We start from the raw sequence: 57,671 nt of genomic DNA, 5'->3' as shown, positions 1-57,671 counted from the left end.
CGACGAACGCGCGACAACGTGACTTCGACGCCGCACTTTTCGCAGATGATGCCCTTGTACTTCATGCGCTTGTACTTGCCGCACAAGCATTCGTAATCCTTGATCGGACCGAAGATGCGGGCGCAGAACAGACCGTCACGTTCCGGCTTGAAGGTACGGTAGTTGATCGTCTCCGGTTTCTTGATCTCACCGTAAGACCAGGAAAGAATCTTCTCCGGCGAGGCGATCGAAATCCGTATGGAATCGAAAGTCTGTGCAGGCACCTGCGGATTGAAAAGATTCATGACCTCTTGGTTCATGCCTGTCTCCTTTGCGGGCATTACGCCCTGAGCTTGGCGGGGGTGCCGGCAAATCCCGGGCGCCGGCCCCTGCCCTATAAACAGCTAAAACCGCATCGGGTGCGGCCCTGTTCCTACCGCGGACAAGAAACTGCCCTGCGGCGGAAACGGTGCGTGCCGCGACGCGGCACGCACCTGATGTCGTCTTACTCTGCTGCGTCCGGCAGTTGCGCCGCGGCGCCGAGGTCGTCGACCTTCGAGTTTTCGAGCTCGACACTGAGGCCCAGCGAGCGCATTTCCTTGACGAGAACGTTGAAGCTCTCCGGAATGCCAGCCTCGAACGTGTCGTCGCCCCGGACGATCGCCTCGTAGACCTTGGTGCGGCCAGCAACGTCGTCCGACTTGACCGTCAGCATTTCCTGGAGCGTGTAGGCCGCGCCGTAAGCTTCCAGCGCCCAGACCTCCATTTCCCCGAAACGCTGACCGCCGAACTGCGCCTTGCCGCCCAGCGGCTGCTGGGTAACGAGCGAGTAAGGACCGATCGAACGGGCGTGGATCTTGTCGTCGACCAGGTGGTTGAGCTTCAGCATGTAGATGTAGCCCACGGTCACCTGACGGTCGAACGGTTCGCCGGTGCGGCCGTCGAAGAGGGTCGACTGACCGGTCACCTTGAGACCTGCCTTGTTCAGCATCTCGTTCACGTCGGCCTCGACGGCACCGTCGAAGACCGGCGTCGCGATCGAAACGCCACGGCGGGTCTGCTCGGCCAACCGAACCACCGACTCGTCGTCGTACTGCTTGATCGGCTCTCCCTTCGGACCGGATCCAATGACGTCGTCGATCGTTGCACGCAGCGGCTTGATGTCGCCGTTTTCGCGGTACGCATCGAGCATCGCGCCGATCTTCTTGCCCATGCCGGCGCAAGCCCAGCCGAGATGGGTTTCGAGGATCTGACCGACGTTCATGCGCGACGGCACGCCGAGCGGGTTCAGCACCACGTCGACATGGGTACCGTCCTCGAGGAACGGCATGTCTTCGATCGGCACGATGCGCGACACGACACCCTTGTTGCCGTGACGGCCGGCCATCTTGTCGCCCGGCTGGATCTTGCGCTTCACAGCGACGAAGACCTTGACCATCTTCATGACGCCCGGAGGCATTTCGTCGCCGCGCTGGACCTTCTCGACCTTGTCCATGAAGCGCTGTTCAAGGCGCGACTTTGATTCATCGTACTGACCGCGGAGCGCTTCGATCTCGCCCTGAGCCTTCTCGTCCTCGATGGCGAACATCCACCACTGCGAGCGCGGATATTCGCTGACGACGGCGTTCGAAAGCTCGGTGCCCTTCTTAAAGCCCTTCGGACCGGCAACCGCGACGTGACCGCGCAGCATATCGACCAGACGCGCATAGACGTTGCGATCGAGGATCGCCTGTTCGTCGTCGCGGTCCTTGGCGAGGCGTTCGATTTCCTCGCGCTCGATCGCCATCGCGCGCTCGTCCTTCTCCACCCCGTGGCGGTTGAAGACGCGCACTTCGACGACCGTACCGAACGTGCCCGGAGGCATGCGCATGGAGGTGTCACGGACATCCGACGCCTTTTCACCGAAGATCGCGCGCAGAAGCTTTTCTTCCGGCGTCATCGGGCTTTCGCCCTTCGGCGTGATCTTGCCGACGAGGATGTCGCCCGGCTGAACTTCGGCACCGATGTAGACGATACCGGCTTCGTCGAGGTTCTTCAGCGCTTCTTCCGAAACGTTCGGAATATCGCGGGTGATTTCTTCCGGACCAAGCTTGGTATCGCGCGCCATCACTTCGAATTCTTCGATGTGGATGGAGGTGAACACGTCGTCGCGCACGATCCGTTCGGAAAGCAGGATCGAGTCTTCGTAGTTGTAGCCGTTCCAGGGCATGAACGCGACGAGCGCGTTGCGGCCGAGAGCCAGATCGCCGAGGTCGGTCGAAGGACCGTCCGCGATGATGTCGCCCTTGTTCAGAACGTCACCGACAGTGACCAGCGGGCGCTGGTTGACGCAGGTGTTCTGGTTCGAACGCTGGAACTTCTGCAGGCGATAGATATCGACGCCGGACTTCGAAGGATCGAGGTCTTCCGTGGCGCGGATAACGATACGCGTCGCATCGACCTGGTCGACGACACCGCCACGGCGGGCAGCGATCGCAGCACCGGAGTCGCGGGCGACGACCGGCTCCATGCCAGTGCCTACGAACGGGGCTTCCGCACGCAGCAGCGGCACGGCCTGGCGCTGCATGTTCGAGCCCATCAGCGCGCGGTTGGCGTCGTCATTCTCGAGGAACGGAATGAGCGCCGCGGCGACGGAGACAAGCTGCTTCGGCGAAACGTCCATCAGGTTGATGTTGTCGCGCGGCGCCAGCATGACTTCGCCGGAGTGACGGCAAACGACGAATTCCTCTGCAAAGGAGCCGTCGTCGTTCAGTACCGAGTTCGCCTGCGCGACGTGGTACTTCGCTTCTTCCATCGCCGACAGATAGACGACGTCGTTCGTGACCTTGCCGTCGACGATCTTGCGATACGGGCTCTCGATGAAGCCGTACTTGTTGACGCGGGCGAAGGTTGCGAGCGAGTTGATCAGACCGATGTTCGGACCTTCTGGCGTCTCGATCGGGCAGATACGGCCGTAGTGGGTCGGATGAACGTCGCGGACTTCGAAGCCCGCACGCTCGCGGGTCAGACCACCCGGGCCAAGAGCCGAAAGACGGCGCTTGTGGGTGATTTCCGAAAGCGGGTTTACCTGGTCCATGAACTGCGACAGCTGCGAGGAACCGAAGAACTCGCGAACGGCGGCCGCGGCCGGCTTCGCATTGATCAGATCCTGCGGCATGACCGTGTCGATTTCGATCGAGGACATGCGTTCCTTGATCGCGCGCTCCATGCGCAGGAGACCGAGGCGATACTGGTTCTCCATGAGCTCGCCGACCGAGCGAACACGGCGGTTGCCGAGGTTGTCGATGTCGTCGATCTCACCCTTGCCGTCACGCAGCTCGACGAGCATCTTGACGACAGCAAGAATATCTTCCTTGCGGAGCGTGCGAACCGTGTCCGGAACGTCAAGGTCGAGACGCATGTTCATCTTCACGCGGCCGACAGCCGAGAGATCGTAGCGCTCGGCGTCGAAGAACAGCGTGTTGAACATGGCTTCGGCAGAATCCATGGTCGGCGGTTCGCCCGGGCGCATGACACGATAGATGTCGAACAGCGCATCCTGGCGGTTTTCGTTCTTGTCGGCGGAAAGCGTGTTGCGGATATAGGCGCCGACATTGATGTGGTCGATGTCGAGAACCGGGATCTCTTCGAAGCCAGCCGAGAGGATGACGGGAAGCGTCTTCTCGTCGATCTCGTCGCCGGCTTCCAGGTAGATCTCACCGGTTCCGTAGTTGACGACGTCTTCGGCAAGGTAATTGCCGTAGAGATCGTCGTCGGTCGCCTTGAGCGCCTTCAGGCCCTTGTCCTGCAACTGACGCAGCAGACGCGGGGTGAGCTTCTTGCCGGCTTCGACAACGACTTCACCGGTATCGGCGTCGACCATGTCGGTGATCGCCTTCTGGCCCTTCAGCGCATCCGGCTGGAACGGCACGCGCCAGCCTTCGCCGTCGCGCTGGTAGAGCGACTTCGTGTAGAAGGTGTCGAGGATCTCTTCACCGTCCATGCCGAGCGCCATCAACAGCGACGTCACCGGAATCTTGCGGCGACGGTCGATGCGGGCGTGCACGATGTCCTTGGCGTCGAATTCGATGTCGAGCCATGAACCGCGATACGGAATGACCCGCGCTGCGAAGAGCAGCTTGCCGGACGAGTGGCTCTTGCCCTTGTCGTGATCGAAGAACACGCCTGGGGAGCGGTGCATCTGCGAGACGATGACGCGCTCGGTGCCGTTGACGATGAAGGTACCGTTGTCCGTCATGAGCGGCATGTCGCCCATGTAGACGTTCTGTTCCTTGATGTCCTTGATCGACTTTGCGCCCGTGTCTTCGTCAATATCGAACACGATCAGGCGCAGCGTCACCTTCAGCGGCGCCGCATAGGTGAGGTCACGCTGGCGGCATTCTTCGACGTCGAACTTCGGCGGCTCGAATTCGTAGGACACGAACTCGAGCATGGAAGCGCCCGAGAAATCCTTTATCGGAAATACCGACTTGAAAACGGCTTGAAGGCCCTCATCAGGGCGTCCACCCTTGGGCTCTTCAACCATAAGAAATTGGTCGTAGGACGCCTTCTGAACCTCGATGAGGTTCGGCATCTCAGCGACTTCGGGAATTTTTCCAAAAAACTTGCGTACGCGCCTGCGACCGTTAAACGAAAGGGTCTGAGCCATCGTCGCTCCTTGTCAATCTTGCATCCGGGCCTGCAACGGACGGGAACCGATGGCCAGTCGACCCCGTCAATCAATGGGTAGTTCAATCTCGTCCAACTTCCGGAAAACGCCCAGCGCGGATTGCTGTGCTGTCCTCCGTTCGAGACCATCCTCTTGAAGAACCCATTACCCAAAAGCCGTTTTCGACAGGCTTTTGGGTAATATGTTCTAAAAACGGTCAAAGAGAGGCGGCCAAACGGCCACCCCTCCTTTGCATTTCGTCGAATTACTTGACGTCAACCTTGGCGCCAGCGTCTTCGAGCTTCTTCTTGAGGTCCGCAGCTTCAGCCTTGGAAACGCCTTCCTTGACCGGCTTCGGAGCGCCTTCGACCAGGTCCTTGGCTTCCTTGAGGCCGAGGCCGGTGATGGCGCGGACTTCCTTGATGACGTTGATCTTGTTGGCGCCGGCGTCCGTCAGGACGACGTCGAACTCGGTCTTCTCTTCTTCAGCCGGGGCAGTAGCGCCAGCAGCGCCGCCAGCGGCAGCAACTGCTACCGGAGCAGCAGCAGAAACGCCCCACTTTTCTTCGAGAAGCTTCGAAAGTTCTGCAGCTTCCAGAACGGTCAGCGAGGAGAGGTCTTCAACGATCTTTGCGAGATCAGCCATTTTACTTTTCCTTTTGTTCGGTTCGAACTGGTTCTAAATACAACAGCGAAATTCCGCCTCAGGCGGCTTCGTCCTTCTTGGCGTAGGCCGAGAACACGCGAGCAAGCTGACTTGCCGGTGCTGCGACAACCGTCGCGACGCGGGTTGCCGGGGCATTGAGAAGGCCCAGCAGCTTCGCGCGCAGCTCGTCGAGCGAAGGCAGGGTCGCAAGCGACTTGACACCTTCGGCGTTGAGCGTGGTTGTCCCCATGGCGCCGCCGAGCACAACGAGCTTATCGTTGGTCTTGGCGAAATCCACGACGACCTTCGGAGCCGTTACAGGGTCAGTGCTGTATGCAATCAGCGTCTGCCCCTTGAAGAGATCGGTCATCCCTTCAGACTCCGTGCCCTGAAGAGCGATCTTGGCCAGGCGGTTTTTCGCGACTCTGACGGTGCCGCCAGCAGCGCGCATCTTCGAACGGAAGTCGTTCATCTGCGCAACTGTGACACCAGCATAGTGGGCCACGACAACCGAACCGGAAGCCTTGAAGACTTCGTTCAGCTCCGTGACGAATTCGCGTTTTTCCGCTCTTTCCACTGTCTGTCTCCAGTTGACAGGGTTGCTTCACGCAGCCCTGCCGGGTTTGCCTTTGTCACCCGGGATCATGCTCGATCCCAAGCAACGCTTAAGGATCCTGTCCCTTGGCGTTCCCGGAAGAGCCGGGTCTGACACAAGGCAAGCGAGGTTCGAACCGAATTTCGACGCCGAAGGCGTTGTTCAAAATTCAGATCTTACCCGTCTCATGCGGGCAATGGTGATTAAGGTAAAACCACCCGCAATCTCGGACAGGAGTTCCGGACCTTAGGTCCGGATTTCCGGCCCCGAAAGGCCGGAAATTCAGTTTCGGGGCCGAAGCCCCTGCATGTTTCCTTAAATCGGATCCGATCTATGGACAAAACATGCAGCAATTCAAAGCGCTATAGCGATCTTTGTGCGTCTATACTGACGCACGGCGCTATAGAATTTGTCAGGCGACGCTCAGCGTTGCCGGATCGATCTTGAGGCCCGGACCCATGGTCGAGGAGATCGCTACGCGCTTGACGTAGTTGCCCTTGGCGCCAGCCGGCTTTGCCTTGATCACGGCATCAGCGAAGGCGCGGATGTTCTCTTCCAGCGCCTTGGCATCGAAGGACGCCTTGCCGACGCCGGCGTGAACGATACCGGCCTTTTCGACGCGGAACTCGACCGCACCACCCTTGGAGGCCTTGACGGCAGCGGCTACGTCCATGGTGACCGTGCCGACCTTCGGGTTCGGCATCATGCCACGCGGGCCGAGAACCTTACCGAGACGGCCGACGAGCGGCATCATGTCCGGGGTCGCGATGCAGCGATCGAAGTCGATCTTGCCGCCCTGGACAATTTCGACGAGATCTTCGGCGCCAACGACGTCAGCACCGGCGGCCTTGGCTTCGTCAGCCTTCGCGCCGCGCGCGAAAACGGCAACGCGAACCGAGCGGCCGGTGCCGTTCGGCAGGTTGACAACGCCGCGGACCATCTGGTCGGCGTGGCGCGGATCGACGCCGAGGTTCATGGCGACTTCGATGGTTTCATCGAACTTTGCCGTCGCACGCTCCTTGACCAGCGTTACGGCCTCACCGAGGCCGTAGGTCTTCGCCGGATCAATGCCCTCGCGGGACTTCTGTACACGCTTTGCAATCTTCGCCATGGTCTTAGCCCGTCACTTCCAGGCCCATGGAGCGGGCAGAGCCCTCGACCATTGCCATTGCGCCTTCGATATCGGCCGCGTTGAGGTCCTTCATCTTGGCCTCTGCGATCGTACGGATCTGAGCCTTGGAGATCGAGCCGGCCCTGGCCTTGCCCGGGGTCTTCGAGCCCGACTGGATCTTTGCTTCACGCTTCAGGAAGTAGCTGACCGGCGGCTGCTTCATGACAAAGGTGAAGGACTTGTCCTGGTAATAGGTGATGACGACCGGAATCGGCATACCCTTTTCCATTTCCTGCGTAGCGGCATTGAACGCCTTGCAGAATTCCATGATGTTAATGCCACGCTGACCAAGCGCAGGACCGATCGGCGGCGACGGATTCGCCGAGCCGGCCTTCACCTGCAGCTTGAGCTGGCCTGCAACTTTCTTAGCCATTTCTCTCTGCCTCTGAATGCCTCTTCACGATCAAACCGGAAGAGGAACTGTTGAGCCGGTCGCCCGGCCATTTACCGGTCTCTCGACCGGCGGCTGCGGTTGCGTGGTGCGGACAATCCGACCCGGCTAAGACCGGACACCTCCCACGCGCATGCGGATCACTCCGCCGGAACAGGCCAGTCGGCCCGCCCATCCCTTTTTAAACCTATGGTTTTCAGACCTTTTCGACCTGGCCATATTCCAGCTCGACGGGGGTCGCGCGACCAAAGATCGAAACCTCGACCTTCAAGCGCGACCGCTCCTCATCGACATCCTGGACGATGCCGTTGAAGGATGCGAACGGACCATCCGATACCCGGACCTGCTCGCCGATCTCGAAAGAAACCGACGGCTTCGGACGATCGACACCGTCCTGGACCTGACCAAGGATCCGCTCTGCCTCATGATCCGGAATCGGAACGGGCTTGCTGTCGGTCCCGAGGAAACCCGTGACCTTCGGCGTATTCTTGATGAGGTGATAGGCCTCATCGGTCAGATTGGCGCGAACAAGCACGTAGCCCGGAAAAAACTTGCGCTCCGCGTCGACCTTGCGGCCGCGGCGGATCTCGACGACCTTTTCCGTCGGAACGAGAATCTTTTCGAAAAGGTGATCCAGACCTTTCTGCTTGGCCTTTTCCTCGATCGACTCGGCGACCTTCTTTTCGAAATTCGAATAGGCGTGAACGATATACCAGCGCGCAGCCATGCTACTCTCCACCCAATCAAGCGCCAACGTTGAGGACGAGGCTCATCAGCCAGCCCATCAACTGGTCCGCACCAAAGAAAAAGGCGGCGGCAAAAGAGACCATGACAAAGACCATCAGCGTCGAGATCATCGTCTCGCGCCGTGAAGGCCAAGTCACTTTTGACGTTTCGGAGCGAACTTGCTGCAGAAACGTGAACGGATTCGTTTTGGATGCCATAAAATGCTCACGCCATTACGGCGCGTAAAGCCGATGATTCAGCCCCACGCACCGCGTGTCTGTTTGGACCCTACATAAAGACCGATTCCGAAAACCACAAGAGCCAATCAGTCTTTTTGTGAATATAAAAAGACGGCCGCGCCGCCCTACCCTTTTTTCATTCTGGCCGAATTCGATGAGGCAAGAATGACGAAACTGGCAGGGGCAGAGGGGCTCGAACCCCCGACCTGCGGTTTTGGAGACCGCCGCTCTACCAACTGAGCTATACCCCTAGACCGAAACGCCGACCGGCCAAATGGCCCGCACGCGTCTCAGGTCAGCGGCTTCATATTCAGTTTGCCGGACGCTTTCAAGCGCATTTGCGGCAAAAGGGAAAAAAGTTCGAAGAAAATTTCGCGGCCGCAACGCTGCAAGCGGTCGCGGCGCTTCAATTCTCCAACTGGACGTATTTCCGCCAGTCATGTTCCTCCTTGAACCCGAGAACCTCGCGAATCTTCCTGTTCGAGAGAAGACCTTCGAACTCGCCGATCTCTCTTTTGAAGGGAACATCAGGATAAAACCGCCTGGCAAGTTCACGCGAAGGCGTGTTGGCCGAGACCGTGTCGTTCGCGGCGTTGAATATCGTAAAGCCGAGGCCGTCCTTCTCTATGCAGAGCTTGACGATCTGGCCGAGATCGCGCGCATCGATGTAGCTCCAGGCAATCCTTTTGCGGATTTCGGGATTGGCGAAATAATGCGGGAAATTCGCATATTCATGCGGCTCGATCACGTTGCCGATGCGCAATGCATAGATGTCGAACCCCGAGCGCTCGGCAAAGGCGCGCGCCGTCTTCTCGTTCACCACCTTGGAGAGACCGTAGGAGTCCATCGGATTGACGTCGTAGTCCTCCTCCAGCGGGAATTGGTGGAAATCGCGATGACCCTCCGCAAAGCAGACGCCGTAGGTCGTCTCGCTGGAAGCAACGATGATCTTGCGGATACCGAGCTTCACCGCCGCCTCGATCACGTTGTAAGTGCCCATGACATTGACCCGGAAGGTCTCGTTATCCGGCTTGATGAGAATGCGCGGAATGGCGGCAAAGTGCACGACAGCATCGAAGGACTGCTGCCCCCGATCGAGATCGGGAAAGTCCCGATGCATCGAGAGCGCATTGAACATCTGGCCACTATCGGTGATGTCGGCGATGAGGTTCGTGACGCCAGGGCTTTCGAGCGGAGCGAGGTCGACATTGTGCACCTCGTAACCCGCCTCAACAAGATAAGGTACGGCATGCCGCCCGGCCTTGCCTGCTCCGCCGGTAAAAAGAATACGCTTTTTCATGACGCCTCCCCTGCTGCAGGTTTCCTTAAATCCGAGCCAAATTAAGGAAACATGCAGCAATTCAAAGTGCTGCAGCGACCTGCACATGTCAAAAGATGCACGGCCTGCAGAAAGCGAAGCAATAGTTAGCCGCTTTGTTCTTTTGCACAAGATGCGCCCACGCCGCATCCCGCTCATCACCATCGCAGGCTGTAGCGGATATCGAACACGCTGCGGGGCGCCAACAACGGGTCGGCGACTGCGGCCCCGAGCTGTAAATTGCCGAACTTCTGCTCGAAGCCAATGCGGCTCAAGCCGCTGATGCCGTCGCTCGAAAGCTCACCCTGCGCGACAAGTGACGTCCGGGTCGCTGGAGATGCGAGCCGGGCTGATTGCGTCAGCCTCGGCTTGGCGCAACTATTCTCATAGGCGTTGCACTGAAGGGCGATGCTGCGGTGGACCTCCGCATCGAGTGCCGGCGTCACAATCCATGTTCGTGCGGTACCGGCGCCCACATTGCTGGTGCCGGTCAAGGCGTTGAAGTCCATGTTGAATAGCGAGGAGCGCGTGGTCGCCCGTCCCTTGCTCTTGCGCGAAAGCGACCCCCAGAGGCGTACGGGGGCGGTGGGCGGCTTGATCTTCCCCGACGACTCCGCGCCCATCGAGAATTCCGCCCCGGCGGTTGTATCCCATTGCCCCGGGAAACGCATGCCGAGCCGAAGCCTGTAGGCGTTGGCTCCGGTCTTTGCAGGTGCCCAGATAAGCGGGCCGTCGTCGGCGGCCGATGCCGATTGCCGAAAAGGCCCGACACAAACAAAAGCTATGCCAATCGCGGCGAGGCGCGTAGCGATACTTCTTTTCATTTGGGATTCCGATCCTCGGTCGCAACCGTTGCCGTTCCGGCAAAATCGTCAGGCTCGGAAAATAGCACAGATCGGAGGCGATGACCTTATGTTAATCGGCCGCAACGCACCGAACTGCGTGGGGACTGTTGCAAACATCACACGCGAACAATTTCGGAATGACACCCGCCTCCCACTGCATATTTCCTTGAATCGGAGCCGATTTTGGACCCGAAACATGCAGCAATTCAAAGTGCTACAGCGACTTCGTGCATCTGGAAAACGCAGACCCTGCACATTGCAACGAAAAAGCCCCGCAGTTGCCTGCGGGGCCTCGAAATCCGGATGTGCCGGAAATTTATTACTCGATGATCGAGGCGACGATGCCTGCGCCGACGGTGCGGCCGCCTTCGCGGATGGCGAAGCGCAGCTTTTCTTCCATCGCGATCGGCACGATCAGCTCGACGTCAACCGTGACGTTGTCGCCCGGCATCACCATTTCCGTGCCTTCCGGCAGCGTCACGATGCCCGTCACGTCCGTCGTGCGGAAGTAGAACTGCGGACGGTAGTTGGTGAAGAACGGCGTATGACGGCCACCCTCTTCCTTCGTCAGGATGTAGGCTTCCGCCTTGAACTTCTTGTGCGGCTTGACCGAACCCGGCTTGCACAGGATCTGGCCACGCTCGACGCCGGTGCGGTCGACACCGCGCAGGAGCGCACCGATGTTGTCGCCGGCCTGGCCCTGGTCGAGCAGCTTGCGGAACATTTCAACGCCCGTGCAGGTCGTCTTCGTCGTCGGACGGATGCCGACGATCTCGACTTCCTCACCGACCTTGACGATGCCGCGCTCGACGCGACCGGTCACAACCGTACCGCGGCCCGAGATCGAGAACACGTCTTCGATCGGCATCAGGAACGGCAGGTCGATCGGACGCTCCGGCGTCGGGATGTAGGCGTCAACCGCTGCCATCAGCTCGCGGATCGCGTCTTCGCCGATCTTCTTGTCCGAATCTTCGAGTGCTGCAAGCGCCGAGCCCTTGACGATCGGAATGTCGTCGCCCGGGAATTCGTAGGACGACAGCAGTTCGCGCACTTCCAGCTCGACGAGTTCGAGCAGCTCGGCGTCGTCGACCTGGTCGACCTTGTTCAGGAACACGACGATTGCCGGAACGCCGACCTGGCGGGCGAGCAGGATGTGCTCGCGGGTCTGCGGCATCGGGCCATCGGCAGCCGAAACAACCAGGATCGCACCGTCCATCTGCGCCGCGCCGGTGATCATGTTCTTGACGTAGTCGGCGTGGCCGGGGCAGTCGACGTGCGCATAGTGACGGTTCGGCGTCTCATACTCGACGTGCGCCGTCGAAATGGTGATACCACGGGCCTTTTCTTCCGGCGCAGCGTCGATCTGGTCATACGCCTTGAACTCGCCGAAATACTTCGTGATCGCTGCCGTCAGCGACGTCTTGCCATGGTCAACGTGGCCAATCGTGCCAATGTTAACGTGCGGCTTGTTGCGCTCAAATTTGCTCTTTGCCATGGGTACGTTTCCTGTGGTCAAATAAGATGGATCAGCCGGCTGGGCCGGTTTGTCGAGCCGTTTAAGGGTTTCGCGGGATTTGCGCAAGACTTAATTGCGTGCACGAGGATGGGGCCGCACAGCCGTCCAGCCCTTCGGTATCAAACGATTTGCCGAACACCAACACCGCCACCTGTCGGATGCGCGAACATTAACGCAATCATCGAGATGCGGTGTTTATTTGAAGCCCAATCTGAGCTGTCTTTGCAATGCGGGAAGCGAACTGGAGCGGGTAGCGGGAATCGAACCCGCGTATTCAGCTTGGAAGGCACTCAAGTACGACTATAGTTACAAAGGGCCGTGTCATTCTTTGTATCAAACCTTCCACATGCGGCGTTGATGGTGGTGACATGGCGATTGGCTACCGCGAGACGCACGGATTTGTAGTGCGCGGATCGCCTTCAGCAACCCGCCGCGCCACTTATTTGTGGCGCTTGCGCACCAGCGCGGGCACGAACCTTTGGTAGCGCGAATTTTTGGAGCGCTGATCGGGAATCGTCTGCGCGATTTTTTTGAAGTTGTTTAATAAAATCGAACGTCTCCACTCGATGCGCGACCGGCCTGCCCTGGCGGGCGAATGCGCGCAGAAGATCCGCGTCTTCTTCGCCTGGGCGATGTGGCCCCCTCGGCGCGCGCAGTTCGGCCTCACCTCGGACCCCCGGTACATACTTCCGCGTCACATCGCCGGCCGGCCCGAGGCCCGCTACCGCGCCTTCTGGACGCCGACGAACTGCATGCCTACCTCGCCGCCGCGGCAACCCTCAAGCCGCACCAGCAGGCATTGGCCGAGGGGCTGGCGCTCACGGGACATCGCGCTTCGGAGCTCGGACGGATGCGACGGACGGAGCTGGATCTGGACCGGAACGTCTGGGCGGCTCGACGAGGCAACGGGGCCATCGACAGGATCGGCCTTCCGGACGCGTTCGCACGCCGGCTGGCCGAGATGCGCAGAAATCTGCCCTCCGACGCCGGTGACTACGTGTTCAGCGCCATGCATGGTCGCACCCCCCTGCTGCATCTGGGCCCGATGAAGTCGGCGCTGGACCGGGAGATGGGATGCGTCCTAGGGCGTGCCCCTGCGTCGCCATGCGGATGGAGATGGCAGGATCTGCCGCACCGTGATCTGCATGATGGTCGTCGGCGGAACGGATGGGACGGATGCCGTCCGCGCTCCAGCCGACAGCGACGAGGCGACCCGCGACGCCTTCAACAGGCACGCCGATGCCCTGGACCGGATCATGCAGCGGTACCGGGACCGCAGCGGCCAATGCCGCCCGCCGCGAGGGACGGATCATACCGTTTCGGACGGAACGGCAGAAACCCGCGGGCGACGCGTGATCGCGACGCCCGGGCCATGGTCCGGACTTCCGTCGATGAAGACGACGCCGCCCGACTCGAGGGCGGCGCGGACCTTCTCGATGGATTCCACGAGGACGTTCTGCTCGCCCTTCTCGATCCTGACCAGGATCTGCCGGCTCAGGCCTGCAAGGCTGGCGAGCTCCTCCTGGCTCAGTCCGAGGAGCGCCCTGCCCGCCCTGAGGGCGCCCATGATTTCTGACGTCGAATCCATGGATTCGAAAAGGCGACAACCCGGCGCCGTTGTCAACAATTGTGCACAAGGATTCGCTCTTCGCGGCTCATCGCCCGGGGCCATCGTGGTTCACGGGGCCATTCCCACGCTCGGCAGGACGGACGGGCAACGACATCACGACGAAGGGAGGACTTCCGCGAACGCATTCGCTTCCCCTTCAGTGGCCTTCGAAAGTCGGACACCATGCGCACCGCGAGGATCTCAGTCTTGACGTTCATGCATCGTCGACAGACCTCCGTCATCGATGGTCGGCCTTCAGCACGGCAAAGATCCCAAGGAAGGTTGTCGGTCGACGCTGCTGGGACCGCATCCCCGTTGGCATCAATGCTGGATGACATGTGTGATCATCCGAGCGAGGAGAACTATCCTGCGATGACCGATCAGACTGCGGGGCGCTCGCCTTTTCCGCGGCCAGTCTTTCCCCCGAAGGCAAAATCTCCTTCACGACAAGAGATATAGCCGGTTCCTCGTTGGCGATGTAGGACGAACTCCTATCCTCGATGCGAGGAACCGGCTTGCCTGCTGCCCATGCTTGGGCCTTTCCCGTCGAATCCTTGCGCTTCCTCTTTTCAAAGATGTCCCTGATGGATGTCGTGGTCGGTCACGACGTCGACCATGAGGTGGCGCTTTCCATGAAATGCCTCGAGGCCGCGTGGAACCGAGCCCCGCTTCCAGTCGGATCCACCGAGATCAAGATCCATACGAAATTCAACTGCCTATGGTAGACGCGACGAGGAAAGATGCGCGCACTATCCCCATTCATCCATGTCCGGGGAAGTAGTCCCCGAAGATAGTTCGCCAGTCCTCGATCGCCGATCTCACGAAGCCGTAACTCGCGTTGCTTTCAGCGGCGACCGCTTTTCGATACGCGTTGTCCAGAGCGGCAATGATCTTGGCCGCTTCCGACTTTGCGAGATAAGAAGCGACATCGTCGCTATAGCCAGCGGGGTCGGCGACCTTGACCCAAACGTTTCCTCTCATCTTGTCGAACACCCAACGGGCAGCGCTGGCATAGTCACTGATGGTGACGTCCTGAAGGACATGTCTGACCAGTACCTCAAGATGAAAGGAGCGGAACAGGTTTCCATTCGATCGGTTCCAGCATTTGAGCATCTTTATGAGCGGTACCAGCGCACCGTTGTGCGCCTTATTGGACTGAGACCAGAGTTCGACGTGTTTTTTCGGGTCCGTAGGAATCCATCGTCTGAGATTGGCATCGGGGATAAGAAAGCCTCCGCCGTTCCGGTAGAAGCCGGGAACGACATCCACCTCGAAATCCGTGAACGTGATGGTCACTGCCTGTCCGTCAGGCTTAATCCTGGGTGTCGAGGGGTATTTCTTCTTGAGCGTGGTCATTACCGACGTCAAAAGCGAGTGCTGGTTCTGCGCCGCGTAGTACTTCGGATCAAGGACCGCGAACACATCGATATCGGCGCTCTTGAGGGGGGCGATCATTGTGTTGCGGCGATAGGACCCCGTGAGAAAAGTGTCGAGGACGGCAAAGTCCCTCGACAACGCTTCCCGAACGTTCTGCTGGCGCTTGGATGTCGTGCTCTCCTGCAGGCTGGAGATCTCGAGATTGGCCTTAAATTGCTGGAAGGCTTCGGCGATGGTTTGGCCATGAGTGCGCCTTAGATTCCGATGCGAGCGCGTATGCGCTCCCACTCGGCGGTCAGCGTCGGGTTCTGCTCATTGAAGATCTTCGTGGATAGGAGGATCGCAGCGGTCGATTTGGTTGTCTCATAATAGGCAAAGAATTCGATGATCTGGGCCTGAGTGATGGACTTCGACACCCCACGCCCCCCGTTGAAGAGCCTGTTAAAGTCTTTGAAGAGGTGTTCGCAGCGCATGCGGAGCCATTCCATGCGAACCAGTCGTCCTAAGATCTCCCCGCTGAAGATAGCTTGCGCCGCTACGCCGATGACCTCGAGATCGGTGGAGGGCAACGCCATCGCCGCAATCCAGACCACGAGGTAGCCGAGCGTCGTTATCCGCTGGGACCGTAGCATCTTGCCAATAATGGAGCGCGTGAAGAACACGCTCTCCATGGAATTCGCTGCCAGCCGCCTGAGCGGGTTGGTCTGGTCGTTGTTGTAATAGCCAACAGTCTCCTCATGCGTGAGCGTGACGTTGAAGCTGTTCGATAGCACCTCTTGCCGCCTGGCATCCTCGGCTCTCGGGAAGAGGTAGATGTTCTGGACCTGTCCATGCACGAAGAACAGCAGGGCACCGATCAGAAACGCTATCTGGAGAGCGATGTTCGCCTCCGGATGCGCAGCCTTGTCGATGAAGAGAACGACAATAGACAGAGCGGAGATCGCCCGGAACAGCCATCCTCCGATCTTGTCCATTAGGACGAGCGGGTCATAGTAGGTTTTCCCGACGGTATCGACCTTAGGCATTCATTCCTCCTGGGTTACTTGATCACGACGTAGAACGGGTCGCTCTGACCAACGACACGGTCATCGCGTCGCCTGATGATGAACGCTTCGGCCATATGGACCCCGCGGTATTGCAGCCCTTCCCAGCGACGATCGCCGTCGGTGGGTTTTTCGAAGCCGCCCCTACCGCATTTCTGAGCCATCGCGGCAGCGCCCGTGTTCGTGATACGCCAGCGGACGTAGCAGTCGGATGGCACGGTCTGGAACTTGTTGATGCGGACATCGAACCAGAGTCCACCACTGGGAGCGAGCGCTTCGCCAGAGCTTATCCGATGCCCCCTTCCCTTCACCTTGGTACCGCTATGCTCCGCAAAAACCTGGACATTGCGCGAGACGGTTTCCGCCATCGGCCATGGCGGCGTCTGCTGGTGCCGCGGCTTGCTGAAGATGGCCGGAAGGATTCCAACCCCGTAGTCGATTACGGTATCGACGAGTCCATCAAGATGTGCGGCTGTGTCCATGAGAAGGACACGCGCGCGATCGGTCACAGAGGCTTCGGCCTTCTTGACGTTCTCGCCCTTCGCGAAGTCATCGCCGAAGACCCTGCGCCATTTCTCGATGCTTTCGGCGCGGTTCGGAGCCTCGATGGCTTCATCGATCCACGTCCGGTACTTGTGGACGAAGTTGCGAAAGTTTGCGTACTGGGTGTCGTTCCAGAGATCCGCGAAGTCCTGCGACTTCAGCGACGGGTTCTCCACTCTCGGCTTGTCGGGACGTTCCTGCAGCCAGTCGTCGAGCCGGCCCATAATCGTCTGAAGGGCACTGGGCGTGTCGGCGAAAGCCGTCGAGTCCTTGTCCCACCACTCGATCCGATGGCCGATCAGGGTCGTCAGCAGGACTGACTGGCAACTGAACCGCTTCTTAATGTCGCGGATATACTTGATCAGCCGCGTTGCCTTCCGGAAGGAATTGTTGCCCGAATATCCGTTTCTTTCCTTTATCCAGCGGGTGTACTCGATCGGCTGGGACTCTTCGAACTCGTCGGCGCGCTTGTTGCAGACCTCGAGCGTCCCCTGATACTCGCGATCCGTCACCAGCGGCGCGATGTCGATCTTGCAATCATCGGCGTAGGTGATGGTGACGCAGTAATCGTAGACGACCGTCATCTCGCCATAGCGCTTGCTGTCCCGGAAGACGCGGCCGAGTTCTTTCACGTACTGCGCGGCGCTCCAACCGTTGACGGGTTTAACCTTCACAAGCAGGTCCGCGTCGAACTCTCCCTTGTCGACGGGACGGATGATCGTGTCGTGCGCCCACGACCCCTGCTCGATGAAGCGAAGGATCTGCGGATCCCAATCGGACGCCTTGAGAAAATCCTTGATGGCGTCGACACGAGCTGTGAGCAAATCGATACGTGTTTGATTGAGATTAACGGTATCCGTCAGGAAATCCTTGAAATCACTTACAAGCTTCATGCTTCTTTCCGATCTCGTTTTTGGCGCTACGGCTAAGGTTCCGTCCGGTCTTTCCGCGGCGCTCCGAATGTGTTCGTTATAATGCTTCACTAAGTATCGCTACTCCGAACAAAATGGGGATGTTGATTTCCGGAGTCAAGGCCCGTACTGTATAGCTACACCGAACAATAGTAAGCGACGAACGGTTCCGCCATGACCCAACCAACATTCGGCAAGAAAATCAAAGAACTGCGCACGAAGAAGGGGCTGACCCTAGACCAGCTCGCGACCGCGACTGGTTCGTCAAAGAGCTACATATGGGAGCTGGAGAACAAGGATCCGCCGCGCCCTTCTGCTGAAAAGCTCGCCGCAATCGCAGTGGCCCTTGAGGTCACTACCGACTACCTGATCGGACGTGAGGAGGTTACCCTCGCCGATGCCCAGGATAAGGCCTTCTTCCGCGAGTACAGCCAGATGGATCCTGACACGCGCGAAAAAATCCGGGCGATGGCCAGGGTTCTCGGAGGCAAAAAGGAGTGATCCCTAAGTCGCCCAGAGCCGTAGCAAACAATATCTCGCTGGTGCTGAACACGATGTTCGGCAATGACAGGTTTGAGCGCGGGCCTGTGAACGTGGATGAAGTCGCTCTCGAATACACAAGGCAGATCTCTCCCGCCAGTCACATAGAGCAGATCGTCGGCGATGATCTGCCGGGATGCGAAGGTGCCCTAGTGCCGGGTGACACCACGCCGCGGCGTTGGGCGATCATGTACAACAAGACCCAGAATCCGGGGCGCCGCGCCTACACCGTAGCGCACGAACTCGGACATTTCATGCTTCATCGAGACCTGGTCGACAAGGATCCAGATTTCGACGGCGGGTTCTACTGCACGAAGGAAGCCGTCGAACACGGTGCCGGACGAAACATCGAGAAGGAAGCGAACGAGTTCGCTGCCACCCTGCTCATGCCCCTGGATGACTACAGGCGGTTCATTCCCTCCGATCAGCTCGCTGACTTCTCTCGTTTGGGCGAAGCGGCTGCAAGGTATGGTGTGTCGCTCACGGCCGCGACACTGAGGTGGCTCGAGTATACAAAATCGCGCGCCATGGTCATCGCGTCCGTGGATGGCTTCGCACTCTGGGCAAAATCTAGCGATGCGGCCTTCAAGTCAGGTCGCTTTCTCCGGACTAAAAGCGACCTGTTTGAACTGCCTGCCGCTTCTCTTGCAGTCAGCAAGCTGTCGCGAGACGAATCCTTGGAGGGCATTCAGCAGAAAGCAGGCGTCTGGTTTCCGGAGCCGACTTTCGAAATGTGCATGAGGACAGATCGATACGACTTCGAGCTGACGCTTCTTCATCTCGAAGGCACGGCGCCAGCCTATCAGGCCGAAGATGAGTTTCAGGACTCGTATACGCAATTTTTCCGACTGCGGACGCGGGCGTAGACCACGCCTGGCTACACGGCCTCCAACCATGCGCCGGGCTTCGCTAGTTCGAGCGCGTTCTGGATCGTGATGCCTTCATCCGGGCCGACTGTTATTTGTCGCCGCATGACCTAGTCCGCAGAACCGGAGCGTCAGACCCGCGGCCAGAACGAGAGCAATTGGGTTAGTGGATCCGACATGCCTCAGAGTATCGTGGAATGACATTGTGCTGCCTCCGCCCATCTGTCGAAGACACGATAAGAACACGTATTCCCGCGAGGCTCAACCAACCGTTCGGACGCCGCTCATGGCGAGAATTTGGACTGCGCGTTCCCTCAAGAAAGGAACAGCGCTTCATCAAGATCATTCGGCAGTTCTTCTTCCATCCAGAAAAAGTCAGCGAGACTGTTCCCTGTCTCGTCGCGAGGAGGATGGCCGTCTCGATATAGGTTAAAGCCCTCTTTTAATTTGATGTCGCGCAGGGTGCCGCCACCGAGTCTGATCGTTGCGTTGGTGAAGTCGCAGAATTGGAATTTGTGCGCCCTGAGATCCCCAGTCGAGATTTCGGAAATGGTGCACATATCGAAAATGCACTCTTTCATGGTCGTTTTTCTGAAATCCACATTAGCTCCGGAAACGACTACATTGGTTAGGCGCACTATGCGTCCCGCCATGCGCGCATACTCTCGGGTGGAGATTGTACCCCCTTCGAAAAACAATCTCGGCACCGCAGGGATGAAATCCCATTTACCCCGGTTCTCGATTGTGGCCTTGTCGCGCTTGAACATCCCTTGAGCGCGCGAGCTTATTCCTTTGTCCTCAGCAACACGAAGTGCGGCGAGTACGGCGCGCCTGGAGCGAGCCAGACCCTTGCTGCCGTATGTTTCCGTCAGAACATCGACGAGAAGATCGACCGCTTCGACCGAATAACGCCGTCGCTCGTCTTTGATAACAATTTCGAGCGCAGTTACTCCCGCGATCAACTGCGGGAGCTTCTCTGTTTCTGTTATCAGTTTTGCACCGTCGAGGAGCAGCTTTGCTAGGTTCTCATCCTCTTTTGTGTCGTTCTGACGAACGACCTGCGCTGCTTGATTGGCTTGGTACTTCAACTGTTCGGCTTGATAGTCCAGTTGGCGGGCGTTGAGGACACCGCGCCATGCCACCGTGAAGAATGTGACGAGAGCAATCATGGCAGCGCCAAAAGGAGTAAAAGCCTGTGCGCGAGGGAGTGTTTTCTCTGGGTCGTCTGTGAAAATCCAGAGCCCCGCTGTAGCGAACAGAATGGAAGTCAACACCACAGCGGTAATCGCCAATGCGAACCAAGTCTCAGCCTTAACCTGTGGACCTTCTTGCGCCCTGTTTTCAACTTCGCTCTCGGCCATATGCCCTACCCCAATTTTCTAAGGAGCAGATACCATGAGTCCTCGTAACAAACGGTTGAAACACGACAGGACGTATTCTGAATTAATTTCCTGTGGCGGCCCTTGCGCCGATTGGTTTTGCCCGGACGATTGTCAGTGGAGATGGTTTCAGGGGGACCGCACAGGACAAGGCACGTCCCGTCCGCGCTGTGGATGCCGCCCGCGCCAACGATCGTCACCGTCTCGGGGATTCCGATCGGACTCGCCATCCTCGAAATCAGCAAGGAGGTCGAGATGCGCTACATGGGCAACGGCGAATTCAAGCGCGCCTCGCCCGGGACGACGGTCCACGGCATCACCTGGACGGAATGGCAGCGCGTCCCGACGGGCCGCCTCAAGCTCGTCGCCTATAGATCCGATAGATCGACTGCCGCACCAGCGCGAGGAGGGTACTATGCCACGACGGAAGCCGAAGCCACGCCCCGCTGTTGCCATGCCGGAAATCGAGGTCGGTGACTGGCATGGGGAGTTCGCTGGCTCACCCTCTGGCAATATCGGTCAGCACATACAGCTAGGGCCGCCCTTCATGGTCGCAGAGTTTACCTACTTGCTCGCCGGAGCGGTGGTCATTTCCCCGATCAGAAAAATCCGTTGGCCAGCGGTAGTCTCCTTTTGGGTCCGAACGCCGTTGACACCCGAGAGGGTCGAAGCCGGCCTAATGTTTAAGTCAGATGAAATCCCGTCTGTGAATGTCAGCTTCGAAGTCACGCGGCAGCAGTTCACCGAGACCTGTTGGCTGTTCAGGGAAAAATTGCTCAAGGACTTTCATTTCCGAATTGGGCCCGAGACGGATAATCATTGGCCGCTGGAGAGCTGGGGAGCGAGTTTTCAGCTTTGATTGACCGCGATTGCGGATGGCCTCCGCCAAAAAGTCGCCCTTAGGCTCTCCTGTAAGGCTTCTCTTGCAGGAAAACGGGCCTCCAATCTTCAAAGCGCTTCCGGCACCCAGATGGCGGAGTCTTGATCGCCATACGCAATCGCACGACCATCTATTGCACAGGCTCCGACCCAAGCGCACACGATCGAGTCGAGCGCGTCCTCAAACGCCTTGAGCTCATGCCCTTGAGCGTCCATCGGCGGCAACGGCAGCGCGTCTAAGACTCCTGGAATCCTGGCGTCAAGCAGCTCGAGTATCCGTCCCCACGTCTGCAGCAGGTTCGCCCGCCGATCGGCGGAACTTATGTCGGGCCAGTACTTACTGATTTTCGATTGTTTGTAGGGGAGCCTGCGATCGGCTGCGGCAAGCTCGATAAGTGCTGGGTGGGGATAGACCTCGATGAGAGCTAGTCCATTCAGTTCCGATACGGCCAACGGATATCCGGCGATCTCGAAACCGGTCCGGAGTTCGTCACTGAGCCTGCCTGGTCGCTCGGCGCTCGGCGTATGTGTGCTTGCATGCCTGGCACCGTAGACCGCCGAAATCATGTTATCCGAACTCCTGCGGGCAACGATTGGCGACAGGGACAACGGCATATCGATGGCAACAAGATCGACTTGTGCACCCACCTTTCTGTTGGCCGTGGTGATCAGTGAGGAAGCTTTTGGCATTGATCCTCTGTGCCGCGCAATGGGACTGGCGCCTTCGCTGCTCAGGAATGCATCGTAGGACGCGGAGACCGCTCTCAGCCGCCAGCCACGGCCGTCGTCGGAGATGATAGCGATCCCGCTCGGCTGCCCTACAGTCCAGGCGGCGTCGATGCCGACAACCGATCTCATTATTTCCCCTCAGACGGTTTCGACTTCTTCTGCTGCAAGCCCCTGGATCTTGAGTTCGGCGCCGACCCACTTTCGCGCCGCGGTCATGCTCTGACGATAATCGTCCGCAGCGAGTGAGAGCGACTCTGGCGAGGTGGCGCGATCGAGGTCTTCAAGCGACCATCCATCGACCAGCCGTTTGCTAATCGCGAAACATGTCGCCTTGCCTACGCGAAAGGCCATTGAACGCTGCGCCGCCCGTAAAATGATCCTTCTCAGTTCCTCGGCTTCCATCTGTCCGGCGAAGAGAACTTCGAGCTCCGCCGTCATTCGCTCAACCGCGGAATAGAGACCGTTGATGAACAGGGTTTGTGCATTCTTGTAGTATCGTCCGGCACGCCCCCTCATCTGCTTCTCGTCGATCTCGGTCGGATCATCCAGAATCTCGATTGTCGGCGCCCTCTCGAGGGCCTGTGCCTCTTTTGAAAGCTTGGCGCCTTCGGGTGCCTTGCGGACCTTCTTGTCCGTTGCCCGCTGTCCGCCACTTCTTTCGCCGCGGAGGAAGCGGTCCTCCTCGTCATCGATTGGTTCCACGGCGGCGGAGCGCGCTTCATCAAGCCCAAGATCGCTATCGTCCGTGCGATCCGGAGCTTTCAGAGACTTGACGTAGGTGGTCGTCGGAAGGCGGAACTCGTCCAGAAGTTTCTGTAGATCCTTCTGCAGATCGTCGAGGTTTTCGTCACGGGGCGGGTGAGCCTCCCGGATCACGTCCTTCACCCACTCGGGCATGAGCTCACGCACCCTGCCCGCGAAGTCGTCCGTAGAAATGGGGTTCCGCTCTTCGACCGTCATGAGCGCATCACGGTACTGGTTAGGGAGCGTGTCGTCATCCGGAAGATAGATCTCGACAGTGAGAACGGTCGAGCCGAAGGGAATCCCATAATTCGGCGCTACCGCGGACCACTTTTTGCCAGTGCGGAAGTCGTATCTCTCACCCTTGTGAACGAGAGCACAGAATGTGGTCGAGGACGTGGCTGGGTTGTTCAGCGCACTGATGGAGTGGCTATAACTCTGATGCTTGGGGTCATGGATGTATTGAATCTTGATCCCGGTTTCACCGCACGTCACGACTTGTGCTTTAGGAAGAAATGGAACAACTTCCTGCAAGGTCTTGAGAGTTCTCGTTCTGCCGGTTTCATCTTTGCCGCCGCCCTTTGTGAGCGAGACGTCCAGCATGACCTTCACCCCCGGGCGAAATTCCGCAAAGCGCCGGAATATCTGCGTTGCGACATAGCTCCGGTCGACCCTGATACCTTTCCCAACTGGCTCCAGGATTGTGTCGTGCTCGTCGTCCTCGCCCATTAGGACGACCTCGGTCCAGTCCGAGGACAGGTCAACCGAATGTCGCAGCGTATAGCTTACATCGAAGACGGATTCCTGCCGTCCCTGGACATCGAATGTGAACCGAACAAAGGTTTCAGCTTCCTCGTCGTATCCGATGGTAACCTCGTGAACGACGCCGTTCTTGCAAGAGCGATAGCGAATCCCGGCCGGAGAAACGGTGAGACCCGAGACTTTCGCGCCGATCCCAAAGTTCCCTTTGAGTGACATCTGCTTGTTGATCGATGCCGATATGTTCGTCGCCGTTCGAAGTTCGGTTGCGTCCATCCCGGGCCCGGTATTCCAAAACGTTAGCTTCCGCACCCCTTCGATGACAGTTGGGTAGATGCGGACCAGCCGACGTCCTTCTGGAGCAAGCGAAGCGCTCTCCTGCGCGTTCATGAAGAATTCGCGAACCAGGGTGTGTCGCGGCGCCTGCCCAATCATCCGATTGATCAGGAACCTATCGTCTTCGATGGTCAGGCGTTCATAGCTCATATCGGATCCTAGAGTTTGAAGACATCCTTTTCAGACGCGCCCGAAGTTCCGAACTTTCGCTCGAGATCCGAAGCCGCATCCCGCAGCGCTTTGACGATCTTCTTCACGTCGCCATCGTCGAACTCGTAGGCCCGACGGTTCGAAAGATTTCCGATCTTTCTGATGGCATCGAGGGCAGCCTGTGTCCTGCCCTCAGCCAGCTTCACGAATTTCTCTCGTTTACTTTCCATAATTGTCTCGCGATTTCATGATCGCGCCAGACTGTCGATGGCAACATTATTTGTCAACAATTCGCTTTGCATATTTCGATAAAATTCATCGCAATATGCCAGGAGTATTTCACCGCAGCAGTGGCCGGAGGCCGCCACGCGAGAACCTCCTTCTGCCAATCCGTTCCTCGCGCAGCCTGGCCATCATCACGCCACCGAGATGGTATATCGAAGACATATGGATCTCGAAGCAACGCCGTCTGTCCGTCGACGCATGCAGCGCACAACGAAGCGCGACAATCCATTCGAGGTCTCAATCAGATCGCAGCTCTACGACAAAAGGCTCCGCTATCGGGTCCATTATCCCGTTCCCGGAATGAAGCGCATCACCTGCGACATCGCCATGCCCGGATTAAAGATCGCAATCTTCCTCGATGGCTGCTTCTGGCATGGGTGCGATGTCCATCCGCCATCGGTGAAGAAGAACACCGCCTTCTGGATGGAGAAAATCGAACGCAACCGCGCACGTGACAGGCGGGTCCGCGAACACCTTGCAGAGATCGGCTGGACGCCTCTTCGCTTCTGGGAACATGAGACGGTCGAAGCGATCGTGAAGAAGATCGTTTCAACCGTCGAACAATGTAGAGCGGCGAAACCCTCACCTCGCAGCAGCGCGCGCTCGTTGCAGAACATGAAGCGGGCGGCGCGACAATTCGAAGCTGTCGACGGGGACGTAGTTGCTACGGAGGTCCAGACGGTCGAACAGCTTCCCTGCGTCCCATAGCGGATGTACGACCACGCCCCAGCGGCTATTGCGGTCGTCGAGGGAGAAGATCGGAATGTCCGCCCTCCCCTTGACGCTCGAGACCGTGTTGCCGGGAATGAACGTCTTCGTTTGGAGCGCGAGTTCCTTGGCGGTCTTCGACCAGTCTTGCAGTTCGAAGTGGCCGTAGTTCCCGTCAATGCCGCACTCGTAGCAGGGGTCGACCATCGCCCGCAGGTAGGAAAGCCCCAGCCGCCAGTCGAGAAGACCGTGGAAGTTCCTGTTGTTGTACCTCTGAAGGCACCTGTAGCAGGAGGATCCGCACCGCTTCATGTGATCGGGATCGGCAACGTCGGTTCTCGGCCATGCGCCCTCCTCGTCGAGGATGCTGCTGATCAGGGCGGAGACCGGGATGGTACTGTCGCCCAGCAGATGGCGGCAGAAGCCCGAGCCGTTCGGCAGCGCGTCCGATATCTGGAGGTATGGCAGACGCTCCCCGCTCGGCGAATGCATGATGTTCGGCGCCAGTGCGTCGAATTCCTCCGGCGCGATGTCCAGATCGAGCGCGGCACGCTGGACGATGATCTCCGTCGCCGAGATTGCGGCGGCGCGGACGCTTGTGCGGGACGGATCGCGGCGGCCCATGGAAAGGCCGATGTCCATGTCGAGCAGGCGCAGGTTCGGGTTGAGCTTGACCGGGCCTATCTGCAGCGAGTTGGTGACCTTGGTGGAGGCGAGCCAGGCGCTGACCGACGGCTCCTCGACAGCCCGGTAGCGGCCGTTCTGGTCGTCGGAGAGGACATCTGTGGCGATCGCCTGCCCCGACAGCTTCAGAAGCGGCTTGTCCGGCCACCACCAGATGCGCTGCGCGTTGGTGTCGACCGTTTCCTGAACCTCGAAGCCCGAGAAGTCCGTGTCGTCCCTGAAGCCGGGATTGACGAGGAAGATCTCGGACTGCTCCGCAAAGTTGACGCTGAGATTTGCGTCGGTCTTCTGCTCGTCGGGCTTGCCCAGGCTCGCGAGCGTCATGCGCTGGCCGACCTTGGAGGCAAGGTTCTCGTCCGTGGGAATGAGCTCCGTACGGTAGGCCGCGGGCGTGATGCACCGGATCGGGGCATCGGCGAGGGGCGCATCGCAGGCGTGGCAGGAGGCCGTGTGCTCGGTGCCCCTGCTCCACGCGCCGCACTGGCCGCAGAAGCGGAGGTGGAAATCGTCCTTTCTCCAGTCGGAGATGGGATCCACGGGGCCATCGAAGTTCGTCGCATGCTGATCAGGGTCGAGCAGCACGCCGGTGAACCCGATGCAGCGGTGGCGCAGCTTCTCCCGCGTGCGCACGCTTCCGGGCGCGAAGTCGAAGATCGCCATGTCCTGGTCGCGGTCGATGGTGTCCCACTCGGCCTCGAAGTTCCCCCTTCCATTCGCCTTCTTCAGCTCCACGTAGAGATTCCGCGACCGTGTCGGCATGCCGTACAGCGGCAGCAGCCCGCGTTCGGCGAGCGCCGCGGCGATGCCGACCGCCTGCAGTCCGAATTCCTCCTCGAGGGCGTCGATCTGCGCAAGGACGGTGTCTGCCGAGACCTTCTCCGTGATCTTATTCAGATCGCAGCCGGAGACCGCGGCGAGGATGCTCGCCAGCCGGACACGGCGATGATCCGTCCGCCGCAGTGCATCGGACAGCCGATCACGCCAGTTCATGTCCTGCCGGAAGTATTCCCTGCAATAGAGGAACTCGCCGTGAATGTCGCCGGGGATGACATCGTCGCCAGCCCATGTCCCACCGGACTCTTCGCGCAGGATGCGGAAGGCCTCGACGAGCCAGAACTTGCGGAGCAGTCGGGACGGAATGTCCGTCAGTCCCGTCGTGATGAATGGTGGAGGCGGAGCCGACCCTGTGATCTCGATCGGATTGTGGAAGTAGTGGATGTCGTGGCTCTTGCTGCGGCAGACCGTCAGAACCGTAGAGAAGGCTTGTCCTCGGCGGCCGGCGCGTCCCACGCGCTGCTGGTAGTTGAAGCGCTGCGGGGGCATGTTGCCCTGGTAGACCGCCTGCAGGGAGCCGATGTCGACCCCCACTTCCATCGTCGTCGTGACGGAAAGCAGATCAGCCGTGTCGAAGAGCCTCCGCCAGCGGAAGTCCTCGTCGCTCTCGTTGTCGTCCTTGACGAACACGCCCTTGAACTGCTGGAGCCGCTCGGCCGGATCGCTCGTCTGGCCCGTAAGCTCCTCGCACTTGAGCCTGAAGTGCGGCTCGTCGCTCGAGATCGCCCGCATCACCCTGCGTCCGAGGAAGTTTTCTCCGGATATCTTCGAGGCCGTCAAATCCTCCGGACGGGTGAGCATCTCCCCGCATCGCGTGCAACGTCCGAACCCGGAGTGAAGGTGAACGCGGCCGCAGCGCTTGCACCGCCAGGCGGCCCCGGCCGGATCGGCGGCGCGGAAGTAGAGCATGCTGATGTCGATGGATCCATCGCCTCGGGTCTGCTTGAGCGTGGTGCGGAGCTTGTCGAGGAAGTCGTTGCACTCCTGCTCAGGGTGCTGGAGGATCCTCTCCATCAGACGGCGGAACTTGTTGTCGCCCCTGCCGAGCATGTCGAACGCGTTGCTCCATGCATTGCGGGTCACGTCCTGGAACTGGTTGGGCGTGATCCGGTAGGCGTCCGCGAAGATGCGCAGCATCGCATCGTCGCGCGACTTCTCGGGCGTGTATTCCTCGGATCCATAGAAGCTCGGCCATCCAAGCCCAGTCTCCTCGAGCGCGAAGTATGTCTTGCTGAACAGGAGATCCGTCGCGTCCAGCGGCTGATCATCCTGCACCCTCTCTCGCGCCTTTCGGATCAGCTTGAGCTGTTCCTCGGGAACGTCATGCTTCCACGATATCTGATCACTTCCGTCCCTCTCGAAGAACTCGTACCAGGCGTGGCGCTTGTTGATGCGATTGAGCTTCGTGTCGGCTCCCTCGACCGGGGTGGAGCCGAGCTTCATGAGTTCGGTCAGGATCGGACGCGTGAGATTGCCCACCTTGTCGCGTTCGAACTCGAACAGCTCTTTCAGTGGGATGCTTGGAGGTTTGCCTGCCGCGTCCTTCCGCTTCCTGAGAGCCTTGAGGCGTGGCTGAAGATGCTCGGTGTCCTTGTCCTCCATCGTGAGCGTGGCAACCTCATTCCTGAGGCGCTGGTACTCAGCCTCGTCTTCGGCCCTGAAGGCATAATCGGCCGCAATGCGCGTCGCCGCCGAGATCAGGATCTCCCGGCGCAGATCACGCTGGTGCTGAACTTCGACCTCGAGAGCCAGGTTCGCCGCATCCTCGCGGCTGTCGGAGAAGGCGACCAGCTTTCCGTCACCGCCCTGCGCCTTCAAAGAGGCGACCAGTTCGGTGGCGAGGAGCTGGGAGGTCTTGCCGAAACCAGTTCTGAAGCTTCGGATGGGAGATAGGCGGCCCTCGCGCCTCTTGGAGTTCGCCTGCCGATAGCGTCCGGAATAGTCGGTACCACACTTGGCGCAGCAGAACGGAACGGCAGTGCCGTCGTCTTCCATCGTGCGGCTCTGGAACCCGTCGGTGCCTGACCAGCGAAGCAGGTGGCCGGGCACGTCGCCCTTCTCTTCCTTGTCGCTCACGACTCCCGTTCGGGGATTAAGGAAGCCCGGTGTCCATCGGTACGGTGTCCTGCCCGTGCGGATCTCTACTTCGGGCTGCCCCTGGCTCGGCCAGAAGAGGGCGAATTCGCGGTAGCTGGCATCCTCGAACCGTATGGATGAGGCACTTTCGGGAAGCTTTTCCAGTTCCTGCGGAGCTGGAAGCAGCGAGACCCTGCGCGATGAGCCGGGATCGGTCTCCCCGCGCTTGCCGCCTAGATAGAGATCCCCGCACGCCTCGCAGTAGAGCATCTCGAAGAGCCGCTTGCGGCCTTCCTGATCGCTTTCCCCGTCGTAGTTCTGGCCGCGCTCGATGCCGGGGGCTCCCCAGACGACGGCTCCGTCCTCCTCGCGATGGATGGACGCGAACAGGCCCTCGATGTTGCGGACGAAGCAGTGCATCCTGAAGCCGGGAAGCGTGGCGACGGTCGCGCGCTTCGGAGCAAGTTCGGCTGGCAATACGCTGTCCGGAAGGTCGGGGATCGCGCGCAGCGCAAGCAGGCCGCGGACGGCTAACCTGTCTTCTGAGTCGAACAGGGCGTTGCCGATGTCTGCGACCGTGCGTGGACGCTTGGCTCCAAGCTTTTCGGGGTTCTGAAGCGCGAAGTCGAGCATCGCGGCCGCAATCGCGGTGGCCTCCTCCAGCATGGTGGCAGGGGTCTTTCCAGCGGCGCCGGGGATGCTCGCGGCCGCCGCAAGGAAGCGGTCGAAGAGTTCGCGGGGATTGCGCCGATGATCCAGCTCCTCCAGCGCGCGTGCGAGATCGGCGAGGCTTTCGCGCGACGGCATTGCCTCGGGGCGCTGGACTTCGATCGGGCGGCCTGTGACGACGCTCCTCCTCCAGGCTTCATCGATGTCTTCCGCCCCGGCGGTTCCAGCGTCGCCGAACATGTTCTTCAGGTAGTCGATGCTGGCTGGAGCGTTCTCCTCGTCCATCGGCAGCGACGCTGACGAGGCAAGAATGCGCAGCTTGTGGGCGTGGGCTGGATCGGTCAGACCGAGCCGCTCGAGGAGCACCTTGAGCAATCCGGCCATTTCAGCGCCCGCGGATCCGCGGATAAGGTGCAGCTCATCGAGCACGAGGAAGAAGCGCGCGTCCTCGTTCTCCATGAGCCATGCGCGGGTCTGCGACAGGATCGGGTCATCGACCTCGCGCACCAGCATCGCATTCAGAATCGACTGATTGGTGACGAGGATGTCCGGCGGGGTAGCCTGCATGTCCCAGCGCGAGATCAGTTCGGCGCCGTCGGTCGTGGGGAAGATGTAGCGGAGTTCGGGATCATTTTCGGCCGCAAGCCGTTGCTGGATGGACTGGTAGCGCTGGAGCTCCGTCTTCAGCTCCTTGCGTGCGCGCGCATTTCGCTTCTTCCATCCCTCGTCCTTGCTCTTACGCGGATGGCTCAGGAAGCCCGTGACAGGGGACTTGCCCGTGTACCGTCCGAAGAAGATCCGGTTTCCGTTGAAGTGGCGCGCCATGACATCCTGCGCGTCGTCGGAATCGAGCGCCTTGCGCAGGCGCACCATCTGGTCCTCGACGAGTGCGTTAAGCGGATAAAGGACGAGCGCGCGGACCGCCTTGGGCCTATCTGGGTGCTCGTTCCTGCGGTGGTGCTGGAATCTGGCGCGGTCTTCGAGCCAGTCGTCATCAAGAGGCTGCAGGGGTGCGGGCCAGGACGTGGCTTCCCGAGCGAGCTGCGCGAGGATCGGCAACATGAACGATTCCGTCTTGCCGGAACCCGTGCCCGACGTGACGATGCCAGGTGTTCCGTCACGCGCGCCCTTCTCCAGCATCTGCACCTGGTGGAGATAGGGTGCGTAGGCTCCCTTCACTTCGGCGCTGGACCTGTCCCTGTCGAAGAGGCCGGAGAGCGCGAGTTCGATGAAGGCCTGCCTCTCTTTCCGGGAGAAATGAGGCAGCCTGCCTTCGGGGTCGTCGATCAGCCCCTCCAGTCCATACGTGACGGGCTTGTAGCGCGCCACCGCCTCGAAGATCGGGTCGAGCGCGAGCTGTCCCGGCGTGGAAAGCAGCTCCCTCCTCATCGCCGACACACGCGGATCATCGATCCGGTACGCCGTGTCCAGGTACGCGAGGAATTGGTCGATCATCCGGTTGAAGCCGCCAATCGGATCAAACACGTTCAGCCCTCCATATCTATGAAATATTCGTCGTGTTCGTGCTCGTGACCCGCGGCTATCGCAGCAAGCCATTTCGCCTGCCTCAGGAAGACAAGGACCGCATCGGAAAGCTGCATCCACGACGGGGTGCGAGCGAGCGCCCTTGCCACGGCTTGCATAGCAGAACCCTCCAGCTCACGGCCTGCGAGGACCTCCACCACCTCACGGACCCTCTCCTGATCCAGATTTGTCATCGGCCAGAGACCTTCGAATTTCGCGGATCCGGGCCGCGGCGCCTTCGAGGGTTTCAGCGGGAACAGGTGCCGCAGCGTGGAATCCGGGATCGGAACGCGGAGGCCGTCCGCGCCCGCGCTTGCGACGAGTGCGAGGTTGCGCGGCAGACGACCGACCCGCCTCATCGCGATGATCTGGGGAAGCCAGTATTCGCATGGGCCGCTCGTGATGCCGCATATGGCTGCGGCATACAGCGCCTCGGGGCGCTCCTTCGCCTTGTCGATGGCTTCCCTGAGACCGGAATGCTCGTCGTTCAAGAGATCCGTCAGTGAGATCTTGGTGGGGTCGCAGAAGACGATGGCGGCATCGTCTCCGGCAAAGGCCGTGGCAATGTCGACCGCAGCCGCAGCGGAATCGGGTCCGAGCAGCACCGGAACGACATCTGTGGCTGTTGCGACGATGGCGGCAACCTCAGCAAGCGTCAGGCCGGTTGCGACAGCCAGCTCATTGAGGGTCTTCTGCCTCTGCTCGTCCGAAGCGAAGCGCGGCGGCGGAGCTGCCGGGATCGACTCCTCGGTCCGTGCCTCGGCGACTGGCTCTGCGGCGGCGGGAACGGCAGTGGCGATCTGGGCCATGTCATCACGCAGTCGGGCGACCTCGTCGCGGATGGCAGCGGTTTCGCGGGAGGATTCGTTCCTTATTCCCTCCGCTGCGCTTGCGATCCTGCTTCGCAGCATCTCCTCGTGCTTCTCGGTCTCGCTCCTGAGGAGCGCCTCCCGGTGGGAGAACGACGCGAGCTTCGTCTCCGCGTCCGCGACTTCGATCCGAAGGGCAGCCAAGCGGGCGCGCTCCACCTCCATCTCCCTGCGGAGCTGTTCTTCCAGCTCGGTTCGCAGGCGCGCCTTTTCCGATTCCTCGAAGCCTGCGAGCCTGTCCCTGAACGCAGGATCGCGCCCCAGTATCTCGGGCAGGATGTCGGCAAGCTCGCTGCGCTTCGACAGGCGCCCCGCGATGGATGCCAGATCAGCCTTCTCCTCCTCGCTGATGGCCCTGTCGGCCAGCAGGCGAAGGAGTTCCGCAGGCTCCAGTGAACCAGCGTCGCCCGGAAGGCTGAGCGCTGCCGTCGATCTGGAGAGCCACCGCTCCACCGACTCGTGGATCTCCTCCTCAGACCGCAGATCCGTGCTCTTCGGCTCCGACCATTTGGGCGGGGAGACGAACACGACAAGGCCATTCGCCAGCCTGATCATGTCGGGACGGTTCTCGAGAGAAGCCGTGGCGACCGACCGCAGGGACTGTTGGCGCAAGCCGTAGCGCCCCGCTGGAAGAGCTTCGAATCCCGATGTAAGCCAGTGGCCAGGCCGCACCTCGATCGCCGAGACGGGAGCCTCGAGCGGGATGTGCAGCGTGCCTTTCGAGAGCGCGGGAAGCAGTTCCTCGGATCCGCCATGCGGACTGTAGCCGACAGTGAGCCTTGTGACGGTCGTGAAGGACACCGCGTCGAACTTCCCGGGCCCTGCGTTGTCGTTGACAACCTTTGGAAGCTCGAAGACGGAGCTTGCCCGGATTTTTGAAGCCATGGACGAGATGCCTGACGCGAACACCGGGACGGAAATGTCGTCCTTCTGAACGACCAGCTTGGACTCCTTCTTCTCGCCCCCGATCAGCCAGAACGAGTCCGTTCCGCCCAGCGCGATTCTGCTGTCGCGGGTCTCCCTGAGCTTGCCTCTGTGGGCCTCTCCGTCCTTGACTTCGGCAATGATCGCGACATCGTGCGCGACCAACTGCTTCACTCTGTAAACCGTCTTGCCTGATGCTGACATCTTCTATCTCTTTTCGGCCATAACGCGCGCGATCCGCGTCGTCCGTGATCTGCTGTCATGGATCGCCCGGCCCCGGTTGGAGGCCGAGGCGAGAAACCTGTAGATCCATTCCGTGCCTTTCGCTTCCTCTTCGTCCTCTTGCTCCGTGACCGGCACGAGGCGGGAGATGGGCAAGAGGGAGGAAGCGCCGATGGCGTACTGGTACCGCCATCCACCTTCGGAAAAACCGGGAGCGGCATTGCACAGCACCCTGTCGGACGCCCATCTCGCCCAGCTCGACGGCAGGAGGACGCGTGAGCGCCGTGGCTCGAGGATTCCGTCGCGATGGAGGAACAGCGGGCCGCCAGCGCGCAGATGGTGGGAGAGGATTGCCACAGACGGCGAGACGTAGGTCTGCACAGGCTTCCCGTCGACGACCGAGCGGTAGAGGAAGGGATTGCGCGATTCCTTCCTTTCGAGCCTGTAGAGACCGTCGGCAACCCTGTCGTCGTAGCGGACTGCGAAGAAGCCACGTTCCTCGTCAAGCCTGCCGATCACCTGGTAGCCGTGGACTCCGTCCGGGTCGCCGACATCGGCCAGCGCCAGTTTCGGTGTGGGCATTTCAGCGATGGCCATCCTTCCGATGAAGTCCCGGCGCACGCGCTCGTTCGGACACCTGACGGCATATCGGGGCAGCGCCCACTTCGACAGGCCGTTCCATGTCTCGACTTTGGCTCCGGCCGCTCCCGCCGCGGCATGAAGGCGTTCGAGCACCGCGATCGGCGTCGGTCCGCTGATCCTGACGAGATCTGAACCGACGCGCTCGGCCGCCAGCGGGTTCTGAAGTATCCTGCGTACAGGGAAATGGCGCAGCAACGTCATCTCCAGCCAGCCAGCGTCGGAGAAGGATCGAAGCAGATCCCATTCGGAGGGGCAGTCGTCCTCGGGCATGCCTCTCAGGACGATCTCGATGGCCTCGGAGAACGAAAGTCCCCGTGCCGTTCGTTCGTAGAGGGCTTCGCCGATCGTCACCAGTTCATCGCAGGGAGGGGTGCGTTCGCCGCTCCACTCCTCGACGGTGGAGACAAGCGACGGCGCTGTGCCGTGGTGGAATTCGTCCTCCGAAATCTCCCTTGAGAAATCGAAGGAAAGCCGTCGGATGTCGCCGACCTCGTTCGCCCGCGGGACAAGCAGGATCTCGCGGTTTTCCCGGTGGCTGCGGGCGACGAACGTTCCCGAGTGGATCCCATCCTTGAATGACAGGCCGTCATCGCGCCGAACCATGTCGATCGGCTTGCCATTCTTCTCGACACGGATGGCTGCCGGCATCGGACCTGCGATCATCGGCGCCAACGGCGTGCGGCCAAGGTACGCGCCGCCAACCCTGATGCCGTCCCGCCAGCCGAATTCCCTCGGGGTGCTCTGCGTTTGGGCCCCGCCTCCGACCTGGTTTCGGAAGTTGGCCACGACCCAGCCGGCGTTCAGTCCGGCAACGGAGCGGATCGCGTCGGAGTCGCATTCTGCGAGCTTCGAACTCTTCATCAGGAGGATGTTGGATGGCGATGTTCCTGCCCGGTATCTGCCGAAGCCGAGGTTCTCGAGGAACACGATCCCGTTCCGAACGAGCTTCCCAAGAGGCTTGGGGATGAACTTGAGCGCCTCCTCAGGGGTCGAGATCGGCACCCGGTCGCCAAGCGGCGAGACCCGGAAAAGCTCATGCTCGCCGAAGTCACCCTCTGCAACCTCGATGTCCTCGAGCGCGGCCTGTTCCGCCACGATCGAATACCATGCCTGCCAGAAGGGCGTCTCCATGTATTCGCGTACACCACGTTTCCGCGCGTCATCGAACTTTTCGAAGTTGTACTCAAACGACTGCATCGTATCGCCGAGAATATACCGTGACGTGTGGATTCTATTGGCGACGAAAAGTGGGTCGAGAAGTCTTTCCTGCGGAATGAATTGCCTCAGTTTCCGCATTGCGGCTCTGTCTCGCCAGGTTGGAAAGGCCATCTGCAGCGTGCGACCAATCCGGCGAATGTGGTGCGGAACATTCTCAGGAAGCACAAGATCAATCCCGTGCTCCCGCCAAAGGAACTCCTTCAGGTGCCCCCACATCAGATCGAGGCCGACCATCGAGGCCCCTTTGAAGTTCTCACCAAGCTGCTTTGCGAGAATGTCGTCGCGGAAATCCCGATCCCCGCGCTGTCTCGTCTTGGTCGTCTGCATCCAGCAGAGGAATACGAGGATCCTCACATAGTCCGGCGCTCTTCCTTTCAGCGGCGCCATAGCTCCGGAAAAGCGTTGCCTGAGAATGTCGATATGAGGAAGGTTTCGGATGAGCTGTTTTCGAGCCTGTTCCAGATCGGTGACGCCGAAGATATCGAGAAGATCCTCGTCGGCGACATAGACGCTGCCGATCGAACCCGTGCTGCCCGGAGCCAGAAAATACCTTTCGATGCATTCCGCCTCGAAGTTCCTCAACCTGTCTTCCCCTCCCCCTAAGACATCCCTGAACCGAAGCCTGCCCCACCCTTCCTATCGGTAGCGCAGGTGGTCCTCCGCGGCCTTGCCCTTGCCCTTCGTTCGCAGCGGATCGGGATGAAGGACGAGATGCGGAGCCTTGAGCGACGCGTCGGCCGACATGTCCGTGTCCTCGAAGGTCAGCCGTGCGAGGCGGAACGTTCCCTTGTCGCTTCCGAGCAGGACAGCAGCGCCGTCCTCCGGGATTGCCAGCGGCGGCAGGTTTGAAACGCGCCTCTCCGAGAGCTGGTCGTGCAACAGCTTCAGGCGTGCGCGGAGGTAGCGTACGGGGATGTCGAGTTCCATCTGACCTGGCTTCGAGCCAACGATGGCAAGAAGCTGGACGATGGCCCGGTCGATAGCGTCCACGTCGCCTTCGCGTGTCAGAGGCAGCGCAACCAAGTCCGCGGGACCGACGCCGCGGCGCTGCTGCTCCTCGTAGACGGCAACGAGATCCTGGTCGGTGAACTTGTCGCGCGAGGCGCGCCATTCATCGCGGCGACGAAACCGCAGCGGCATCTCGCGCAATCGATAGCCATTGGCGGCGACAGCGTCGGCCGCAATCGGTTCGCCCCAGCCCGCCGGCCAGTAGGTTCCTCCGCCGTAGCCATCGCGGGCGCGCACGGATTCGTTCTTCTTGTTCATGTAGCGCCTGACCATCTTCGGCAGCTTCCTGCCGCTGGCCAGAGCACTCGACGTGATCCTTGCCGGAACGCCCTCCGTGCCCGCTGTCAGGTGCGTCAGGAGCTTGCTCATGAAGAATGGCGGAACGGCATTCCCGACCTGCCTGTACTGTGCACTGCGTGGCCCGGTGAACTCGAACGTGTCCTGGAACCCCTGGATGCGCGCCCCTTCCCTCACGGTCAGAGCCCGGTCATGGATGGGATGTGTGAAGCATCCGGATGTCACGTTCGCGAAACCTGCCGAGATAGTATAGGCAGGCGCCGCCTCGTGCAGTCGCCCGTACAATGTCGCATAGTCGGTCAGTCGGACGCGTCGAAAGCGGTCGGGAAGGAGTTCCGGAGGAATGTCCTTCCAGCAACCGCCCTGTGGCACCTGTGCGATCCTCTTCGCGTTGATCTCGGTCAGCGAGTTTGCGAAATGGCTTCCGACCACATCCGCCCCGTTTCTGGCGAAGCGCTGGAAGGCGGTCTGGTTCACGGCTTCCGGCAACCGGACGATCCCGTCGCCATTCGCATTGCATTGAACGAGATCACCGATCGCCTCGGCGACTGTCACATAGCCTTCGAGATCGCCGCCGCCGTCGGGAGCATGGGTGGGCATGGGAAAGGTCGCGGCGATGGGATCGACGGACGCAACGAGAATGAACCTGTTGCGGAGCTGCGGGAGGCCGTAGTCGGCCATGTTCACGACGTCTGCGAAGACATGGTAGCCTCGCTCCTCGAAGAGCTTGAACAGCTCCTTCACGATGACGAGGTTCTTGCCGTAAACGACGCCCGGCACGTTTTCCATAATAACGCGCTGCGGGCGCCGTCCAGCCGCCGTAAAACCGTCCAGCAAGCGGATGAAATGTACGAAGAGCGCGTTGCGGGGATCATCGAGGTGGAAGACGCCCATCGTGCTGACCGCCTGGCAAGTCGGCCCGGCGAAGAACCAGTCGATCTTCTCGATTACCGCGCGCTCAATCACGTCAGTCGCCGATACCAGCGAAACATCGCAGCAATCGACTAGCGCTTCGGGATGAGCCTTCTTGAAGGTCGCGGTCGCGTTCTTGTCAATGTCGAGCGCCCATTTCACTTCGAGACCGGGGATTGCAATGGCCGCACCAGCCGACATGCCGCCGCAGCCGGAATAGAGATCGATAGCAGTCTGCATGATTCCCCCAAAATTCCCCCGGTACACTATCAAGACCAACTGCATTCTGCGATGGCATTTAGTGTGACCGGACTAAATTTATACGTGTTTCTACATCAAAGAATCGCTTCGGGAGTCGTGGCGGAGGCTCGCTTTCAGAACCGTCCTCTGGTGGGGGCCGACTTGCGCCCTACACGATCCCGCTGAACTTCTCCCTATGCAGCGCCAAATACGCCGGGTGGGGCCACAGCCGCTCATCCGCGGGCAGATGTATCCGATCCATCTGCTTCGCGAACAGCATCCGCAGCTCCGACGGCACCTTGTTATGCGAAACGAGGATTCGGTAATCGTCCGTCAGCGAGATCAGATGCCTGTCGAACAGCCAATGGACCGTGGCGGAAAGTGCGATGCCATTCTGAACGACGTCCGGACCGCCGTCGGCAACAGACCATATGTAAGCGGCCTGGGCTTCGGACTTGCCGCCACCGTTGACGATCCGCAGTCCAGTGATTGCACAGCGGCTATCGTAGGCATCGCAGACCTTTCGCCGAAAGCTTGCTTCTCGGATCTTGCGATTCGTCAGGATCTGCGCGATGCGGCGCTCCTGATCCACGAGCGGGAGGTCGAGAAGTTCCTGCGTGGGGCCGTCGACGTGTCGAGGGTCAAGTTCGAGCCTAATGGCGTTGTCGGCCGCCAGTGTCTCGGACAGCCCGGCGCGGACGATCGCTGCGAAGTCGCTTTTCGGAATTGTGCGAATGGACTTTCCCTGAAGAAAGGCCCCGACACGGCTGGGATCTGCGACCGATAGCAGTGCCGTTTCCCAATAGCGGCCGCCCTGGAAGAATGGCACGGGTTCATCGAACTCCTGGTATTCGGCCATAGCAGCGTATGCGAACCCCAGTCGGAGGGGATCGTCGTTCACCTGCACTACCTTAGCCGTCGCGACATACGCCTGTCTTCCGCCATTACGACGGGGCTCGCGATAGATGACCCGGCCGCCAACCAGTGTCTCGGCGATCGGGCGGTAACGTTTAGGAAAATGGTACCGAAACGCGATCTCGTCGTCGTACCCAGAATCGCGTTTGGTGTCGAAAATGCCCTTCACAAATTGCCCCTGCCCTCGTCTGCCGAATCCGGCGCGTGCGGGCGAGCGTAGAGCGGGCGGGATCGGCGAACAAGAGAAGTGAAACCGAGGACCAGGACTACTCGCCCACGAGCTCCAATAGCTTCTCGAATTCGGCGAGTTGTGAGGTAATGGCGGCGCGCAAGCGTCGGCGGCCTTCCTCAACGTCGGCATCGTTATTGCCGTGGTTGAGAAGTGAAAGCTGCTCAAGGCCCGCCCCAAACGCCAAGCGCGTCGAAGCGCATGACATCCGAAACATGATCTCCATGAAGTCGATGTTCTTCCTGAATTCGATGAGTGCTTGCGCGTCCATAACCGCTCCTAGAATACGAAAGACGGGCCGTCCAGTTGCCTTCTACGGCGGAGAGCGCAGGTCACAGGACCCCATGATAGGCCAAGCTCTTCATCGCATCGAAGATTGATTGCTCATTATTTCACGAGACGCCCTACGCAATTCCGTTGCCCACCCATGTTGCCGAAACCTGATCCCATCCGCCTTCGCCAAGCCATCGAGGACGCAAGCGCCGCTCCAGGGCATAGGCGATCGCATCGAGGCAACCCTCAAACGCCTTCATTTCATGTCCACGGGCGGCGATGGGAGCGCTTCTGCTATCCCTCGCACCTGAGCATCCAGCAGCACAATGATCCGATGCCACGTTTTGAAATCGCGCCGGCCAGTATTTCCGGGTCTTGGACAATCAGTGCCGGAGCCTGCGCTCGGCGGCGGGTTCGCCGATGGCGCAGCCCATGCGCCCACCCTGGCGGACGGCATGACGGTATGCGGTTAATAGAGCCGCACGTGCCTCGAGGAAGGAAGACTACCGATGGATCAAGCTTCGGTAGCGGAAGTCGGGGGGGAGGAGCGCGCATATCGGTCACATTCCGGAAACGTCTACCTGCTGGAGCCTTTGGGAGGCCCCTTCTTCAAACGCTCTCTGCGTCTCCCTTGCGACATGACTTTGCGCCCGACTTTGGCCGGCTCGAATCCCTCTCTTGACAAAGCTTCGCCGAGCGTTTCGTCGTGGTCGGACTCTTCGCCGATCCGGCCGGCGTCGCCGGCCTTGCCTGCATCGTCCTTTCCGCCGTGTGACATGCCTGACTCCGATTTCGCAGCAGCCGCCAACCGTTCACTATCTCAGCAACGAGTGTGCATACGCCCTCCACCGGCGGCCGGCTGAATGCCCTGCCGCTGCGATGGCGGTACCGCTAGCGAACGGATGGCATCGCCCGAATGCCGCTAGGCGGTCTCCGCTAATCCATCGCGCTCGATCCTCACCGAACGATTGGTGACGACTTCGGCCGCCAGGTCAAGGATGCGTTTCTGCCCCTCCGTGAGCATCGCGAGCACCCGCTCCCACTCCTCCGACAGAATTTGCGCCACTTCCGCTTCCAGCCGTTCGGGCAGCGGCCCGTTTCCGAGGTCTTTAGGAGTGCCGAGAAAAATTGGCGTCTTGCCGAGCCCAAAGCTTCCAACCATCCGCCGGGCAATTGAGGTCGCGCGTTCGACATCGCTGCCAACCGTGCCACCCGAGCCGACTGACCGATCGCCGTACACCGCTGCCTCAGCCGCCATCCCGGCGTAGCTCACTGCGATGCGATTGCGCAGACTCGTTTCCGTTGGAAAGTGATCCGGAACCAGGGTGTATGATGCCAGCCCCCCAAGAAACTCTGTTGCAGTCGGATCAAAGCTGTCCTTGATCTCGATGGTCACGCTCGTTGCATATCCCAGCGCGAGCGAGACCAGGGCATGTCCGGCTTCGTGGACCGCAAGCCTGAGCTGCTGTTCCGCCGTGTACCGCATTTTCTCCGGGAGACGGTTGATGAGATCCCGTAGTTCCAGCTCTCGATCCTCGCATCGAGCAGCCTCGCGTGCATCGCGCACCAGCTTCTCGAGGTCAGCCCCCGACGCGCCCTCCAAGTTCTCGGCGATATCGGACAGGGAATCGAGCGATATGGCATCACCAGCATGATGCTTTAAGATCCCGGCCCGTGACTTGTGGTCTGGGAGAGCTAGCTCGAACTGATTTTCGAGGCGCCCGGCGCGCAAGATAGCTGGATCGATCCACTCGGGAAGATTTGTGGCCCCGATCACCACCACGCCATCGCCCAAGTTGCTCAACAGGTAGAGAAAATCGTTGAGGACGACCTGCCAATAGTGGTCATTGCGGTGAGTGGGACGAGCGGATCTCCTTCCGATACTATCGAATTCATCGATGAACAGGACCGAGCCCTCCCCATCATCGGCATCGTTGAAGCTCCTCCTCATCGCCGCGAGGGTGTCATCGAGATGGCCTTCTGACTGCCAGCTCCCTATCGTGGTCGAGATCAGCTTCACACCAAGCGCATTGGCCAACGCCGACGCGAAGAGGGACTTGCCGGTCCCGGGAGGGCCGGATACGAGGGCGCCCCGATTGACAAGTCTCCAGGGCAGCTCGCCGTTGCGCCAGCGGGCGAGGTCAGACGAGAGCCTTCTCGCCCACGGCTTCAGTTCCTCATACCCCGGCAGTTCGAAAAGGTTTGGCGCGCCGGTTTCGCAGCGATTCAAATTGTTGACTTCACCAATCCTGCCTTCAGCCATGTTCGGCTGAAGAACCGCGGCGAGAAGCGCGTTCTGCGGCTTTTCTGCCAGTAGAGCAGCCACCTCCCGGGAGAATGGCGTCCGCCCCGAGAGCCGGCGTACGGCATTGATGTGTCCCGGCGTTGGCCGCTCCACCATCATAACCGCCGTGGCTGCAAAGCGCACATCTTTCGGGACCTCGCCGATGTCCCTGGCGATCAGCACCTCCAGCCCCTTGAGTTCGAATACGGACACACGCTTTTGGGAGACGCCCTTCTTCTTGGGTGGATTGGCAAACCGAACTTTGACCTGCTGGTCCAGCCAATCACCACGCTCTCCCAGGAGGCCCAATGCTGCCGCTTCGTATTCCTGCGTGCGGTAGCCCCTTGGGACCACGAAGATGACAAAGCCGGTGGCGCCAGACCGGAACTGCCCGGCGGCCCGCAGAGCGCGCACGAGAGTGCAGGACGCGAGGAATATGCCGGGATCCCCGGATTGCTTTCGGACGAGCGCGCGATCAAACTCGAACCGCATGTCATTGCCCCCCGCTTCTGTCGCGGGCGCCGAGGCGGTACCATCGGTTCATCGTTCGGGCGATGCCCAGGTTCGGATCCAAGTAGAAAAGCTGGCTGGTGACGACCCTGCGTCCGTCATCGATGCGGGGATGCCCATGCACGATCCCAGTCAGGGCGAATGCGTGGCCCACAGCGGTCCTGTAGCATTCCAGCAAGGGGGCTTCCGCGATGACGGCCTGGTCCAGCCCCCCCGCGTTCGCGCTGTGAATGCTTTCGAGAAGGCGTTCTACCGTCTCGCTGTCCATCCAATGAAAGTTCAAGCGACGTCCTTTCCTGCTCACGTCTCGCACGGTCGCGAGTTCACGTTCATGCCCCGCAAGGGCGGAGTCCCTTGCCGGTGTATCCTCCTTCGGAGGCACGCCGCCGAAGCGGGAGCCCCGGCGTCTCAACCGCGGGGTCGGAATGATCCCGGATCGGTTAGCCAAAGGAATCCTGTTCGCGCCGAAGGGCGCGCATCATCTCGATGATGTCCTGTCCTTTCGCTTGCCGCCTCGCTCCGCTTTCTTCGGATGCCTCCCCAGGACGTGTCGGCGCCCCGTTCGCCGGATCCCGGCGTCGTCACGCCGGACCGCCTCCCGTCGCCGTCGACGTCGGCGGCGTACTCGAATCCCTCAACGATTCGCTGCCAAACCGCGACTCGACCCGTTTCGAACAATGAGTCCATCAATCGTTACAGTTTGCTCACTGTGTAAGCATTACGATCACGAGCAGCCAATGTCAACTTTTATCGCCCTGATCGGCATCGGCCCGTCCCCATTCGCAGAGCCGCAGGCCAGCAGGACTCGCAACGGAATGATTTTTCGTGTGTCAACAATTATGGACGCTCGACAGACATCATTGCGTACTCCGGTAGAACGCAAATCCAGATCTGGTTTACTTCGGGGAATATTAGTGCTAGGCTCACCTCAAGCTTTAACACATCCGGCTGAATGCCGCGTTCCGAGGCGGGAACGCGGACGCTACAGTTCGCGTTTTGGAGGCGACCCATGGGATGGGACGAGATGATGCGCCTGCTCAGGCGCAGGGAGGTGGAGCTCATCACCGGGCTTTCGCGCACAACCCTCTGGCGCTACGAAGGCGACGGGCGCTTCCCCGGGGCCCTTCGGCTACCGGGCGGCGATCTGAGGTGGCTCGGTGGCGACGTCTGGGCCTGGATTCTGGCGCTTCCGTCCGGCAGGAGCAAGGCGCGGGCACGGTGGGAGAACCTGGCGGCACGCAGGTCCAGGAAGTCCGAGCGAAACGCAGCCGCGGCCTGCGCCGACGAGGGCTCCGCTTCAGCGGGGCTGGGAACGAGGCCGGAGGAACGGCCTTGAGGAGACCGGAGCCGCCCCCGCTGTCCAAATCCGTTGTCCAGATTGCGCCGGAGAGCCCGTTTCCGCGGCTTGTCTATGTCAAGTCCTTGAAAGCAATGGCAGGGGCAGAGGGGCTCGAACCTCCGACCTGCGCTTTTGGAGACCACCCAGATGGCGATGGTGCGAGATGACCAGCCTGCCGACGCGACGCGTGCGACAGGCGCTTTGAACTGACGTTGCTTTCCGTCCAGTTCGGGCACTGGATTGTGGTTCCGCCGTCCTGCAGGAAGCAGGCGCGCCGCCCCTCCAATTCCGGGGTTCGAAGTTGCTAAGTGCATGAAAGCAATGGCGGGGCCAAATGGCTTATGAAGCCTAGGTCACCCCGCGTGGCATCGATCGAACATTCCATCATCTGGATCGCGTTCAATGAGTAAGCCGTCTTTCCGCCAAGCCGACATTCAACGCCTTATCCGCGCTGCTGACCACGAAGGAGCTGCGGTTCAGGTGGACCTAAAGTCACTCGTGGTCATCATTATCCCTGCTCCCAAGACGCGACCATCGAAAGAAGGTTCGTCATCGCGCTGGCTGCATAAGGGCAATCTTGCACCGGATGGAAAGGAAAATTGGCATGACGACGAGTAAGAGACCTGGGTACCATTATCGATTGAAAAAGGATGGCTCAACGGCCCACTACTGGGACCCCAAACGCGCGGTGAAAGGTGCCCCTGCTTATCTTAAGCTAGTGAGACTGAACGACGATCTTACCGACGTCGAGCTCGCGGAACAATGTCGGAGGCACACCGAAGAACTACGAAAGGAGCTCGACAATCTCCCTGCTCCTTCAGCATATGACGGAACCATCCGCTCCCTCATCAAGCTATACAGAACAGACAAGACCAGTGGATTTCAAGCTGTCAAGCATTCGACCCGATCGCGTGACTACAATCCCAATCTCCAACTGCTGGAGGACAATGTCGGCGAACGCAGTATCGACAAACTCAAGAGATCGGATTTCAAGCGGTGGTTTGAAAAATGGAAGGAAAAGTCACACAGCAGAGCAGTGGGCGCGATTAAGCTTCTGCGTATAATTCTATCCTACGGCACGGGAGAACGCCTCCACGGGTGCTCAGCGGCCCGGGAAATCCTCTCCCTTATGAAGTTCGAACAGCCTCCTCGCCGTGAGATCTACATGACCTTTAAACAGTGCCGCGCGATCGTCCGTGCCTCTAGGAAACTAGGGTTCCCCTCAATAGGATTTGTAGAAGCGCTCAAATTCGAAACCGCCTTGAGACGCATTGATGTAATAGGGGAATGGAACCCTCCTAAGGATGGTGGCCCTTTTGAATGGACCGGGCTTTGCCGTGACAGTATCTCGGACGATCTAATTCTCTCGATTAAAACTACGAAAACGAAATCCGCCACATCCCACGATTTGAAGGTCCTACCCTTAGTAAAGGAAGCGCTCAAGTCGTACCCTCTTCCGCTTAAGGGTCCTGTCGTAATCGATGAAAGTACAGGAAAGCCATATTGGGATAGCCGCTACGGCGAGAAATTCAGGATAGTGAGAAGGAAAGCAGGCGTTCCATCGTACGTCTGGTCCATGGACACGAGGGCCGGCGCCATAACTGAGACCATAGACGCCACCCACTCCATAGAAGCAGCACAAAAGCTTGCAACTCACAGCAATCCCAAAACTACGGGTAGGTACAATCGTGGTGACGGATTGAATCATAACCGTGCGATCGCGCAAACAAGGTCAGATATGCGCAAATGACACGCCCTGACATGGCGGACACGGGGCGTGACTTAAGTCACTGAAAGAGCTGGAGCGGGTAGCGGGAATCGAACCCGCGTATTCAGCTTGGAAGGCTGCTGCTCTACCATTGAGCTATACCCGCGGGTCTTCGATCCTGAGGCAGAATGGTGGAGGGAGTTGGATTTGAACCAACGTAGGCTGAGCCAACGGATTTACAGTCCGTCCCCTTTAACCACTCGGGCATCCCTCCATTATTCTGTCGGGATCAATCGACCAAGCATTTGAGATCGTAAAGGAAGCGGCGACGTTTGTTACCGCCTCGCGATCTGCGCCGGGTATATGACCGCCCTCCTTCGTCCTGTCAACACGGCGAAACGCAAAATTTCAGAAATTCTCCACAGCCGCGCCGGCGAAGATCGCCGAAACCGTTTCCCAGGTTGATCGAACGCCACTATAAGACGCGCATGACCAAGGACAAGAGCGGCGACAAGAGCGCCAAGGACACCCACTATGCCAATCTCCGGCGCGCCCATCGCGACGCCCGGCGCGAACGCGGCGAGATTCCCACGCCGCGGCAGGACAAGCGCAAGAAGATGCCCGCGGACTGGAAGCCACAGGCGCTGGCGCCGGAGCAGGTGCTTCTCTACGGGCTGCACACGGTTCGCGCCGCCCTCGACAATCCGGAACGAAAAATCGTTCGTCTCTCTGTAACCCAGAACGCGGCTGCACGGCTGGACCTCGGCGACCTCTCAGCACTCCCCTTTCCGACCGAGATCGTTACGCCGCAGGACCTCGACGGGATCCTCGGGCCGGACGCGATTCATCAGGGCGTGATGCTGGAGACGCGGCCGTTGCCGCACCGCAGGCTCGAAGCGCTGCGCGACTGCCCGTTGATCCTGGTGCTCGATCAGGTGACCGATCCTCACAACGTCGGCGCGATCATGCGCTCGGCGGTGGCGTTCGATGCCGGCGCGCTCATCACCACCATGCGCCACAGCCCGACCGAATCTGGCGTGCTGGCGAAATCCGCATCCGGCGCGCTGGAACTGATCCCTTATATCCAGATCACCAATCTCGCCGATGCGATCGATGAGCTGCACAAGCTCGGCTTTCTGACGATCGGTCTCGATTCTGAAGGCCCGGAACCGCTGGAAAGCACCTTTGCCGGCAACAGGATCGCCCTCGTGCTGGGGTCGGAGGGCAAGGGATTGCGGCAAAAGACGCGTCAGACGGTGAAGGCGCTCGCCCGGCTCGACATGCCGGGCGCGATCAAGTCGCTGAACGTCTCCAACGCTGCGGCGATCGCGATGTATGCGGCAAGGCAGTTCCTGAAGATCTAGCCGGTCAGGCGGCCGCATGGCCTTCAATTGAGGCGAATATCCGCCGTACTGATTTGAGCCGTCGGGCAGCCGTCACGGAGTTTCTTCCACGTCGTCACGTTGAGATTCATTTCGCAACGCGCCAGATAGGAAACGCCACCCACCCTGATGCAGGCGGTTTGCCCGAGCGCGTATTTCGATCCGTCACGATTGCGGCAGGTGCAGCGCGCATCCGGCGGGGCCGCCAAAACGCTTCCGGCGGCCATGATCGCCGCCAGGCCCAGTGTTGCGATCAGCATCACGCGCAGGCGTTCCATCGGCGGATCATATCGCAAAACGACGACCAGCAAAAACGGAGAATGCCGGCTGCTTTCACAGCCGGCATTCTCCGCAACGAACCGATGTTTCACGGTCCATATGAAAGTCTTAGCTCGCCAGACGAAGAACGTTGCCCTGGGCAATCGTCTTCTCGGCCTCGGAAATCGCGAACTGCTTCGAATCGTCACCGAGGTTGAGGCCTTCAGCGCGGACGAATTCGACGTCGGTGATGCCGAAGAAACCGAAGACGGTCCTCAGGTAGCTTTCCTGATGATCCATAACGGCAGCCGGGCCAGCGGAATAATGTCCGCCGCGGGTCGAAGCGATGATGACCTTCTTACCCTTTGCAAGCCCTTCCGGGCCGGCTTCGGTGTAACGGAAGGTCTTGCCGGCGACGGCGAGACGGTCGATCCAGGCCTTCAGCTGGCTCGGAATGGAAAAGTTGTACATCGGCGCGCCAACGACGACCGTATCGGCGGCGAGGAATTCTTCCAGCATCTGACGACCGCTCTGAACGTCGGCGGCGAGAGCCGGGTCCACGCCACCGAGATCGGCCGGCGCCATGATCTGCGAACCGGTCAAGTGCTGTACACCGTTGGCGATCAGGTCGCGATAGGTGATCTCGGCGTCGGGCCGGTCGGCCTTGATCTGCGAGACGACTGCCGCTGTCAGGCGGCGGGAAACCGAATGTTCTCCGAGAATGCCGGAGTCGATATGAAGGACTTTCATGGGAGCACCTCTATGTTGCGTTGCGGTGCCCCACATATGATCGGAAAACAATCGCCGGATAAGTGCGCAGATATTTGACATTCTGTTTCCTGACGGAAACAATTTATTTCAGACGAACGGCCCCGGGGGAGACAGGAATGCAGGATCTCAATGATATTGCGCTCTTTGCAGCCGTTGTAAGAAACAATGGTTTCAGCGCGGCCGCGCGAGACCTGAATATGCCCAAGTCAAAGCTCAGCAAGCACGTCGCGCGCCTGGAAGGGCAACTGGGTGTTCGCCTTCTTGAGCGTTCGACGCGCAAGCTGCGCATGACTGAGATCGGGCGCGTTTTCTATGAACACTGCCAGGGGTTGCTGAATGGCGTGGCAGCGGCGGAAGCCGAGATCGCGGCGGTGCGCGCGGAGCCGACAGGTATCGTGCGACTCGGCTGTCCCCTGGGCTTCACCCCGATGCTTGCCGATATTCTGCCGGCGTTTCACCGCCGTTATCCAGGCGTGCGCCTGCTCATCATGACGACCAACAGGCGGATCGACCTGATCGAGGAACGAATCGATGTCGCCCTGCGTGCCCGCGACCAACTTGACACCGACAATCAACTGATCGTGCGCAGGTTCGGCGAAGTGCGCCAGCGCCTTGCCGCAAGCCCGACGCTTCTCGCCCGCCTCGGTGCCATCACGATCGATAATCTGGCCCAGTTGCCGACGCTTTCGATGAACGAACAGCATCCAACCGACACCTGGCGGCTGCTGCATGCGGACGGAATCACAATCGAAATTGCGCACCGTCCGATCATAGGTTGCAGCGATTTTCTCATCCTTGAGCGCGCGGCAATCGAAGGCATGGGGATAGCGCTGCTGCCGGACCATATTTGCGAGCGCGCCTTCCGCACCGGCGTCCTCGTTCCGGTCCTGCCGGAGTGGACGTCAGGCGACGTCGTCGTCCACCTTGTTTTCCCGTCGCGCCACGGCATGCTGCCGGCGACGCGGGCGCTGATCGACTATCTGGCCGAGAACCTGCTCAATGCCTTGGAACGCTGCCGAGAGGTCGACCCGAAGCCCGCATCGTTCGACATATGATCAGATGCGGATGACGCCATAGGACCAGACGCGTGTCCACCAGCGCTCGAGACAGTCCCTGCCAAACCAAATTCAGTTAAGTCTTTGAAAAAATGGTGCCCCCAGAGAGACTCGAACTCCCGACCTACTGATTACAAATAAATGTAAATATTCATTTCATCAAAGGCTTAAATATTAGCTACTGATTGATTTCATTACGTTTTGTAGAACGGTATAGCGCCACATGTTTCGTCATGTTATACCGGGCTTGCGCAAAAATTCGCAAAAATTTCGGCCGGCTTTGGCTTTCTACTGATCGATATTCAGCGGCATTTTGGCGCAAAAATTCGCAAAAATTTCAGCCTACTGATTTCGGGGCAGACAAGATGAAAATCACCGCCGCAGCACTCAACAACGACAGCCTGCCGGAAGGCCGTCATCAGGATCATATCGTCCCCGGACTCCTCATCATCATCGGCAAGAAACGCAGGACATGGTATGTACGCTATCGCGGCGCGGGCGGGAAACAGAAAACCGATCTGCTTGGCTATTTCGTGCCGAATGCCCCGCCCAAATCCGATAGCCTTGGACTTCAAGAAGCCCGCGAGAAGGCGCGCGCTGTCCTTGAGCGGGTTGAAACCGGCGTCCCGGTTGTCGAGGCCAAGCCTGCGCATCCGAAACAGGGTGGCATGACGCTCGGCGAGCTTTTCGACGAATACGAAAGGACCAGAAACGCGAAGGCCGCTGCGGCGCAGAGCGGCGGCGGCAAGAAGGCGCTCAAGGGCATGAAGACGCTTCCCGAGGCCATGCGCACGGTGCGGCGCAACCTCAAGGATTACCTTAAGCTCCCGGCCCGCGATTTCTCGAAAGCCGATCTGCGCAAGGTGCGCGATGAAATTGCCAAGCGGGCGCCGCAGATGTCCGACCGCTTCATGAGCTATCTCGGGACGATCATGAAATGGGCGGCGCAGGAGGATCATATCGAAACCAATTTCGTGCCGGATACGCTGAAAGTCGGCCCCGGCCTCGTCAAGCGTGAGCGGGTTCTGACGGCCGACGAAATGCGCGCCATTTGGGCCGCGTGCGACGGCCCGTTTGAAAGCACAAATGGCGCTGCCTACGGCCGTTTGGTGCGCTTTCTGCTGGTGATGGCGCAACGCAAGACCGAGGGCGCCAAGCTTAGACATGGCGATATCCTCAACGGTCGCTGGAAACAGAAAGAGGACTCGAACAAATCGGGCCGTGAACATTGGCTGGCATTGCCGCCGCTGGCGCTTGAGCAGCTTGGAACCGGTGAAGCGAACAAGCTTTGCTTTGCCGGCGAAAAAGGCGGCGTCATCGGCAATTTCTCTCAACTGAAGGCCGAGCTGGACAAATTATCCGGCGTTTCCGGGTGGCGGCATCATGATCTACGCCGAACGGCCAGCACGCATCTTCAGGAGCAAGGATTTGCGCCGCATATCATCGACGCGGTGCTCAACCATGCCATTCCCGGCGTCGGCGGCCATTACATGCACGGGGCCTTGAACGAGGCCAAGAGTGACGCCATAGCGGCATGGGCCAAGGAACTTGACAAAATCCTCAAGGGCAAAACAGCCGCTATGAACTGACGCGAATCAGCTACGATATGATGGCCTATCACGGCATATATCGAAAACTCTGCTCGATTGGCGAACGACTAAAAGGAAGGAGTCGAGCCCCAATGGGAGACCTCCTGCGATGGCGAAGACGCGCCCTCTTGATACAAGCGCACCACTGAACAGACACCCTGATCGCGATCTCGAATATGGGTTCTATTATTATGCCGATCTGCTCCGCATGGGGATCGTCAGGAACCGCACCGATCTTCACCGGAAAATCAAATATGACGGCTTTCCGCGCCCGGAGAAATCCAGCGATAAGATGCAGGCGGCGGCACCATTTCGGAAAAGCAAGGTTCATGCGTACGTTGACCGCCGCGCCGCACGAGCCAATTCCGGGGAAATGATGGAAAGAGACTGAGCCCGCCGCCCCACACGCGACAAGGGCTCAACCAAAGCTGCTGTAATCAAAGAGTAATTCAAAAACTGCCCTTGCGTCAAATTGGCGGCGGTTTCCGAAAGGAGATCGCTGATGGACGGAATACGCTGTCGTTTGAGGCCTAAAGGCCGCCGGCCACAACATCTAGATCAGCCGCAGCTGTTCGCCGAACTGATCGAAACCCTCACGACGCGGGACCAGCCGTTCGAGGATGCTGACGGCGCTTGGGGGAACAAGGTCACCCGACCGCCGGGGAAAGGCTGGCGGGTCACCGACTATTCACACGACAAGCGGACCTGCTGGATGCGGCGCACGCCGGTTCCGCTTCCGGTTCGCCCCTCGGCGGGCGGATGGAGGCGGCGATGATCTGCTCAGCGCGCGAACTCACCTCCGCCCTGGGCGGCATCTGGCGTGGCTCTTACGGCATGGCGAAATGTCCCGCGCATGACGACCGCTCACCGTCGCTGTCGATCCGTGATGGCGACGGCAAGGTTCTGGTGCGGTGTCATGCTGGATGCGATCAGGCCGACGTGCTCGACGCGCTGCAAGCGCGCGGCTTCTGGCCCAGCCGGGATCATGAGCCGGCATCATCCAGAACGTCGTCGCGTCCTTTAAGGGCGAAAGGCGACGACGCTGACCGCATTGCGCTCGCACGGCGCCTCTGGCGCGAGGCCACAGACCCGCGCGTGCCGCCGGTCTCTGCCTATCTTGAGCATCGTGGCCTGCCGCCGCTATCCGACGATCAGCTGCCCGTCTTCCGCTTCCATCCGCATTGCCCTTTCGGTGGCGAGCGCGTGCCGGCGCTGATCGCGCGCTTCTCGCCAATCGAAAATGATCCCGGCCTTGAGACCGATCCGACCGCGATCTTCCGTATTCGCCTCGACCGCTATGACGGCGACCGTCGCAAGCTGGCGCTCGGCCCGTCAGCGGGTCAGGTGATCAAGCTCGATGCTGACATTTCGCTTGCCGGACTCGGCATCGCGGAGGGCGTCGAGAAGGGCTTGGCGCTGATTGCAAGCGGTTGGCGCCCGATCTGGATTACCTGCGGCACCTCCACCATGCGCGCCTTTCCCTTGTTGCCTTGGATGGAGTGCCTGACGGTTTTCTGCGACCGCGACGATCCCGGCCGCGATGCGGCTCTTGCCGCTGTCGCCCGCTGGCATGACGCCGGCCGCGAAGCCCGTATCCTCCAACCGCCGCTGGGCTGTAAAGATTGGGATCAGTGGTATGTCGGAGACGGGCAGTCATGAATCACCGCACCGTCATCGATCTTGAGCGCGACGCCGAGCATGTACATGATCCGCTTGAGCCCGAATTCGTGTCAGCGTTCGACGGTTCGGTCCCCGTCCGTGATTTCCTCGACAGCGGCTCCCTCTTCCCGATGCGGAACGTCTCAGGATTATCCGGTGACGGCGCTGTCGGAAAAAGCTTCATCGCCACGCAGCTTGCCATCGCCGCGGCCTCCGTCGATCTGCAATGGCTGGGCTTCGAAATCCTGCATCATGGCCGGACCTTGTACCTGAGTGCTGAGGACGACCGCGACGAAGTGCATATCAGGCTCGCCAGTATCTGTGAGGCGGAAGGGATCGATCTGCATAGCCTGGACGAGACCTTGGCCTTCCTCCATTGCGCCGGCCATGACGTTGTGCTGGCGACCGAGGAGAAGGGGGGGCGCGTGAAGCCCACCGAGACTTTCGCGAGGTTGCGGAAGGCTTGTGAGAAGGTGCGGCCGAAGCTCTTGATCCTTGATCCGCTGGCGAACCTTTTTGCCGTCAATGAGAACAGCCGAACTTCGGCTCTGGCCTGCATCGCCCTCCTGCGCGGACTGGCGATTGATTTCGACATGCATGTCCAACTGTTGATGCATCCCAGCCTCTCCGGTCTGAATAGCGGCTCGGGAACGTCGGGTTCGACGAGCTGGAACAATGCGATGCGCTCGCGGCTCTACCTGACGACCAAGCGCGGCGGTGATGATGAAGAAGAGATCGACCCCGACGCCCGCTATCTCACGCCGAAGAAAAGCAACTACGCGAAGCTCGGTGAGGCGATCCCGCTACGGTGGCAGGATGGCCGCTTCGTGCGAGCCGACGAGGAACGCCCGTTCGATGGCGTGAACGTCCGCCACCTTGAACAGGTCCGCGAGGCGTTTCGAAACGGCGACTGGCGCTATGACGAGCGTGCAGGCGATTGGGGCGGCTATCTCATCGCCGAGATCATCGATGCTGATATCGGCCGTGGGAAGAAGGTTCGCGATCTGACGAAATCAGAGAAGGCTGGACGGGAAAGGGTACGCAAAATCATCTCAACTTGGATGCGCGCTGAGCAGATAGGCATCGTCGGACGGGCCGGGCCGGATCGCCATCTCAGCAAATTCTTTCGAGCAGGATGAGCGATGCGGGAGTCTGCGGGAGTCGACATGTTTTTGGTCGCGGAAGTCGCCGTCAAACACAGGCGCGAGCACAGCGGGGGAGCTGCGGGAGTTATATATCCCCCTTTAAGGGGGGATAACTCCCGCACCCCCGCAAGCGAGTGTTGCCGCCAATCTTTCCCCGCACCCTCGCGACTCCCGCAGCCCACTTTTTCGGCAGCCGCCACCAACATCGAAAAGGAGACCAAAATGGAACGCCCAAGAACCCCGGCTGATGCGATGCAGCGCGTGCTTTGCGACAAGCTGATCGAGTCGTGCGCCGCAACCATGTTCCAGAAACTGGATGCGCCCGTCGAGGTCATCGTTGACCGGTTCGTCGCCTACACCTTCGCACAACTTGTCCAGATCGAAGGCCGGGTCGGCGCGGCCCGCATGCTCCGCGATCTCGCCCAGCAGATCGAGGACGGCGCGCTCGATGCTTACGAGCGTGGCGAGGGAAATTGACCCGCGAGGAAATTGTTCCTATCCTGTGGGTGGCTCGATTGGATCGGCGCACCGGCTGGACCGGGCGCTCAAGCCGACAAGCCACCTTCACCGTCACCGGCTGGTCCGGGACCGAAGCTTTGAAAACGGGCAAGCGCCCGCGCTTTGTGACGCCTCGAAGGTGAGCCATGAGCCACATCCTGAAATTCGATCCGACCGCGATCCGCCTCGCGCCACCGCTCGACCTTGAGGTCAAGGCGGCCGGCGACGGATTGATCGAGGGCTATGCCTCGACATTCGGCGGCAAGCCGGATCGTTCCGGCGATATTGTCGCCAAGGGCGCCTTCGCCCGGACCCTTGCCGAGCATGCCCGCGAGGGCACCACGCCGGCCATGTTGTGGGCGCACCGGATCGAGGAGCCAATCGGCAAATGGACGACGCTCCGGGAGGATCGTGAAGGACTCCATGTCGCCGGCCGGATCAACCTCAAGACCACGCGAGGCCGGGAAGCTTTCGAGCATATCGCGGCCGGCGATGCCGGCGCGTTTTCGATCGGCTATCTGATCGGCGACCACGGTCGGAAATACAATGGCGACGGCTCTTACACGCTTGTCGATGTCGATCTGGTCGAGGTCAGCATCGTCGCGGTTCCGGCCAATCCTCGCGCCCGCATTGCCAGCGTGAAAGCCGTCAACTCAAAGGCTGAGCTTGTCGATCTCCTGCACGAAGCCGGCCTTGCGAAAGCCGCCGCTAACCGCGTCGCCGCATCCGGGTGGGCCGGCCTCAGCGGCGCCGAAACCCAAGAAAAAGCGAAACGCCTGCTTGCCGCCATAACAGGCGCGACAGATCGATTGAAAGGGAAATGATATGTCGATCCATCCACAACACCTAACCCGCCAGGCGCGCGCCCTTTTGGCCGCTGGTGCGCAAATCCATCGCAAGGATGCCGGCGGCGCCGACGACCTGCTCGATGCCTTGAGCGAACGCTTCGGCGAGCACGCTGCCGAGGTCTTGCGAAAGCTTGCCGAGACCGACGAGCAAATGGCCGTATTCGCGGAGCAGCTCGCCGACCTTGAGCAGAAAGGCGCGCGCGGCAGCTTTGGCGGCGGCGGAGGAAGCCATGTCCCGACATGGGGCGAACAGGTTATCAAATCCGCCGAGTTGCGATCTTTTGCCGATGGCGGGCGTAATGCCAAGACCCGCATTCCCATCGAGATCAAGGCGCCGATCACGTCGGCCGAATTCCCGGTAGTGCCCGACTTTGATCGTGAAATCGTGCCGCTCGGTCGCCGCCGGCTGATGGTGCGCTCCCTGCTCGGGCAGGCCAATACCACCTCGAACGCGATTTCGTATCGACGCGAAACCGGCTTCACCAATTCGGCGGCGCCGGTTGCCGAAGGCGCCTTGAAGCCCGAAAGCTCGATCACATTCGAGGAGGTGACGGCGCCGGTCAGGACGCTGGCCCATTGGATCAAATTGAGCCGGCAGGTGTTGGACGACGACGCCCAGCTTCGCTCCGAGATCGACACGACCTTGCGCTATGGCTTGGGCTTCGTCGTTGAAGGGCAATTGCTCCACGGCGACGGCAGCGGCCAGAACTTGCACGGCCTCATTCCGCAGGCGACCGATTTCGAGGAAACCCGGCGTGCGGCCGGCGATACCGCTTTCGACATTTTGCTGAAAGCGATCAGCCAGAGCGAGGAGGCGGATTACCCGGCGAGCGGTGCGATTATCAGCACCCGCGACTGGTTCCAGATGATGGGAATCAAGGATAACCAAGGCCGCTACATTGGCGGCGGGCCTCTGGCCGACGTGCCTGATCGCATCTGGCGGCTGCCGGTGGCGCCATCGAATGCCATGCCGGTCGGCAAGTTTGTCGTCGGCGCGCTCGATCTGGCGGCGAAGGTCTATTCCCGCACCGATGCGACGGTCGAGCTTGGATACGTCAACGATGATTTTATCAAGAACCTCCTAACCGTCCTTGGCGAGGAAAGGCTGGCGCTGGCCGTGCGGCGGCCCGAGGCGATCGTATACGGCAGCTTTACGGCGCCCTGATTGAACCGGCGAGCGCGACGCGCTCAGTCGAGGCGGCGGCTCGGGAGGCGATACCGTGCTGTCGCCATCGCCAAGGGAGGGTGGTCTCAGACTTTGGAATGTGGATCTAGGTGTCCGACCGCCGGTCCCCCAGACGAGGCAGATTTGCTTGGGCGGGTTCATGTTGATCAGGAGGATTCAGTTGCGCGTCTGACGTAAACTTCTCCGCCGGCACATAGATATTGAGGTTCACACCGAGATCGCTGAGTCGCTTCTCAGCCTCGAACATAACCTCTTCGTCAACGCATCCCCACATCCTCTGGAAAGGATAGAGAATCCAAAGAGCGGGGTTTTCCTGAACACTGGTCGGTTCAAGCCGCTTTACCTTGTGCTTCTTGTTTTTCTTTCGGACAATTTCGGCCGTAAAAGCATAGGTCTCACACTTAGCGTTCGTACCTGCTAACCAAAGCGCCTCACCCCGATTCTTGGCGTCCGCCGCGAGTCCAGATGGCGCATCTTCCGCTTTCGCGGTCCAGGCCTCGCCGACCATCATCATTCCGTCCACGTCTGAAGCTCGTGCGAGTTTTGCGAGGTCGCGCATCATCACATAGCGACTGGCCCTGTCTGGATGGTCCGTCCCGATCATCTGGACGACTTGCATACCTTTCAGAAAATAAGTGAAGCTGTGATGATAGCCATCCTTTGCCATAAGGAATCGTGCCAGCTGGAAATAAGCATCGCAGAGTTCCTTAAAGGAACCTGCGTTTTTGATGCGCTCCCACTTGGCTTTTTGGTCGCCGTAGCGTTTTTTGAGCGCCTTTTTGTCTGTTTTCGTTTGCTTTTTGAAAAGGCGAATGCCGACGCGGGAACCATCGCGCATGGACAAATATAGTGCACGATCCATGGCAAGCTCCCCCATGACGTCTGGCTTGCTGTCCAAAACCCAAGCTGGAGGCTCAATACCCAAGTGGTTGCAGAAATCGGCGACAGTAACTGCCAGCTCCTCGTACACATGTGCCAGCGCCTCGAGAACTTCCATCTGTGGCAATTGCTCATCAACCCACCGGCGCTCAATCAACAGCGTTCCGTTCTCGACAATATGGGGCACTTCGAAAAAGGGCTTAGGAACCGCATGATAAAACTGCTGCGGAGATGCATACAGCGCTTGGGGCACCCATTGGCTAACCGGCCCCTCGTAATATGAGGCTATAATTTCCCCCCTGACCTGACTGTGAGTCCTGAGGTCGCCTTCTTTTTCGATGGCATTACGGGCCTCCATGGCCCACTTCATGATGGGGTCACTGGCCAATCGCTTACGGTGTGGTTCATACCATTCTTCGAAGCCGGCTACTTTGTTCTTTTGCTTTTGGAGAATGAACGTTACCGTCCTGCTTGTTGTGATGCAGTTTTGCAGGTTGAGCAGAAATCTGTTCGGCTCAAAGTATTCCTTAGCGGCCGCCTCCCAAAGCTCCCGCATTTGCCCGAGTCGGCGCACCACTGCCTCTGCGGCGTCGAAATCGTCGGCGGTCGGCAAATATGCTCTCCTGGCAGGTTGTGATCTTTGGCGATCTATTACCGGAACGATAGTCCCCGGTAAATATTGCCCCGCGCGGACAGTACGACTTTGCCCTTAAGGCAGGGGGGCGGTCGAAACTTCAAAAAGCCCGATGCCTCCGGGCCGGCGCCCCCGCCATGCGGAGAAAAATTTTCCTCGGCGGAAAAATCGCGAGAGTGAATTTTTTAAGTCCGCTATCGAAAGGATGAGGGTTATCCCGGAGCCAACCATTTTCCTACGCAAGACCCCCAAATTTGCGCGATTGTAACGGCATTAATCAGTGGCAAAATATCAGGGTCGGGAAATTGCTGCCCGGCACCCCAGTCGCCCGCGCCCGGCCCCCTCCGACATGGTTTGCAGGGCGACACCTAAAAGAAGCCTCGGCCTCCCCAGCCGGGGCTTTTTCGCGCTTGGTGCGTCTCTCCTGAGCCCAGTCAGGTCTCCTTATCCGGCCAGACCGGAACGCCCCTCCGTAAGGCGTCCTGCGTGTTTAGCAGGTAGGCTACATCGCGGGCCTCCCCGCGTGTGTACCCACGGGTTGGGCTCGCTCGCCCAAACACGTAAGGCTGGCCGGTAAACACGTCATAAACCATCCATGTCCCGTCATGCTCCTGCTTCGAGCGATACCGCTTGGGAGCCACCCCGCGCTTGCCTTCGGTTTTTCCTGTCGCGCCACTCAAAGCTCGCCCTCGGTCGATTCGTCCTCAAGATGAGCTGACTATCGGTCCCGGTCCTTGCTTGTGGATTGCGCTTGCGGCGCCGCTTTTGGATCGTCGGCATTGGGGCGGCGGGCCTTGTCCCAATCCACCTCTTTGCTGATGTCCTCGCCGGCATCAAAGCGCCGATCAAATTCTGTGGCTTTCATTGGCGCGTCCTCTTGGGATCGATCTCGCAATGATAGGCATGCCGCGCATGTTCGCAAGACCCGCGCTTCATCGCCGCGTAGCGAGGCGCCACATCGCGGCGAGATCGTCCAGGCCCATGCGAAGCATATCCGCCGCCACCAGCCGCTTCCGCTTTTCCTTACCGGCGACCTCATGGAGCGATCTTCCTTCGCCCGCTACGGCCGAAACAAGGCCATATAGGCGGGCGCCGAGCAGATCGCGGCAGCGCGCGAGTTCCCGACCGGCGTTCATTTGGCGCTCCGTGATGGGCTCCCGAGCCTTGCCACCGTCAACGTGCTCGCGGCTGTAGTCTATCGCGCCAGCGCCTTTCCCGCCCATCGCCTCGAACAGTGCGCGGAAACGATTAGCGGCGGCCAGCTGCGCCGGATCGATCTGGCCGCGTGATGCAAGCGTGACGATGGCCGATTCGCGGACATTGACCATTGCCGGGATTGTGCGCGGATTGGCCGCATCTGCCGGATGGGCGCGGGAAAAATACGGATTTGGCACCTCGGTGGGGCGAAGCTTTGGCGATGGCATGGGGGAAAGATGCCATGATCCGGGCACAGCGAACACC

Annotated in this window: 49 protein-coding genes, 3 tRNA genes and 1 pseudogene (1 of these 53 cut by a window edge); 16 read left to right on the top strand and 37 right to left on the bottom strand. The window is 60.0% G+C overall.

The window, feature by feature from the left end:
- From rpoC to QN224_RS06960, 18 genes are all read right to left on the bottom strand, one after another.
- Positions 1-299, bottom strand: the 5' end (the start) of a protein-coding gene (gene rpoC / locus QN224_RS07045; protein ID WP_283976051.1) for a DNA-directed RNA polymerase subunit beta'. It extends 3,907 nt beyond the left edge of the window; the window shows 299 of its 4,206 coding nt (coding positions 1-299); it begins with the start codon at positions 297-299; its stop codon lies beyond the left edge, outside the window.
- A gap of 185 nt (positions 300-484) precedes the next feature.
- Positions 485-4,627: a DNA-directed RNA polymerase subunit beta gene (gene rpoB / locus QN224_RS07040; RefSeq protein ID WP_283976050.1), complete on the bottom strand. Its 4,143-nt coding sequence runs from the start codon at positions 4,625-4,627 to the stop codon at positions 485-487.
- Between the two features lie 265 nt (positions 4,628-4,892).
- The gene (rplL, locus tag QN224_RS07035) at positions 4,893-5,273 is read right to left on the bottom strand and encodes a 50S ribosomal protein L7/L12 (RefSeq protein ID WP_283976049.1); all 381 of its coding nucleotides are present in this window, start codon (positions 5,271-5,273) and stop codon (positions 4,893-4,895) included.
- Positions 5,274-5,331: 58 nt separating this feature from the next.
- Entirely contained in the window at positions 5,332-5,850 is a 519-nt protein-coding gene (gene rplJ / locus QN224_RS07030; protein WP_173512602.1) for a 50S ribosomal protein L10, read from the bottom strand.
- Between the two features lie 430 nt (positions 5,851-6,280).
- On the bottom strand, positions 6,281-6,979 hold the full coding sequence (gene rplA, locus QN224_RS07025) for a 50S ribosomal protein L1 (RefSeq protein ID WP_173512601.1): 699 nt from the start codon (positions 6,977-6,979) through the stop codon (positions 6,281-6,283).
- A gap of 4 nt (positions 6,980-6,983) precedes the next feature.
- Complete coding sequence (gene rplK, locus QN224_RS07020; RefSeq protein WP_173512600.1) at positions 6,984-7,412, bottom strand: 50S ribosomal protein L11; 429 nt, start codon at positions 7,410-7,412, stop codon at positions 6,984-6,986.
- A gap of 214 nt (positions 7,413-7,626) precedes the next feature.
- On the bottom strand, positions 7,627-8,157 hold the full coding sequence (nusG, locus tag QN224_RS07015) for a transcription termination/antitermination protein NusG (protein WP_173512599.1): 531 nt from the start codon (positions 8,155-8,157) through the stop codon (positions 7,627-7,629).
- Between the two features lie 16 nt (positions 8,158-8,173).
- Entirely contained in the window at positions 8,174-8,374 is a 201-nt protein-coding gene (gene secE / locus QN224_RS07010; protein WP_136504339.1) for a preprotein translocase subunit SecE, read from the bottom strand.
- Between the two features lie 196 nt (positions 8,375-8,570).
- Positions 8,571-8,646, bottom strand: a tRNA-Trp gene (locus QN224_RS07005).
- A 155-nt stretch (positions 8,647-8,801) separates the two neighbouring features.
- Positions 8,802-9,695 carry an NAD(P)-dependent oxidoreductase gene (locus QN224_RS07000; protein WP_283976048.1) on the bottom strand — a complete coding sequence of 298 codons (894 nt, stop codon included), beginning with the start codon at positions 9,693-9,695 and terminating at the stop codon, positions 8,802-8,804.
- Positions 9,696-9,871: 176 nt separating this feature from the next.
- Positions 9,872-10,537 (bottom strand): hypothetical protein, encoded by a 666-nt coding sequence (locus QN224_RS06995; RefSeq protein WP_283976047.1) that lies wholly within the window; start codon positions 10,535-10,537, stop codon positions 9,872-9,874.
- A 340-nt stretch (positions 10,538-10,877) separates the two neighbouring features.
- Positions 10,878-12,053 carry an elongation factor Tu gene (gene tuf, locus QN224_RS06990; RefSeq protein ID WP_173512596.1) on the bottom strand — a complete coding sequence of 392 codons (1,176 nt, stop codon included), beginning with the start codon at positions 12,051-12,053 and terminating at the stop codon, positions 10,878-10,880.
- Positions 12,054-12,795: 742 nt separating this feature from the next.
- Positions 12,796-13,089: a hypothetical protein gene (locus QN224_RS06985; protein WP_283976046.1), complete on the bottom strand. Its 294-nt coding sequence runs from the start codon at positions 13,087-13,089 to the stop codon at positions 12,796-12,798.
- 294 nt (positions 13,090-13,383) lie between these two features.
- Positions 13,384-13,662: a helix-turn-helix transcriptional regulator gene (locus QN224_RS06980; protein ID WP_283976045.1), complete on the bottom strand. Its 279-nt coding sequence runs from the start codon at positions 13,660-13,662 to the stop codon at positions 13,384-13,386.
- A gap of 590 nt (positions 13,663-14,252) precedes the next feature.
- Complete coding sequence (locus tag QN224_RS06975) at positions 14,253-14,384, bottom strand: hypothetical protein (RefSeq protein ID WP_283976044.1); 132 nt, start codon at positions 14,382-14,384, stop codon at positions 14,253-14,255.
- A gap of 58 nt (positions 14,385-14,442) precedes the next feature.
- Complete coding sequence (locus QN224_RS06970; protein ID WP_283976043.1) at positions 14,443-15,348, bottom strand: CBASS oligonucleotide cyclase; 906 nt, start codon at positions 15,346-15,348, stop codon at positions 14,443-14,445.
- Positions 15,315-16,085, bottom strand: a complete 771-nt coding sequence (locus tag QN224_RS06965; protein ID WP_283976042.1) for a hypothetical protein — start codon at positions 16,083-16,085, stop codon at positions 15,315-15,317. Before QN224_RS06965 ends, QN224_RS06970 begins: the two co-directional genes overlap by 34 nt.
- A gap of 14 nt (positions 16,086-16,099) precedes the next feature.
- Positions 16,100-17,539 carry a cyclic GMP-AMP synthase DncV-like nucleotidyltransferase gene (locus tag QN224_RS06960; protein WP_283976041.1) on the bottom strand — a complete coding sequence of 480 codons (1,440 nt, stop codon included), beginning with the start codon at positions 17,537-17,539 and terminating at the stop codon, positions 16,100-16,102.
- Between the two features lie 192 nt (positions 17,540-17,731).
- On the opposite strand from QN224_RS06960, the gene QN224_RS06955 reads away from it, so the two are divergent.
- Both QN224_RS06955 and QN224_RS06950 read left to right on the top strand, forming a co-directional pair.
- Complete coding sequence (locus tag QN224_RS06955) at positions 17,732-18,058, top strand: helix-turn-helix domain-containing protein (protein WP_088677303.1); 327 nt, start codon at positions 17,732-17,734, stop codon at positions 18,056-18,058.
- Positions 18,055-18,963 (top strand): ImmA/IrrE family metallo-endopeptidase, encoded by a 909-nt coding sequence (locus tag QN224_RS06950; protein WP_283976040.1) that lies wholly within the window; start codon positions 18,055-18,057, stop codon positions 18,961-18,963. Before QN224_RS06955 ends, QN224_RS06950 begins: the two co-directional genes overlap by 4 nt.
- 314 nt (positions 18,964-19,277) lie before the next feature.
- Here the strand turns inward: QN224_RS06950 and QN224_RS06945 are convergent, their stop codons facing one another.
- On the bottom strand, positions 19,278-20,324 hold the full coding sequence (locus QN224_RS06945) for a hypothetical protein (RefSeq protein ID WP_283976039.1): 1,047 nt from the start codon (positions 20,322-20,324) through the stop codon (positions 19,278-19,280).
- Positions 20,325-20,516: 192 nt separating this feature from the next.
- Between QN224_RS06945 and QN224_RS06940 the strand changes: the two genes are divergently transcribed.
- On the top strand, positions 20,517-20,819 hold the full coding sequence (locus tag QN224_RS06940; RefSeq protein ID WP_283976038.1) for a hypothetical protein: 303 nt from the start codon (positions 20,517-20,519) through the stop codon (positions 20,817-20,819).
- The gene (locus tag QN224_RS06935) at positions 20,797-21,201 is read left to right on the top strand and encodes a hypothetical protein (RefSeq protein WP_283976037.1); all 405 of its coding nucleotides are present in this window, start codon (positions 20,797-20,799) and stop codon (positions 21,199-21,201) included. Before QN224_RS06940 ends, QN224_RS06935 begins: the two co-directional genes overlap by 23 nt.
- 89 nt (positions 21,202-21,290) lie before the next feature.
- On the opposite strand, the gene QN224_RS06930 is transcribed toward QN224_RS06935, so the two are convergent.
- The 3 genes from QN224_RS06930 to QN224_RS06920 are packed head-to-tail and all read right to left on the bottom strand — an operon-like array spanning position 21,291 to position 24,166.
- Positions 21,291-22,079, bottom strand: coding sequence for a DUF429 domain-containing protein (locus QN224_RS06930; RefSeq protein WP_283976036.1), 789 nt, complete (start codon positions 22,077-22,079; stop codon positions 21,291-21,293).
- A gap of 9 nt (positions 22,080-22,088) precedes the next feature.
- The gene (locus QN224_RS06925; protein ID WP_283976035.1) at positions 22,089-23,936 is read right to left on the bottom strand and encodes a hypothetical protein; all 1,848 of its coding nucleotides are present in this window, start codon (positions 23,934-23,936) and stop codon (positions 22,089-22,091) included.
- A gap of 8 nt (positions 23,937-23,944) precedes the next feature.
- The gene (locus QN224_RS06920; protein ID WP_283976034.1) at positions 23,945-24,166 is read right to left on the bottom strand and encodes a hypothetical protein; all 222 of its coding nucleotides are present in this window, start codon (positions 24,164-24,166) and stop codon (positions 23,945-23,947) included.
- A 199-nt stretch (positions 24,167-24,365) separates the two neighbouring features.
- Here QN224_RS06920 and QN224_RS06915 point away from each other — a divergent pair.
- Positions 24,366-24,728, top strand: a pseudogene (locus QN224_RS06915) (very short patch repair endonuclease); the annotation flags it as partial.
- A 75-nt stretch (positions 24,729-24,803) separates the two neighbouring features.
- Here QN224_RS06915 and QN224_RS06910 read toward each other — a convergent pair.
- From QN224_RS06910 to QN224_RS06875, 8 genes are all read right to left on the bottom strand, one after another.
- Positions 24,804-30,677, bottom strand: coding sequence for a DEAD/DEAH box helicase (locus tag QN224_RS06910; protein ID WP_283976033.1), 5,874 nt, complete (start codon positions 30,675-30,677; stop codon positions 24,804-24,806).
- 2 nt (positions 30,678-30,679) lie between these two features.
- The gene (locus QN224_RS06905; RefSeq protein ID WP_283976032.1) at positions 30,680-32,713 is read right to left on the bottom strand and encodes a hypothetical protein; all 2,034 of its coding nucleotides are present in this window, start codon (positions 32,711-32,713) and stop codon (positions 30,680-30,682) included.
- A 3-nt stretch (positions 32,714-32,716) separates the two neighbouring features.
- Entirely contained in the window at positions 32,717-35,173 is a 2,457-nt protein-coding gene (locus QN224_RS06900; RefSeq protein WP_283976031.1) for a hypothetical protein, read from the bottom strand.
- A 54-nt stretch (positions 35,174-35,227) separates the two neighbouring features.
- Positions 35,228-37,048 carry a DNA cytosine methyltransferase gene (locus QN224_RS06895; RefSeq protein WP_283976030.1) on the bottom strand — a complete coding sequence of 607 codons (1,821 nt, stop codon included), beginning with the start codon at positions 37,046-37,048 and terminating at the stop codon, positions 35,228-35,230.
- 169 nt (positions 37,049-37,217) lie between these two features.
- Positions 37,218-38,132 carry an HNH endonuclease gene (locus QN224_RS06890; RefSeq protein ID WP_283976029.1) on the bottom strand — a complete coding sequence of 305 codons (915 nt, stop codon included), beginning with the start codon at positions 38,130-38,132 and terminating at the stop codon, positions 37,218-37,220.
- A 97-nt stretch (positions 38,133-38,229) separates the two neighbouring features.
- Positions 38,230-38,463 carry a hypothetical protein gene (locus QN224_RS06885; RefSeq protein WP_283976028.1) on the bottom strand — a complete coding sequence of 78 codons (234 nt, stop codon included), beginning with the start codon at positions 38,461-38,463 and terminating at the stop codon, positions 38,230-38,232.
- A 924-nt stretch (positions 38,464-39,387) separates the two neighbouring features.
- Complete coding sequence (locus tag QN224_RS06880) at positions 39,388-41,241, bottom strand: AAA family ATPase (protein WP_283976027.1); 1,854 nt, start codon at positions 41,239-41,241, stop codon at positions 39,388-39,390.
- Between the two features lies 1 nt (position 41,242).
- On the bottom strand, positions 41,243-41,542 hold the full coding sequence (locus QN224_RS06875) for a DUF6634 family protein (protein WP_283976026.1): 300 nt from the start codon (positions 41,540-41,542) through the stop codon (positions 41,243-41,245).
- 726 nt (positions 41,543-42,268) lie between these two features.
- Between QN224_RS06875 and QN224_RS06870 the strand changes: the two genes are divergently transcribed.
- Together QN224_RS06870 and QN224_RS06865 are read left to right on the top strand one after the other, a co-directional pair.
- Positions 42,269-42,595 carry an AlpA family transcriptional regulator gene (locus QN224_RS06870; protein ID WP_283976025.1) on the top strand — a complete coding sequence of 109 codons (327 nt, stop codon included), beginning with the start codon at positions 42,269-42,271 and terminating at the stop codon, positions 42,593-42,595.
- A gap of 607 nt (positions 42,596-43,202) precedes the next feature.
- Positions 43,203-44,348, top strand: coding sequence for a hypothetical protein (locus tag QN224_RS06865; protein WP_283976024.1), 1,146 nt, complete (start codon positions 43,203-43,205; stop codon positions 44,346-44,348).
- Positions 44,349-44,398: 50 nt separating this feature from the next.
- Here QN224_RS06865 and QN224_RS06860 read toward each other — a convergent pair.
- Positions 44,399-44,472 (bottom strand) — tRNA-Gly (locus QN224_RS06860).
- Between the two features lie 23 nt (positions 44,473-44,495).
- Positions 44,496-44,580: transfer RNA gene (locus tag QN224_RS06855), tRNA-Tyr, on the bottom strand.
- A 214-nt stretch (positions 44,581-44,794) separates the two neighbouring features.
- Between QN224_RS06855 and QN224_RS06850 the strand changes: the two genes are divergently transcribed.
- On the top strand, positions 44,795-45,670 hold the full coding sequence (locus QN224_RS06850; RefSeq protein ID WP_283976023.1) for an RNA methyltransferase: 876 nt from the start codon (positions 44,795-44,797) through the stop codon (positions 45,668-45,670).
- 23 nt (positions 45,671-45,693) lie between these two features.
- Here the strand turns inward: QN224_RS06850 and QN224_RS06845 are convergent, their stop codons facing one another.
- Entirely contained in the window at positions 45,694-45,966 is a 273-nt protein-coding gene (locus QN224_RS06845; RefSeq protein WP_283976022.1) for a hypothetical protein, read from the bottom strand.
- A gap of 109 nt (positions 45,967-46,075) precedes the next feature.
- Complete coding sequence (locus tag QN224_RS06840) at positions 46,076-46,696, bottom strand: FMN-dependent NADH-azoreductase (protein ID WP_283976021.1); 621 nt, start codon at positions 46,694-46,696, stop codon at positions 46,076-46,078.
- Between the two features lie 137 nt (positions 46,697-46,833).
- Here QN224_RS06840 and QN224_RS06835 point away from each other — a divergent pair, with 137 nt between their 5' ends.
- From QN224_RS06835 to QN224_RS06800, 8 genes are all read left to right on the top strand, one after another.
- Complete coding sequence (locus QN224_RS06835) at positions 46,834-47,772, top strand: LysR family transcriptional regulator (protein WP_283976020.1); 939 nt, start codon at positions 46,834-46,836, stop codon at positions 47,770-47,772.
- Positions 47,773-48,137: 365 nt separating this feature from the next.
- A complete protein-coding gene (locus tag QN224_RS06830) occupies positions 48,138-49,361 on the top strand; it encodes a tyrosine-type recombinase/integrase (RefSeq protein ID WP_283976019.1) in 1,224 nt (407 codons plus the stop codon).
- Between the two features lie 109 nt (positions 49,362-49,470).
- Entirely contained in the window at positions 49,471-49,752 is a 282-nt protein-coding gene (locus QN224_RS06825) for a hypothetical protein (protein WP_283976018.1), read from the top strand.
- Between the two features lie 380 nt (positions 49,753-50,132).
- Positions 50,133-51,020 (top strand): toprim domain-containing protein, encoded by an 888-nt coding sequence (locus tag QN224_RS06820; protein WP_283976017.1) that lies wholly within the window; start codon positions 50,133-50,135, stop codon positions 51,018-51,020.
- The gene (locus tag QN224_RS06815) at positions 51,017-52,159 is read left to right on the top strand and encodes an AAA family ATPase (protein ID WP_283976016.1); all 1,143 of its coding nucleotides are present in this window, start codon (positions 51,017-51,019) and stop codon (positions 52,157-52,159) included. Before QN224_RS06820 ends, QN224_RS06815 begins: the two co-directional genes overlap by 4 nt.
- A gap of 228 nt (positions 52,160-52,387) precedes the next feature.
- A complete protein-coding gene (locus QN224_RS06810; RefSeq protein WP_283976015.1) occupies positions 52,388-52,642 on the top strand; it encodes a hypothetical protein in 255 nt (84 codons plus the stop codon).
- 167 nt (positions 52,643-52,809) lie between these two features.
- Positions 52,810-53,487: an HK97 family phage prohead protease gene (locus QN224_RS06805; RefSeq protein ID WP_283976014.1), complete on the top strand. Its 678-nt coding sequence runs from the start codon at positions 52,810-52,812 to the stop codon at positions 53,485-53,487.
- 1 nt (position 53,488) lies between these two features.
- The gene (locus QN224_RS06800) at positions 53,489-54,676 is read left to right on the top strand and encodes a phage major capsid protein (RefSeq protein ID WP_283976013.1); all 1,188 of its coding nucleotides are present in this window, start codon (positions 53,489-53,491) and stop codon (positions 54,674-54,676) included.
- Positions 54,677-54,782: 106 nt separating this feature from the next.
- Here the strand turns inward: QN224_RS06800 and QN224_RS06795 are convergent, their stop codons facing one another.
- The 3 genes from QN224_RS06795 to QN224_RS06785 form a co-directional block, all read right to left on the bottom strand.
- Complete coding sequence (locus tag QN224_RS06795) at positions 54,783-56,189, bottom strand: hypothetical protein (RefSeq protein ID WP_283976012.1); 1,407 nt, start codon at positions 56,187-56,189, stop codon at positions 54,783-54,785.
- A 739-nt stretch (positions 56,190-56,928) separates the two neighbouring features.
- Positions 56,929-57,075: a hypothetical protein gene (locus tag QN224_RS06790; protein ID WP_283976011.1), complete on the bottom strand. Its 147-nt coding sequence runs from the start codon at positions 57,073-57,075 to the stop codon at positions 56,929-56,931.
- A 67-nt stretch (positions 57,076-57,142) separates the two neighbouring features.
- Positions 57,143-57,634 carry a hypothetical protein gene (locus tag QN224_RS06785; protein ID WP_283976010.1) on the bottom strand — a complete coding sequence of 164 codons (492 nt, stop codon included), beginning with the start codon at positions 57,632-57,634 and terminating at the stop codon, positions 57,143-57,145.
- Between the last annotated feature and the right edge of the window lie 37 nt (positions 57,635-57,671).

The sequence above is a fragment of the Sinorhizobium sp. 7-81 genome (genome assembly GCF_030124405.1).
Classification (GTDB): domain Bacteria; phylum Pseudomonadota; class Alphaproteobacteria; order Rhizobiales; family Rhizobiaceae; genus Sinorhizobium; species Sinorhizobium psoraleae.
The sequence above is the reverse complement of the archived record's forward strand: the minus strand, read 5'-3'. Positions and strand labels throughout refer to the sequence as shown.

Excerpts from the sequence above, each read along its gene's own strand:
- rpoB (WP_283976050.1), bottom strand. The coding sequence starts at position 4,627 with ATGGCTCAGACCCTTTCGTTTAACGGTCGCAGGCGCGTACGCAAGTTT.
- rplL (WP_283976049.1), bottom strand. The coding sequence starts at position 5,273 with ATGGCTGATCTCGCAAAGATCGTTGAAGACCTCTCCTCGCTGACCGTT.
- rplA (WP_173512601.1), bottom strand. The coding sequence starts at position 6,979 with ATGGCGAAGATTGCAAAGCGTGTACAGAAGTCCCGCGAGGGCATTGAT.
- rplK (WP_173512600.1), bottom strand. The coding sequence starts at position 7,412 with ATGGCTAAGAAAGTTGCAGGCCAGCTCAAGCTGCAGGTGAAGGCCGGC.
- nusG (WP_173512599.1), bottom strand. The coding sequence starts at position 8,157 with ATGGCTGCGCGCTGGTATATCGTTCACGCCTATTCGAATTTCGAAAAG.
- secE (WP_136504339.1), bottom strand. The coding sequence starts at position 8,374 with ATGGCATCCAAAACGAATCCGTTCACGTTTCTGCAGCAAGTTCGCTCC.
- QN224_RS07000 (WP_283976048.1), bottom strand. The coding sequence starts at position 9,695 with ATGAAAAAGCGTATTCTTTTTACCGGCGGAGCAGGCAAGGCCGGGCGG.
- QN224_RS06995 (WP_283976047.1), bottom strand. The coding sequence starts at position 10,537 with ATGAAAAGAAGTATCGCTACGCGCCTCGCCGCGATTGGCATAGCTTTT.
- tuf (WP_173512596.1), bottom strand. The coding sequence starts at position 12,053 with ATGGCAAAGAGCAAATTTGAGCGCAACAAGCCGCACGTTAACATTGGC.
- QN224_RS06985 (WP_283976046.1), bottom strand. The coding sequence starts at position 13,089 with ATGCATGGCGCTGAACACGTAGTCACCGGCGTCGGAGGGCAGATTTCT.
- QN224_RS06980 (WP_283976045.1), bottom strand. The coding sequence starts at position 13,662 with ATGGATTCGACGTCAGAAATCATGGGCGCCCTCAGGGCGGGCAGGGCG.
- QN224_RS06975 (WP_283976044.1), bottom strand. The coding sequence starts at position 14,384 with ATGGATCTTGATCTCGGTGGATCCGACTGGAAGCGGGGCTCGGTTCCA.
- QN224_RS06965 (WP_283976042.1), bottom strand. The coding sequence starts at position 16,085 with ATGCCTAAGGTCGATACCGTCGGGAAAACCTACTATGACCCGCTCGTC.
- QN224_RS06960 (WP_283976041.1), bottom strand. The coding sequence starts at position 17,539 with ATGAAGCTTGTAAGTGATTTCAAGGATTTCCTGACGGATACCGTTAAT.
- QN224_RS06955 (WP_088677303.1), top strand. The coding sequence starts at position 17,732 with ATGACCCAACCAACATTCGGCAAGAAAATCAAAGAACTGCGCACGAAG.
- QN224_RS06945 (WP_283976039.1), bottom strand. The coding sequence starts at position 20,324 with ATGGCCGAGAGCGAAGTTGAAAACAGGGCGCAAGAAGGTCCACAGGTT.
- QN224_RS06940 (WP_283976038.1), top strand. The coding sequence starts at position 20,517 with ATGCCGCCCGCGCCAACGATCGTCACCGTCTCGGGGATTCCGATCGGA.
- QN224_RS06935 (WP_283976037.1), top strand. The coding sequence starts at position 20,797 with ATGCCGGAAATCGAGGTCGGTGACTGGCATGGGGAGTTCGCTGGCTCA.
- QN224_RS06930 (WP_283976036.1), bottom strand. The coding sequence starts at position 22,079 with ATGAGATCGGTTGTCGGCATCGACGCCGCCTGGACTGTAGGGCAGCCG.
- QN224_RS06925 (WP_283976035.1), bottom strand. The coding sequence starts at position 23,936 with ATGAGCTATGAACGCCTGACCATCGAAGACGATAGGTTCCTGATCAAT.
- QN224_RS06920 (WP_283976034.1), bottom strand. The coding sequence starts at position 24,166 with ATGGAAAGTAAACGAGAGAAATTCGTGAAGCTGGCTGAGGGCAGGACA.
- QN224_RS06905 (WP_283976032.1), bottom strand. The coding sequence starts at position 32,713 with ATGTCAGCATCAGGCAAGACGGTTTACAGAGTGAAGCAGTTGGTCGCG.
- QN224_RS06895 (WP_283976030.1), bottom strand. The coding sequence starts at position 37,048 with ATGCAGACTGCTATCGATCTCTATTCCGGCTGCGGCGGCATGTCGGCT.
- QN224_RS06885 (WP_283976028.1), bottom strand. The coding sequence starts at position 38,463 with ATGGACGCGCAAGCACTCATCGAATTCAGGAAGAACATCGACTTCATG.
- QN224_RS06880 (WP_283976027.1), bottom strand. The coding sequence starts at position 41,241 with ATGCGGTTCGAGTTTGATCGCGCGCTCGTCCGAAAGCAATCCGGGGAT.
- QN224_RS06870 (WP_283976025.1), top strand. The coding sequence starts at position 42,269 with ATGGGATGGGACGAGATGATGCGCCTGCTCAGGCGCAGGGAGGTGGAG.
- QN224_RS06865 (WP_283976024.1), top strand. The coding sequence starts at position 43,203 with ATGACGACGAGTAAGAGACCTGGGTACCATTATCGATTGAAAAAGGAT.
- QN224_RS06850 (WP_283976023.1), top strand. The coding sequence starts at position 44,795 with ATGACCAAGGACAAGAGCGGCGACAAGAGCGCCAAGGACACCCACTAT.
- QN224_RS06845 (WP_283976022.1), bottom strand. The coding sequence starts at position 45,966 with ATGGAACGCCTGCGCGTGATGCTGATCGCAACACTGGGCCTGGCGGCG.
- QN224_RS06840 (WP_283976021.1), bottom strand. The coding sequence starts at position 46,696 with ATGAAAGTCCTTCATATCGACTCCGGCATTCTCGGAGAACATTCGGTT.
- QN224_RS06835 (WP_283976020.1), top strand. The coding sequence starts at position 46,834 with ATGCAGGATCTCAATGATATTGCGCTCTTTGCAGCCGTTGTAAGAAAC.
- QN224_RS06830 (WP_283976019.1), top strand. The coding sequence starts at position 48,138 with ATGAAAATCACCGCCGCAGCACTCAACAACGACAGCCTGCCGGAAGGC.
- QN224_RS06825 (WP_283976018.1), top strand. The coding sequence starts at position 49,471 with ATGGCGAAGACGCGCCCTCTTGATACAAGCGCACCACTGAACAGACAC.
- QN224_RS06820 (WP_283976017.1), top strand. The coding sequence starts at position 50,133 with ATGATCTGCTCAGCGCGCGAACTCACCTCCGCCCTGGGCGGCATCTGG.
- QN224_RS06815 (WP_283976016.1), top strand. The coding sequence starts at position 51,017 with ATGAATCACCGCACCGTCATCGATCTTGAGCGCGACGCCGAGCATGTA.
- QN224_RS06810 (WP_283976015.1), top strand. The coding sequence starts at position 52,388 with ATGGAACGCCCAAGAACCCCGGCTGATGCGATGCAGCGCGTGCTTTGC.
- QN224_RS06805 (WP_283976014.1), top strand. The coding sequence starts at position 52,810 with ATGAGCCACATCCTGAAATTCGATCCGACCGCGATCCGCCTCGCGCCA.
- QN224_RS06800 (WP_283976013.1), top strand. The coding sequence starts at position 53,489 with ATGTCGATCCATCCACAACACCTAACCCGCCAGGCGCGCGCCCTTTTG.
- QN224_RS06790 (WP_283976011.1), bottom strand. The coding sequence starts at position 57,075 with ATGAAAGCCACAGAATTTGATCGGCGCTTTGATGCCGGCGAGGACATC.
- QN224_RS06785 (WP_283976010.1), bottom strand. The coding sequence starts at position 57,634 with ATGCCATCGCCAAAGCTTCGCCCCACCGAGGTGCCAAATCCGTATTTT.